This is a genomic window from Nocardioides salsibiostraticola (assembly GCF_054783655.1).
In genome coordinates, this window is record NZ_BAAGQD010000007.1 from 1 (window position 1) to 55,252 (window position 55,252).

The 55,252-nt window shown below is 69.0% G+C and carries 53 protein-coding genes, 2 tRNA genes and 1 other RNA gene (1 of these 56 cut by a window edge); 32 read left to right on the forward strand and 24 right to left on the reverse strand.

What is annotated here, in order from left to right; all coding sequences use genetic code 11:
* Window positions 1-64: 64 nt before the first annotated feature.
* The 3 genes from ACYVLV_RS05805 to ACYVLV_RS05815 are packed head-to-tail and all read right to left on the reverse strand — an operon-like array spanning window position 65 to window position 2,324.
* Window positions 65-898, reverse strand: a complete 834-nt coding sequence (locus ACYVLV_RS05805; protein WP_460808402.1) for a hypothetical protein — start codon at window positions 896-898, stop codon at window positions 65-67.
* Window positions 895-1,878, reverse strand: a complete 984-nt coding sequence (locus ACYVLV_RS05810; protein ID WP_460808403.1) for a hypothetical protein — start codon at window positions 1,876-1,878, stop codon at window positions 895-897. The genes ACYVLV_RS05805 and ACYVLV_RS05810 overlap by 4 nt, the downstream gene beginning before the upstream one ends.
* Before the next feature lie 2 nt (window positions 1,879-1,880).
* Window positions 1,881-2,324, reverse strand: coding sequence for a hypothetical protein (locus tag ACYVLV_RS05815; protein WP_460808405.1), 444 nt, complete (start codon window positions 2,322-2,324; stop codon window positions 1,881-1,883).
* A 137-nt stretch (window positions 2,325-2,461) separates the two neighbouring features.
* Here ACYVLV_RS05815 and ACYVLV_RS05820 point away from each other — a divergent pair, with 137 nt between their 5' ends.
* Entirely contained in the window at window positions 2,462-3,853 is a 1,392-nt protein-coding gene (locus tag ACYVLV_RS05820) for a YncE family protein (protein ID WP_460808407.1), read from the forward strand.
* A gap of 138 nt (window positions 3,854-3,991) precedes the next feature.
* Here the strand turns inward: ACYVLV_RS05820 and ACYVLV_RS05825 are convergent, their stop codons facing one another.
* Window positions 3,992-5,191 (reverse strand): pyridoxal phosphate-dependent aminotransferase, encoded by a 1,200-nt coding sequence (locus ACYVLV_RS05825; protein WP_460808409.1) that lies wholly within the window; start codon window positions 5,189-5,191, stop codon window positions 3,992-3,994.
* Between the two features lie 94 nt (window positions 5,192-5,285).
* Window positions 5,286-6,761 carry an FAD-binding protein gene (locus ACYVLV_RS05830; RefSeq protein ID WP_460808411.1) on the reverse strand — a complete coding sequence of 492 codons (1,476 nt, stop codon included), beginning with the start codon at window positions 6,759-6,761 and terminating at the stop codon, window positions 5,286-5,288.
* 171 nt (window positions 6,762-6,932) lie between these two features.
* On the opposite strand from ACYVLV_RS05830, the gene ACYVLV_RS05835 reads away from it, so the two are divergent.
* Window positions 6,933-8,429: a potassium/proton antiporter gene (locus tag ACYVLV_RS05835; protein WP_460808413.1), complete on the forward strand. Its 1,497-nt coding sequence runs from the start codon at window positions 6,933-6,935 to the stop codon at window positions 8,427-8,429.
* On the opposite strand, the gene ACYVLV_RS05840 is transcribed toward ACYVLV_RS05835, so the two are convergent.
* Both ACYVLV_RS05840 and ACYVLV_RS05845 read right to left on the reverse strand, forming a co-directional pair.
* Window positions 8,430-8,963: a LytR C-terminal domain-containing protein gene (locus ACYVLV_RS05840; protein ID WP_460808415.1), complete on the reverse strand. Its 534-nt coding sequence runs from the start codon at window positions 8,961-8,963 to the stop codon at window positions 8,430-8,432.
* Window positions 8,964-9,002: 39 nt separating this feature from the next.
* Complete coding sequence (locus ACYVLV_RS05845; RefSeq protein ID WP_460808518.1) at window positions 9,003-9,299, reverse strand: type II toxin-antitoxin system VapB family antitoxin; 297 nt, start codon at window positions 9,297-9,299, stop codon at window positions 9,003-9,005.
* 73 nt (window positions 9,300-9,372) lie between these two features.
* Between ACYVLV_RS05845 and ACYVLV_RS05850 the strand changes: the two genes are divergently transcribed.
* Window positions 9,373-10,965, forward strand: coding sequence for a helicase HerA-like domain-containing protein (locus ACYVLV_RS05850; protein ID WP_460808417.1), 1,593 nt, complete (start codon window positions 9,373-9,375; stop codon window positions 10,963-10,965).
* 101 nt (window positions 10,966-11,066) lie between these two features.
* Here the strand turns inward: ACYVLV_RS05850 and ACYVLV_RS05855 are convergent, their stop codons facing one another.
* Complete coding sequence (locus ACYVLV_RS05855) at window positions 11,067-11,249, reverse strand: hypothetical protein (RefSeq protein WP_460808418.1); 183 nt, start codon at window positions 11,247-11,249, stop codon at window positions 11,067-11,069.
* A 270-nt stretch (window positions 11,250-11,519) separates the two neighbouring features.
* Complete coding sequence (locus tag ACYVLV_RS05860) at window positions 11,520-12,539, reverse strand: NADH:flavin oxidoreductase (protein WP_460808419.1); 1,020 nt, start codon at window positions 12,537-12,539, stop codon at window positions 11,520-11,522.
* A gap of 117 nt (window positions 12,540-12,656) precedes the next feature.
* Between ACYVLV_RS05860 and ACYVLV_RS05865 the strand changes: the two genes are divergently transcribed.
* Complete coding sequence (locus ACYVLV_RS05865) at window positions 12,657-13,112, forward strand: nuclear transport factor 2 family protein (protein ID WP_460808420.1); 456 nt, start codon at window positions 12,657-12,659, stop codon at window positions 13,110-13,112.
* Window positions 13,113-13,148: 36 nt separating this feature from the next.
* Here the strand turns inward: ACYVLV_RS05865 and ACYVLV_RS05870 are convergent, their stop codons facing one another.
* Both ACYVLV_RS05870 and eccCa read right to left on the reverse strand, forming a co-directional pair.
* A complete protein-coding gene (locus ACYVLV_RS05870; protein ID WP_460808422.1) occupies window positions 13,149-14,027 on the reverse strand; it encodes a hypothetical protein in 879 nt (292 codons plus the stop codon).
* A 114-nt stretch (window positions 14,028-14,141) separates the two neighbouring features.
* The gene (gene eccCa, locus ACYVLV_RS05875) at window positions 14,142-18,197 is read right to left on the reverse strand and encodes a type VII secretion protein EccCa (protein WP_460808424.1); all 4,056 of its coding nucleotides are present in this window, start codon (window positions 18,195-18,197) and stop codon (window positions 14,142-14,144) included.
* Between the two features lie 125 nt (window positions 18,198-18,322).
* On the opposite strand from eccCa, the gene ACYVLV_RS05880 reads away from it, so the two are divergent.
* From ACYVLV_RS05880 to ACYVLV_RS05905, 6 genes are all read left to right on the forward strand, one after another.
* Entirely contained in the window at window positions 18,323-19,744 is a 1,422-nt protein-coding gene (locus ACYVLV_RS05880) for a hypothetical protein (protein ID WP_460808425.1), read from the forward strand.
* 156 nt (window positions 19,745-19,900) lie between these two features.
* On the forward strand, window positions 19,901-20,221 hold the full coding sequence (locus ACYVLV_RS05885) for a WXG100 family type VII secretion target (RefSeq protein ID WP_460808427.1): 321 nt from the start codon (window positions 19,901-19,903) through the stop codon (window positions 20,219-20,221).
* 88 nt (window positions 20,222-20,309) lie between these two features.
* Window positions 20,310-20,600, forward strand: coding sequence for a WXG100 family type VII secretion target (locus tag ACYVLV_RS05890; protein ID WP_460808428.1), 291 nt, complete (start codon window positions 20,310-20,312; stop codon window positions 20,598-20,600).
* A 190-nt stretch (window positions 20,601-20,790) separates the two neighbouring features.
* On the forward strand, window positions 20,791-22,131 hold the full coding sequence (gene eccD / locus ACYVLV_RS05895; protein WP_460808429.1) for a type VII secretion integral membrane protein EccD: 1,341 nt from the start codon (window positions 20,791-20,793) through the stop codon (window positions 22,129-22,131).
* A gap of 22 nt (window positions 22,132-22,153) precedes the next feature.
* The gene (locus tag ACYVLV_RS05900; protein WP_460808430.1) at window positions 22,154-23,590 is read left to right on the forward strand and encodes a type VII secretion protein EccB; all 1,437 of its coding nucleotides are present in this window, start codon (window positions 22,154-22,156) and stop codon (window positions 23,588-23,590) included.
* A complete protein-coding gene (locus ACYVLV_RS05905; protein ID WP_460808431.1) occupies window positions 23,590-24,894 on the forward strand; it encodes a S8 family peptidase in 1,305 nt (434 codons plus the stop codon). The genes ACYVLV_RS05900 and ACYVLV_RS05905 overlap by 1 nt, the downstream gene beginning before the upstream one ends.
* 26 nt (window positions 24,895-24,920) lie before the next feature.
* Here the strand turns inward: ACYVLV_RS05905 and ACYVLV_RS05910 are convergent, their stop codons facing one another.
* Both ACYVLV_RS05910 and ACYVLV_RS05915 read right to left on the reverse strand, forming a co-directional pair.
* Entirely contained in the window at window positions 24,921-25,646 is a 726-nt protein-coding gene (locus ACYVLV_RS05910; protein WP_460808433.1) for a hypothetical protein, read from the reverse strand.
* On the reverse strand, window positions 25,643-26,635 hold the full coding sequence (locus tag ACYVLV_RS05915; protein ID WP_460808435.1) for a LysR family transcriptional regulator: 993 nt from the start codon (window positions 26,633-26,635) through the stop codon (window positions 25,643-25,645). The genes ACYVLV_RS05910 and ACYVLV_RS05915 overlap by 4 nt, the downstream gene beginning before the upstream one ends.
* Before the next feature lie 93 nt (window positions 26,636-26,728).
* Between ACYVLV_RS05915 and ACYVLV_RS05920 the strand changes: the two genes are divergently transcribed.
* Window positions 26,729-27,949, forward strand: coding sequence for a TDT family transporter (locus tag ACYVLV_RS05920; RefSeq protein WP_460808436.1), 1,221 nt, complete (start codon window positions 26,729-26,731; stop codon window positions 27,947-27,949).
* A gap of 141 nt (window positions 27,950-28,090) precedes the next feature.
* On the forward strand, window positions 28,091-29,086 hold the full coding sequence (locus ACYVLV_RS05925) for a beta-ketoacyl-ACP synthase III (protein ID WP_460808437.1): 996 nt from the start codon (window positions 28,091-28,093) through the stop codon (window positions 29,084-29,086).
* Between the two features lie 98 nt (window positions 29,087-29,184).
* Here ACYVLV_RS05925 and ACYVLV_RS05930 read toward each other — a convergent pair.
* A tRNA-Ser gene (locus ACYVLV_RS05930) sits at window positions 29,185-29,274 on the reverse strand.
* 131 nt (window positions 29,275-29,405) lie between these two features.
* Between ACYVLV_RS05930 and ffs the strand changes: the two genes are divergently transcribed.
* The 7 genes from ffs to ACYVLV_RS05965 all read left to right on the forward strand — a co-directional run bounded on the left by ffs (window position 29,406) and on the right by ACYVLV_RS05965 (window position 35,975).
* An RNA gene (gene ffs / locus ACYVLV_RS05935) (signal recognition particle sRNA small type) lies at window positions 29,406-29,496 on the forward strand.
* Window positions 29,497-29,623: 127 nt separating this feature from the next.
* A complete protein-coding gene (locus tag ACYVLV_RS05940; RefSeq protein ID WP_460808520.1) occupies window positions 29,624-31,837 on the forward strand; it encodes a DNA polymerase III subunit gamma and tau in 2,214 nt (737 codons plus the stop codon).
* Between the two features lie 103 nt (window positions 31,838-31,940).
* The gene (locus tag ACYVLV_RS05945) at window positions 31,941-32,339 is read left to right on the forward strand and encodes a YbaB/EbfC family nucleoid-associated protein (protein WP_460808438.1); all 399 of its coding nucleotides are present in this window, start codon (window positions 31,941-31,943) and stop codon (window positions 32,337-32,339) included.
* Between the two features lie 6 nt (window positions 32,340-32,345).
* Window positions 32,346-32,942 (forward strand): recombination mediator RecR, encoded by a 597-nt coding sequence (recR, locus tag ACYVLV_RS05950; RefSeq protein ID WP_460808439.1) that lies wholly within the window; start codon window positions 32,346-32,348, stop codon window positions 32,940-32,942.
* A gap of 8 nt (window positions 32,943-32,950) precedes the next feature.
* On the forward strand, window positions 32,951-33,529 hold the full coding sequence (locus ACYVLV_RS05955) for a DUF5063 domain-containing protein (RefSeq protein ID WP_460808440.1): 579 nt from the start codon (window positions 32,951-32,953) through the stop codon (window positions 33,527-33,529).
* An 80-nt stretch (window positions 33,530-33,609) separates the two neighbouring features.
* Window positions 33,610-34,923, forward strand: a complete 1,314-nt coding sequence (locus ACYVLV_RS05960; protein ID WP_460808521.1) for an aspartate kinase — start codon at window positions 33,610-33,612, stop codon at window positions 34,921-34,923.
* A complete protein-coding gene (locus ACYVLV_RS05965) occupies window positions 34,920-35,975 on the forward strand; it encodes an aspartate-semialdehyde dehydrogenase (protein WP_460808441.1) in 1,056 nt (351 codons plus the stop codon). The genes ACYVLV_RS05960 and ACYVLV_RS05965 overlap by 4 nt, the downstream gene beginning before the upstream one ends.
* A 52-nt stretch (window positions 35,976-36,027) precedes the next feature.
* On the opposite strand, the gene ACYVLV_RS05970 is transcribed toward ACYVLV_RS05965, so the two are convergent.
* The 3 genes from ACYVLV_RS05970 to ACYVLV_RS05980 form a co-directional block, all read right to left on the reverse strand.
* Complete coding sequence (locus ACYVLV_RS05970) at window positions 36,028-36,978, reverse strand: hypothetical protein (RefSeq protein ID WP_460808443.1); 951 nt, start codon at window positions 36,976-36,978, stop codon at window positions 36,028-36,030.
* A gap of 104 nt (window positions 36,979-37,082) precedes the next feature.
* A tRNA-Pro gene (locus ACYVLV_RS05975) sits at window positions 37,083-37,156 on the reverse strand.
* 197 nt (window positions 37,157-37,353) lie between these two features.
* Entirely contained in the window at window positions 37,354-38,292 is a 939-nt protein-coding gene (locus tag ACYVLV_RS05980) for a metallophosphoesterase (protein WP_460808445.1), read from the reverse strand.
* A gap of 25 nt (window positions 38,293-38,317) precedes the next feature.
* Here ACYVLV_RS05980 and ACYVLV_RS05985 point away from each other — a divergent pair, with 25 nt between their 5' ends.
* Complete coding sequence (locus ACYVLV_RS05985) at window positions 38,318-38,776, forward strand: GatB/YqeY domain-containing protein (RefSeq protein WP_460808447.1); 459 nt, start codon at window positions 38,318-38,320, stop codon at window positions 38,774-38,776.
* Between the two features lie 105 nt (window positions 38,777-38,881).
* On the opposite strand, the gene ACYVLV_RS05990 is transcribed toward ACYVLV_RS05985, so the two are convergent.
* The gene (locus ACYVLV_RS05990; protein ID WP_460808449.1) at window positions 38,882-41,071 is read right to left on the reverse strand and encodes a transglycosylase domain-containing protein; all 2,190 of its coding nucleotides are present in this window, start codon (window positions 41,069-41,071) and stop codon (window positions 38,882-38,884) included.
* Between the two features lie 250 nt (window positions 41,072-41,321).
* Here ACYVLV_RS05990 and ACYVLV_RS05995 point away from each other — a divergent pair, with 250 nt between their 5' ends.
* The gene (locus tag ACYVLV_RS05995; RefSeq protein ID WP_460808451.1) at window positions 41,322-41,618 is read left to right on the forward strand and encodes a WhiB family transcriptional regulator; all 297 of its coding nucleotides are present in this window, start codon (window positions 41,322-41,324) and stop codon (window positions 41,616-41,618) included.
* 34 nt (window positions 41,619-41,652) lie between these two features.
* On the opposite strand, the gene ACYVLV_RS06000 is transcribed toward ACYVLV_RS05995, so the two are convergent.
* A complete protein-coding gene (locus ACYVLV_RS06000; RefSeq protein WP_460808453.1) occupies window positions 41,653-42,840 on the reverse strand; it encodes an ArsA family ATPase in 1,188 nt (395 codons plus the stop codon).
* Entirely contained in the window at window positions 42,837-43,883 is a 1,047-nt protein-coding gene (locus ACYVLV_RS06005; RefSeq protein WP_460808455.1) for an ArsA-related P-loop ATPase, read from the reverse strand. Before ACYVLV_RS06005 ends, ACYVLV_RS06000 begins: the two co-directional genes overlap by 4 nt.
* A gap of 232 nt (window positions 43,884-44,115) precedes the next feature.
* Between ACYVLV_RS06005 and ACYVLV_RS06010 the strand changes: the two genes are divergently transcribed.
* The 3 genes from ACYVLV_RS06010 (at window position 44,116) to ACYVLV_RS06020 (ending at window position 46,214) form a co-directional block, all read left to right on the forward strand.
* Window positions 44,116-44,721, forward strand: coding sequence for a hypothetical protein (locus ACYVLV_RS06010; RefSeq protein WP_460808457.1), 606 nt, complete (start codon window positions 44,116-44,118; stop codon window positions 44,719-44,721).
* An 81-nt stretch (window positions 44,722-44,802) separates the two neighbouring features.
* Window positions 44,803-45,588, forward strand: a complete 786-nt coding sequence (locus ACYVLV_RS06015) for a CoA transferase subunit A (protein WP_460808459.1) — start codon at window positions 44,803-44,805, stop codon at window positions 45,586-45,588.
* Window positions 45,585-46,214: a CoA transferase subunit B gene (locus ACYVLV_RS06020; protein ID WP_460808461.1), complete on the forward strand. Its 630-nt coding sequence runs from the start codon at window positions 45,585-45,587 to the stop codon at window positions 46,212-46,214. The genes ACYVLV_RS06015 and ACYVLV_RS06020 overlap by 4 nt, the downstream gene beginning before the upstream one ends.
* Window positions 46,215-46,236: 22 nt before the next feature.
* Here the strand turns inward: ACYVLV_RS06020 and ACYVLV_RS06025 are convergent, their stop codons facing one another.
* Entirely contained in the window at window positions 46,237-46,569 is a 333-nt protein-coding gene (locus ACYVLV_RS06025) for a TfoX/Sxy family protein (RefSeq protein WP_460808463.1), read from the reverse strand.
* Window positions 46,570-46,624: 55 nt separating this feature from the next.
* Between ACYVLV_RS06025 and ACYVLV_RS06030 the strand changes: the two genes are divergently transcribed.
* From ACYVLV_RS06030 to ACYVLV_RS06045, 4 genes are read left to right on the forward strand one after another with little or no spacing between them, the layout of a single operon-like run.
* A complete protein-coding gene (locus ACYVLV_RS06030) occupies window positions 46,625-46,795 on the forward strand; it encodes a DUF4177 domain-containing protein (RefSeq protein ID WP_460808464.1) in 171 nt (56 codons plus the stop codon).
* 7 nt (window positions 46,796-46,802) lie between these two features.
* Window positions 46,803-47,279: a RidA family protein gene (locus tag ACYVLV_RS06035; RefSeq protein WP_460808466.1), complete on the forward strand. Its 477-nt coding sequence runs from the start codon at window positions 46,803-46,805 to the stop codon at window positions 47,277-47,279.
* 10 nt (window positions 47,280-47,289) lie between these two features.
* Window positions 47,290-48,168: an NUDIX hydrolase gene (locus tag ACYVLV_RS06040; RefSeq protein ID WP_460808468.1), complete on the forward strand. Its 879-nt coding sequence runs from the start codon at window positions 47,290-47,292 to the stop codon at window positions 48,166-48,168.
* Window positions 48,165-48,989 (forward strand): MBL fold metallo-hydrolase, encoded by an 825-nt coding sequence (locus ACYVLV_RS06045; RefSeq protein WP_460808469.1) that lies wholly within the window; start codon window positions 48,165-48,167, stop codon window positions 48,987-48,989. Before ACYVLV_RS06040 ends, ACYVLV_RS06045 begins: the two co-directional genes overlap by 4 nt.
* An 88-nt stretch (window positions 48,990-49,077) precedes the next feature.
* On the opposite strand, the gene ACYVLV_RS06050 is transcribed toward ACYVLV_RS06045, so the two are convergent.
* Entirely contained in the window at window positions 49,078-49,755 is a 678-nt protein-coding gene (locus ACYVLV_RS06050; protein WP_460808470.1) for a Crp/Fnr family transcriptional regulator, read from the reverse strand.
* Window positions 49,756-49,888: 133 nt separating this feature from the next.
* Between ACYVLV_RS06050 and nth the strand changes: the two genes are divergently transcribed.
* The 4 genes from nth to ACYVLV_RS06070 are packed head-to-tail and all read left to right on the forward strand — an operon-like array spanning window position 49,889 to window position 53,062.
* Window positions 49,889-50,593, forward strand: a complete 705-nt coding sequence (gene nth / locus ACYVLV_RS06055; protein WP_460808472.1) for an endonuclease III — start codon at window positions 49,889-49,891, stop codon at window positions 50,591-50,593.
* Complete coding sequence (locus ACYVLV_RS06060) at window positions 50,590-51,138, forward strand: TlpA family protein disulfide reductase (protein ID WP_460808474.1); 549 nt, start codon at window positions 50,590-50,592, stop codon at window positions 51,136-51,138. Before nth ends, ACYVLV_RS06060 begins: the two co-directional genes overlap by 4 nt.
* Window positions 51,135-51,890: an NUDIX hydrolase gene (locus ACYVLV_RS06065; RefSeq protein ID WP_460808477.1), complete on the forward strand. Its 756-nt coding sequence runs from the start codon at window positions 51,135-51,137 to the stop codon at window positions 51,888-51,890. The genes ACYVLV_RS06060 and ACYVLV_RS06065 overlap by 4 nt, the downstream gene beginning before the upstream one ends.
* Complete coding sequence (locus tag ACYVLV_RS06070) at window positions 51,887-53,062, forward strand: MarP family serine protease (RefSeq protein ID WP_460808480.1); 1,176 nt, start codon at window positions 51,887-51,889, stop codon at window positions 53,060-53,062. The genes ACYVLV_RS06065 and ACYVLV_RS06070 overlap by 4 nt, the downstream gene beginning before the upstream one ends.
* A gap of 365 nt (window positions 53,063-53,427) precedes the next feature.
* Here ACYVLV_RS06070 and ACYVLV_RS06075 read toward each other — a convergent pair whose 3' ends face one another.
* Both ACYVLV_RS06075 and nhaA read right to left on the reverse strand, forming a co-directional pair.
* Complete coding sequence (locus ACYVLV_RS06075; RefSeq protein ID WP_460808482.1) at window positions 53,428-53,847, reverse strand: phage holin family protein; 420 nt, start codon at window positions 53,845-53,847, stop codon at window positions 53,428-53,430.
* A 68-nt stretch (window positions 53,848-53,915) separates the two neighbouring features.
* Window positions 53,916-55,252, reverse strand: the 3' portion of a protein-coding gene (gene nhaA, locus ACYVLV_RS06080; RefSeq protein ID WP_460808483.1) for a Na+/H+ antiporter NhaA. Its footprint extends 22 nt past the window's final position; 1,337 of the gene's 1,359 nt are visible here — the last part of the coding sequence; its start codon lies beyond the right edge, outside the window; it ends in the stop codon at window positions 53,916-53,918.

Genomic DNA, 55,252 nt, shown 5'->3' on the forward strand with positions numbered 1-55,252 from the left:
GTGGATCTCGAGAATCACGCGCAGCAGGCGGTGGCCCGGTAGGGACCAGGGGTGTACCGGCAGCTCATCTGGAACCACCGACAACCCGATGGTGCACCAGTGAGGCGCATGCGTCGAGGGTTGCCATCAGACCCGTGAGCCCGGTCGGAGCCATGGAGCCGACACCCGAGGTGGACGCCGCCGGCTCGACCTCGACATCGGGCTCGCGCAGCAGGCCGCCACCGACGTCACGCAGGGCTGAGGCGAAGTCGGTGGCCAGCGGAGCCACCCCGCAGGCCCGCAGCCCGCCGACGCCGGCGGCACCGGCTGACTCACCCGATAGGAATCCCACCGTGAGCAGCGACCGCATCGGCAGGTCGCCGAGCAGACCGCCCCCACCGGAGACGTGCTCCAGCAACTCGGGGTTGCTGGCGGCCAACTCGTTGAGGTAGGCCCCGACTCCCTCCCGATCCAGGTCGTCGGTCTCGATCAGCCCCGCAGAGACCAGTTCGCCGCCCAACTCCACCTGCGGGGCGAAGTAGCCCACGGCCCGCCCGGCGATCGCACCCAGGGTCTGGTACGCCGCCACCTGGAGGTCGTCGATCCAGCGGTACGTCTGGACCGTGGCCCGCAGGACGACGGCGTCCGCGTCGAGCTCGATCGCGCGGTTAGCCAAGCCGTGCTGACCCGTGGTGGCCGATCGGATGTCCTCCTCGGCACGCGCTGCGCTGGCGCCGGAGAGTTCGGTGCTGTCGAGGAAGGCCGGGTCGTGAAGGATCCGGGCTCCGAGGGCCGCGCGGGCTCGCATCAGCCCACCGGACTCGTCGAACAACCCCGCCAGTCGGGTCATCCGGTCATAGCGATCGGTGAGGTCGGCAGACGCGCGCTCGCGCGGACCCGGTGTCCGGCTCTCCGTCATCGCTCGACCTCCGCGAGGGCGGGGGTCAGGTCCCCGGCCAGGTCGTTCGGTCGGACCGGTCGGACGTCGACCCAGAGTGCGCCGTCCCGCTCGTGGGTGCGCAGCGATCGCCAACCGTCGGCGAGCAGCGTCCACGACACCACGCCGGTCACCGTCTCGGATGCCTCGCCGGCGGGTCGGCGGGGATCGGCATCCACTCGAGCCACCATCGCGCGCAGCCGCCCCCGGGCCTCGCCGCTGAGTGCCTGCAGGATCCGCACCAGGTCGGGCTCCCGCAACAGCGTCCCGGTCACCTGGGCGGCCAGCACCGGTAGGAGGTCGGATCGACCGGAGCGAATGGCCTCGGCGGCCGCGTCCAGGAGCTCGAAGGGCAGGTCGATGCGGGGTGCCCCTGAGGGGGCGAGCCTCAGGTGCTCCGGGATCATCGCCGCCCGGCTGAGTTCCTCGGCCCACTGCGCCGCCGGGAACCAGGCGAGTTCGAACACGACACCATCGGCGGTGGCCAGCGAGGACACGGCGGTGCCGCTCTGCCGGTGCCACGCCTTGACCTGGGTGCCGGGTTCGTCGGCCTCCGCTCCCGCAGCCACGTCCAGATCGACCGCGACCGAGGGAGTGGCGAGCAGACCGACCGCACCGATCAGGGCGGCATCCATCTCGTCGCCGACCATCAATCCCCGCCGGGTCAGGCTCGCCTCGGGCTTGCGCAGGGACGCGAGTGCGGCGGCGTACGCCTCGGCTTCGCGACTGCCGCGAGTCTGGCCCAAGCGTCCCTCGAGCCCCCTTCCGGATGCGCCGCCGAGTGTGCCACCGACCGACGGCTCGTCGGTCGACCCAGAAGGGGTCTCGAACGGCAGCGGGGCTCCGCCGGCGGCCCGGGCCACCAGGCGCAACTCGGGCAGCGTCAAGGTCACCCGCCGCGGCAGGTTGTCCAACGGTCCCCCGGTCGGGGGGAGCGGCGTGGACAGATCGACGGTCGCCATAGTCAGAGCCCCGGGATCTCGAGCGTGAGCCAGTCGCGGTGGCCCGTCGGCGGCAGCGTCAGGGTGACGAGAGTCAGGTCGTCGGGATCGGGGTCGATGGGACGGTCGGGCTGCTCGTCGTGGCGGGCCCCTGCCGCCATTCGGGATCGAGCCTCCTCGACCAGGCGTCGCCCCTTCCTCTCGCGGGTCGCGATGGCCTCGGTCCGCCGGTCGACCTCGGCGAGGTGACGTTCGAGGGTGACCGCGGCGGTCTCGTGCCGCGCAGCAGCGGCGCGCAGGTGGCTGGCGCGATCGCGGACCCTTTCCCGCATCGAGTCGGCGGCTCTGCCGACCCACCCGATGGCCTCGGTTCGAGCCACGAGTTGATCCGCGAGCAGGCGTACGTCGGTCCCCTGCTCGCGCAGCGCAGCGGCGTACCGGCGCATCTGCTGGGTGTCGCCGTACATCCCCGGTTCGAGTCCCTTCCCCTGGCTCGTGGCTGGTCGGACACGATCGTCCCACGAGACCCGCTGACAGGCGGCCTGCGTGGAGGCAAGATGGGCAGGAAGGGTCGAGGTCGTATCGAGGTTGCAGGAGTCGGGTCATGGGGACAGTTAGCGGCGTACGCCGTATGCGCGGTCGAGGAATCGCAGCCGGGTTGGCGATCGGGCTGATCAGCAGCGTGCTCGCCGGTCAACCCGCCCAGGCCGGCGCGCCCGCGCCTGTATCGGCGTCTGGGCCCGCACGTGCGGTGGTGGCCGGTCCAGACCTCGCGAGCGTCGTACCCCTGGCCGGCGCGCTGAAGAAGCGCCAGAAGTCGAAGAAGCGTCGCGCCATCTTTGTGGGCAACAACTGGGACGGCACCGCCGACGTCCTCGACCCGCGGACCCTGCGCCGACTCGGCACCCTCAACGTCATCCCCGACTACGCGGAGCGGATGCGGGAGATCATGACGAACCCCTACGACCTGGGGTACTTCCTCGCCATCCGCACCCTGATCGGCGAGGGCCACGACCAGTTCGTCGACGACATGTACTCCTCCAACAACGGCAAACTCGTCGTGATCTCCCGGCCCTCCTTCGCCGACGTCGTGGCCATCAGCCTGAAGACGAAGAAGATCGTGTGGCGCTTCGAGGTCGCCGGCGAACGCTCGGACCACATGGCGATCTCACCGGATGGCAAGACGGTCGTGGTCAGCGCCTCGACCGGCAACGTCGTGCACGCGTTGCGAGTCCGCGACGGCAAGGAGGTCGGCCGGTTCGCCTCGGGCGGTTCGCCGCACGAGAACGTCTACATCGACGGGGGCAAACGGATCCTGCACGCCAGCATCGGGATGGTCTACTCACCCCTCGACGACCCCGCGCTGGACGCCACCAAGGACGAGCGGGTCTTCATGATCGTCAACGCCAAGACCTACAAGGTCGAGCGCCGATATGACCTGCGCAAGGCCCTCGATGACCGTGGCCTGACCAAGGTGAGCACCGCCGTACGCCCCCTGACGCTGTCGCCGGATGAGAAGCGCATCTACTTCCAGGTCTCGTTCTTCCACGGCTACCTCCAGATGTCGCGGAGGACCGGGAAGATCACCCACGTACGCCGCCTGCCCAACCTGGTCCCGAACCTGCGGCGCGAGGAGTACCTCCTCGACTCCGCCCACCACGGCATCGCCGCGAACCCCGACGGGGACCGGATCTGCGTCGCCGGCACGATGTCCGACTACGCCGTCGTGGTGGACGTGAAGTCGCGCACGAAGGAGAAGTTGGTCAAGCGCAAGAACGGCAAGCCCTACTGGGTCACGCCCAGCGCCGACGGCCGGTTCTGCCTGATCTCGTGGTCGGGGACCGACCAGGTCTCCAAGATCTCCTACCGGACCGGCAAGGTCGTGCGGAACAAGCGCGTGGGCGACCACCCCCAGCGGGTCCGCAACGGCTTCATCCGCAAGGGCTTCGTCAAGCGACTCGGCATCAACAAGCCGACCCTGGCCGCCATCCCCTGAGCGCGAGTCGGCGCTTGTTGACTCTCGTTTCCGGCCGAGTCGGCGCTAGTTTTTGAAGACGCGCCGACTCGGGCGTCGTACGGCGTCAAGATGCGCCGACTCACGCGTTCTGCAGCGTCAAGATGCGCCGACTCGTCGCTACGCCCAGGTGCGGCCCAAGCGGTCGAGCGCCTCCTCGATCTCGGAGCGCTGACCGGCGAAGCTGAACCGCACGAAGCGGTGCCCGTCGAGGGTGTCGAAGTCGACGCCGGTCGCGATGGCGACCCCGGTGCGGGCCAGCAGGTCCTTGGCGAAGGCCATCGAGTCGTTCGTCAGGTGCCCGACGTCGGCGTACACGTAGAAGGCGCCGTCGGCCGGGGCCAGCTTGTCCAGCCCCAGGTGGGGGAGCCGGTCCAGGAGGAGGGACCGGTTGTCGGCGTACCGACGGACGTGGGCGTCGAGTTCGGCGTACGACGACTCGGTGAACGCCGCCACGCAGGCCCGTTGGGCGATGGTGGGCGGGCAGATCGTGAAGTTGCCGGTGAGGATGTCGACGCTGCGGCGAAGCCGGTCCGGGACGAGCATCCACCCGATCCGCCAGCCGGTCATGGAGAAGTACTTCGAGAAGCTGCCGAAGACGATCGCGTCGCGATTGGTCTGCCAGGCGCTGCGGGCCAGGGACTCCCCGCCGGTCAACGGGGCGTACTCGACACCGTGGTAGATCTCGTCCGAGAGCAGCTGGACCCCGTGTTCGGTGCACCACCGGGTGAGAGCGGCGAGCTCATCCGGCAGCAGCATCGTGCCCGTCGGGTTGGCGGGGCTGGCCAGGATCAGACCCTTTAACCCGTGTTCGGCGTGGGCGGCGGCGACCTGCTCGACGGTGGGTTGGAACCGGTTGTCGGGGCCGGTGGGCAGTTCGACGATCTCGAGGCCGAGGGCCTCCGCGACGTTGCGGGAGCAGGGGTAGCCCGGTCGGGCGATGGCGACCTTGTCGCCGATCTCGAAGGCGGCCAGGAAGGCAAGGACGAAACCGCCGCTGGATCCGGTCGTGACGATCACCTCGTCGGGATCGACCTGGATGTCGTAGACCCTGCGATGGTGACCGGCGATGGCCTCCCGTAGCTCGCGGATGCCGGCGGCGGGGGTGTACCCCAGCGACTCACCGGAGCTCAGCAACCGGATCGCCTCCGCGTTGACCGCAGCAGGGGCGCCCGAACTCGGTTGCCCGGCCAGCAGGTTCACCAGGTCCCCGTGGCTGCGCGCGCGGGCCTCGGAGGCGGCCAACAGATCCATCACGTGGAAGGGCGGTACGCCGGCACGACTGGCGACCTGGAAGGACGCGGGGGTGGGACTGATCATGGGGTGAACCGTAGCCGGACGCCGAGTCGGCGCTAGTTGCACAAGATGCGCCGAGTCGAGCCCCTCAGCGCGTCAAGTAGCGCCGACTCGCGGGTCAGCGGTGGGCGGCGGCGTGCCGCCCGGCACGCCGACCGAAGTAGGAACCCTCACCGAGTTGGGTGCCCGAGCAGTAGGACTTGCCATCCTGGGCCAGGTTCGAGGCGCAGGCGCCCGCGGCGTACAACCCGCTGATGGTGGACCCGTCGGGACGTTGGACCTCACCGTCGACGCTGACGCGCATGCCGCCCAGGGTGAACCCGGCGTACAGCGCCTTCCCCAGACGCATGTCGAACACCGCCCACGGCGCCACGCCCTGCGAGGCCAGCCACTCGGGGGCCTTGTGGAAGTCCTCGTCCTCCCCGGCCTCGACCATGGAGTTGTAGCGCTCGAGGGTCGCGGCCAACGCGGTCTCGTCGATCCCGAGGCCGACGGCCATCTCGGCCACGGTCTCGTACCCGTCGAGGAGCGGGACCAGCGGCATCTCGGGGTACTCCACGTGTTCGGAGTCGACGATGAGGTACGCCGCCGACCCGGTCTGCTCCATCACGAACTGGGACGTGCGGGAGTGGTAGGAGTCCTCCGCGACGAAGCGCTGCCCCTCGCCGTTGACGATCAGGCCACGCACCAGGGAGGACGGAGGGTAGACCGGAGCGGTGATGAAGGGCTCGTTCATGTGCTTCAACTCCGCGCCTACCGACGTCCCGAGACGCAGGCCCAACCCGTCGTCGTACGTCGATCCGAGGGTGAAGATTTTCGTGTTCGCCAGGGCGGGGGTGTGCTCGGCCAGCATGTCCGGGTTCATCACGAACCCGCCGGCGGCGATCACGACCGAGGCGGCGGCCACGACCCCGGACTGGTCGAAGCTGCGCCAGGCGAGCCCCACGACCTCCCCGGCATCGGCCACGACCAAATTGGTCGCACCGGTCTCGAAGCGCACCTCGACGCCGGCCTCGTCGATGCGCTCGCGCAGCAGATCCATCACGATCCGGGTGCCCTCGGTGTCCCCGGGAACGGGCACCTTGTGGCCACGGGGAGCGGGCCGGGCCTGGTCGCGGTAGGGCCAGACCTTCTCGTTGCCGGTGAACATGAGCCCCTGGGTGCCGGGCTGGATGACGGCCTTCTCCGGGTAGTAGGAGCGTTCGAACTCGAAACCGAGTGTCTCCAACCAGTCGAAATGTTCCACGGAGTCGTCGCAGTAGAGGCGGACCTTCTCAGCCTCGGGGTCCTTCGCGGCGGCCATCAGGTAGGCGTACATCTCATCGGCGCTGTCCTCGTGCCCGGTGGCCTGCTGCACCGCGGTCCCGCCGCCGAGGTAGAAGTGACCGCCCGACATGCTCGACGTGCCCCCGTGGACGGCGGCCCTCTCGAGAAGCAGCACCCGCGCCCCGGCCCGGGCCGCCTCGAGCGCCGCGCACCCGCCGGCGATGCCGAAGCCGACGACGACCACGTCGTACCGCTCCACTGCGGGGTTCGCCAGGGTCGAGTCGGGCAGGACCTCGGGGATGGCTGTCCCCTGCTTCACGTCAGACATGGGGGCCAATCTAGAACATGTTCCAGTTTTCCTCGCGAGTCGGCGCTAATTGATCGCGAGAATCGCTCGAGTCGGCGCTACTTCAACAAGACGCGCCGACTCGCGGGGCCGGGACCCACTAGACTTATCCCCGATGGATCGACGCCCGCCGACACCCGCCAGCAGGTTCCCATGAGCTTCGACCTCGAACAGCTCGACACTTTCTTGCTGTGGGGGCCTGCGGTCACCCTGTTGGCCATTCTCGCGGTCCGGGTTTCCTCCCGCTCGGGGTTCCCCACGCTGCTCATCTATCTAGCCATCGGTATCGGGCTGGGGGAGTCCGGCATCGGGATCGGTTTCGAGGACGCCAAGCTGGCCCACGCCCTGGGGTTCGCGGCCCTCGCGCTGATCCTGGCCGAGGGTGGCCTGACCACCAACTGGCGTGAGGCCAAACCGTCCATGCGCCTGGGGTTGTCGCTGGCGACCATCGGGGTCGGCGCCTCGATCACCATCGTGGCCATCGGGGCCCATTTCCTGCTCGATCTGCCCTGGGAACTGGCGGTTCTCCTCGGAGCGGTCACCTCGCCCACCGACTCCGCCGCTGTCTTCTCGGTACTTCGCAAGGTGCCGCTGCCTGCTCGGCTGAGCGGTTCGCTGGAGGCCGAGTCCGGCTTCAACGACGCACCCACCGTGGTGCTGGTGACCCTGATCTCGACCGGTGCGGTCGCCGAGAACGGCGCCCTGGGCACCTTCGGGATCGTGCTGTTCGAGTTGGCGGTGGGGGTGACGATGGGTCTGGCCGTCGGCTTCGGCGGGGCCTGGGTCATGCGACGCGCCGCGCTGCCCGCCTCCGGGCTGTACCCGATCTCGGTGTTGACCCTCACCTTGCTGGCCTACGGCACCTCCGCCGGCCTGCACGGCAGCGGGTTCGCAGCGGTGTACGTCGCCGCACTGGTCCTGGGCAACTCCGAACTGCCGCACCGGGCCGCCACCCGGTCCTTCGCCGAGGGGATCGCTTGGCTCTCCCAGATCGGGCTGTTCGTGATGCTGGGCCTGCTCTTCTCGCCCGGCCGAATCACCCTGGAGACCGTCGGGGTCGCCATCGCCGCCGGGCTGATTCTCACCTTCGTGGCCCGCCCGATCTCGGTGCTGATCGCCGCGATCGCCCAACCGATGCCCTGGCGAGAGCTGTCGTTCATCTCGTGGGCCGGCCTGCGTGGCGCCGTCCCGATCGTGCTCGCCACCATCCCCCTCAGTGAGGGAGTCGACGGCTCGGGTCGACTCTTCGACATCGTGTTCGTCCTGGTGATCGTCTACACCCTGGTGACCGGTCCGACCCTGCCCGCCGCGGCACGGGTACTCCGGGTGGCCCGACGCTCCGAACCACGCGACCTGGAGCTCGAGGTGGCGCCCCTGGACCGGGTCGCGGCGGACATGCTGCAGATCACGATCAGCCCGGTCTCACGTTTGCACGGCGTCGAGGTCGGGGAACTGCGGCTCCCGCCAGGAGTATCGGTCTCGCTGATCATCCGCGACGACGAGACGCTGGTTCCCGAGCGGCGTACCGTCCTGCGACACGGGGACGAACTCCTGGTGGTCAGTCCCCGGAAGGTGCGGGAGAAGACCGAGCGGCGGTTGCGGCAGGTGAGCGCCCGCGGACGCCTGGCCCAGTGGTTGGTCGAGGACTGACTAGAGCGCCGGGTCCTCGAGCACCGGGGCCACCGGGGGACTGCAGATCGACGTGTCCTGCTTGGCCTTGAAACCCTTCCGGCCCTTGCGCAACTCGTCGAAGCGGTCACCGACCACCACGTTGACCCCGACCGCCACGGTGTCGCGGCGAACGATGGGCGGATCGGTGCCCAAATAGGTCGCGACCAGGCGTACGTCGGGGTTGTTGGGTTCGTCGGTCCAGATCTCGACGCGACGGACCTCGGTGCCATCGGGGGCATCGAGGGCGTCACCACGCCCGAAGCCGACGTCGGCCAACTGGCTCATCGTCCGGCCCGCCAGTCCTGATCGAGAGCCGGCGTTGAGGACGCTGACCGTCACCTGTTCGGGGAAGATCTTCTCGCCCTGGTCGATGGCCACATCGGTGCACACCGGCGGTTCGGCGCGGTTCGGGAACGGCTCGGTGACCGCCGAGAACCCGTAGGTCACGCCGAAGAGGAGCAGGCCGACGAGGACAGCCAGGGTCAGTGTCGTGCGCAGGCGGGAGATCAACATGATGTCGCCAGCCTAAGGGGCGAGGGCGCTGCTGGCTGCTCAGTCCGGCAAACGGTGCACGCGGGCGTGCAGGACGTTGCGCTGCTGGAGCGCCGCCCTCAGAGCGCGATGAAGACCGTCCTCGAGGTAGAGATCGCCGCGCCAGAACACCACATGGGCGAACAGATCGCCGTAGAACGTGGAGTCCTCGTCGAGCAGCGCGACCAGTCGCAGGGTGTCCTTGGTGGTCACGAGTTCGTCGAGCCGGACCTGGCTCGGGGGAACCGCGGCCCAGCCGCGGGCGGTCAACCCGTGGTCGGGGTAGGGACGTCCCTCGCCCACCCGTTTGAAGATCACCGAACGACTATAAACGCGACCACTGGTCTGGGCGGGCTCCGCGGCGTCGGGATTTGGCTTTAGGTTGGTGGTCATGACCGACAACCCGATCGTGCAGGCAGTCGCTCCCGGCTACACCTTCGAGGGACCGGCGCTCGAACTCGGCGGGCTGATGCTCTCCGCGGACGAGTTGTCCGAGACCCGGATCCGCATCCCTCTTGCGATGGTGAACCGTCACGGACTGGTGGCCGGAGCGACCGGGACCGGCAAGACGAAGACCCTGCAGTTGCTGGCCGAACAGCTCAGCGCCAACGGCGTACCGGTCTTCGCCGCGGACATCAAGGGAGACCTGTCCGGTCTGGCGACCCCCGGTGAAGGGGGCGAGAAGATCGATGCCCGGGCGGCCTCGGTCGGTCAGACCTGGGAGGCGACGGGCTTCCCGGTCGAGTACTACGCCATCGGTGGCCAAGGAATCGGGATCCCGCTGCGGGTCACGATGAGCGCGTTCGGACCGACTCTGCTGAGCAAGGTCCTGGGTCTGAACGACACCCAGGAGTCCAGCCTGGGCCTGGTCTTCCACTACGCCGACCTCGCGGGCTTGCCGCTTCTGGACCTCGCCGACCTGAGGGCGGTCGTGGGTCATCTGGTCAGCGACGAGGGCAAGGACGAACTCAAGGAGTTGGGCGGACTCTCATCGGCGACGGCCGGGGTGATCCTGCGGGAGCTCATCAACTTCCAGGCCCAGGGCGCCGACGCCTTCTTCGGTGAGCCGGAGTTCGACTCGGCGGATCTGTTGCAGGTCACGCCGGAGGGCAAGGGGCTGATCTCGCTGGTCGAACTGCCGAACCTGCAGGACCGGCCCGATGTCTTCTCCACCTTCTTGATGTGGCTCCTGGCCGATCTCTTCCACGACCTGCCTGAGGTCGGCGACATCGACCGGCCGAAGCTGGTGTTCTTCTTCGACGAGGCGCATCTGTTGTTCAAGGACGCCTCGGACGACTTCCTCGACCAGATCGCTCAGACCGTCCGGCTGATCCGGTCCAAGGGGGTCGGGGTGTTTTTCGTGACGCAGAGCCCCACCGACGTCCCCGACGAGGTGTTGGGTCAGCTCGGGTCACGGGTCCAGCACCAACTGCGTGCCCACACCCCCAACGACGCCAAGGCGCTCAAGGCCACGGTCAACACCTACCCGACCAGTGCCTACGACGACCTGGGTGAGGTCATCACCAGCCTTGGAATCGGCGAGGCCGTCATCACCGTCATGAACGAACGAGGCGCCCCGACCCCCGTGGCGTGGACCCTGTTGCGGGCACCGCTGTCCCTGATGGGGGCCAGCGACCCGGCGGCCATGGAGGCCGTCGTCCAGGCCAGCCCACGGCACGCGAAGTACGCCGTTGCGATCGACCGCGAGTCGGCCCGCGAGATGCTGGCCGCCAAGCTCGATGCCGGTGCGGCCAAGGCCGAGGAGGCTCAAGAAGCCCAGGCTGCTGAGTCTGAGGCGGCCGAGTCCGAGAAGGCGAGTGAGCGGAAGATTCCGGTCCCGAAGCGAACCTCGACCTCGAAGAAGTCCCAGCAGGAGGACGGCGGGATCGTCTCCGACGTCGTGCAGTCCCGGGCGTTCAAGAATTTCATGAGTACCGCGGCCCGCGAGATCGCGCGGGGGATGTTCCGGACCGGCCGGAGGTGAGTTTCACCGGCCGGCCGGTGAAACTCATGGTTGGACGAGAAAACTTCATCGTCCAACCATGAGTTTCCTCGTCCAACCTCCACGCCCCACCAGTGCCGGGGTCAGGCGGTCCAGCGGATCGCGTCGTCGACCAGGTCCGCCAGCGCGTGTACGCCGCGCAGGTCGTCGCGTTGGTCCATCAGTTGGGTCAGGCCCTGGGCGTGGCGGTTGATGAAGGCGTAGCGACGCTGCAGGACATTGTCGAAGTCGTCGGCGGGGGTGGCCTGGTGGGTGGTGGTGTCCATGAGTGGGACCCCTCTCTCGCAATTGCGGGTGCTCGGAGGGGTAAGCGTGACCGGCAGATGTCGCCGGGAGATGGACTGCTGGTTACAAGCATGTTCCACCGGCTGTGACGTGCATCCCAGTTCAACTGGGGCCTGCGTTCAGCTGTTCTCGACCGAGCCCATCCAAGGGCCGACCGAACTACTGACAGTACAAAGCCGAATCGGTCGAAATCGGCCGATCCGAACCGATTTCGGACCGTTCTGTCAGTACTTCGGCGACCACTTGGTCGCTCACAGCACGAAGTCGTCCCAGCCCTCCGCCAGATACTCCACGAAGGACGGGCCCACGGACTCGGCGAGCAGGTGCTCCCGGGAGACCGGCGGGGTCACACTGACGAAGCCGGCGTCGGCACTGGCCCGGATCGGGAAGTCGTGGTGCAGGATCGCGGCGGTGCCGATGGTGACGAAGTCGGCGCCGTGCTCCACACACCAGCACGCGTCGCTGGTGCTGAGGATCTTGCCGGCGACGCCGAGGGCGGTCTCGCCACGAGGCAACGCGGCGAACCGGTCGATCACCAGGTCACCCTCGGTGTCCTTGCCGTAGACGTCCCACAGGGACATGTCGAGGTAGTCGATCAGTCCGCACGTCATCGCGCGCTCCGCCACGGCCAGACCCTCGTCCAGGACGATCCCTGCCCCCTGAGGCGTCAGGCGCAGGCCGAGTTGGAAGTTCGGCCCGGTGCGCGCTCGGATTCCTTCGAGCACGTCGAAGAGCACCCGGCTACGGTCGGCCAACGATCCGCCGTACCCGTCCTCGCGCAGATTGTGTCGCCCGTCGAGGAACTGCCCGATCAGGTAGCCGTGGGCGCCGTGCACCTCGACCCCGTCGAAGCCGGCCCGCTCGGCCCGCTCGGCGGCGGCGACGAAGTCCTCGATGGCCTGCTCCACCTCGGCCGTGGTCAACGCGCGGGTCTGCTTCGCCTGGTCGTCCCACGGCGCGACGTTGTCCCCACCGTGCAGGGCCGGGTCCGAGCGTCGACCGCCGTGGTGCAACTGCACGGCCGACCGGGTCCCGGTGGCGCGCAGACCGTCGGCGAGGCGGGTCAGCCCGGGCAGGTGCTCGTCGCGAGAGACACCGAGCTGTCCCGACCACGCCTGACCGGCAGGAGCGACGTACGCCGCGCAGGTCTTGGTCAGTCCGAAACCTCCGGCTGCCCGGCGAACCAGGAAGGCGTACTCGTCCTCGCTGAGGGTGCCGTCCCCGTGACTCTGCTTGTTCGTCAGCGGGGCCAGGAAGAAACGGTTCGACACCGGCTCCCCGTGGGGCAGTGCGAGAGGGTCGGCGAGGGTCTTGTGTGTGCAGTCTGGGTCCCGGTGAGTCACACGGACCAGTGTCCCAGTGGGTTCCCAACGCTAACCTCAGGCCCCATGACGACACCTGAGGACCTCGAGGCGATCAAGCAACTGAAGTACCGCTACCTGCGAACGCTCGACACCAAACAGTGGGAGGACTTCGAGGCCTGCTTCCTGCCCGAGGCGACCGCGGACTACAACGGCCTGGTCTTCGAGGACCGCGATGCCCTGGTGACCTTCATGCGCGAGAACATGGGGCCGGGCATGTTGACCCTGCACCAGGTCCACCACCCGGAGATCGCCGTGGACGGAGACACGGCCACCGCGCGGTGGTACCTCCAGGACAAGGTCATCATCGAGGAGTTTCGGTTCATGCTCGAGGGCGCCGCGTTCTACGAGGACCGCTACCGCCGTACGCCGCAGGGCTGGCTCGTCGAGCACACGGGCTACCGCCGCACCTACGAGATGACCTACAGCCTCGACGACCTGCCCGGGCTCAAGATCAACGGACCCGGAATCCACACGCACTGATCTGGCCAGGACGGCGGCCGTGAGGGACAGCCGGGGTCAGGCCACGCCCAACCCGGCCCGCATCTTCTCCCGGACCTCGACCACCTCGGGGTAGGCATCGAAGAACTCCAGCTTCTCCTCCAGAACCGTCCCCGGCTCGACGTCGCGTTCGACGTCCCCGTCGGTGACGGTGAAGGGGGCGCCGTCGTCGAGCACCCATTCGGCGAAGACCTCGGCGACGTCCTCGGTGGGGATGGTCGCGGCGTACTCGGTGGGGTACTCGTCGTCGAAGTACTCCGAGTCATCGTCGTACTCGAACTGCGTGAAGTAGTCATAGAGGTAGGAGCCCTCGATCGGGCACTCGGGACTCGCGTAGACCTCGCACTCGATCACGGCGTCCGACTCGAACTCCTCATCGGTCAACGGCGTGATCTGACCGGCGCGCAGGGTGAGCAGGTGGCCGAACTCATGCACCATCGTGCGGTCCAGCGTGGCGCCGGCCGAGGGGCCGGTGGTGTCCAGAGCGATGTAGGTCTGCTCGAAGACCGGGATGCCGTCGTCGTCGGCGGGATGCTGCATGGCCCCGTCGGTGCCGTCGGAGGCTTCCTGGTCGATGGCCACGAAGTGCGTGACCTCGGGGCGGAGCTCGGGTGGGATGACCTCGGCGAAGCGCTCGAACACGGCGAGGTGCTCGGGGTCGGCGTCGCTGCGCAGGGTGTCTCCCTCGAGGATCTGATAGACGTCGAGGACGGCGAGGCTGTCGTCGTCGAGGTCGATCTCCTGCTCGGGTCGCGGGGTCTCGGGGACCTCCGCAACGGGGGTCTCGGATCCCGACGCTGCGCTGGAGTCCTCGGCCGCCGCGGTCGGGTCGTCGCTGCCGCACGCAGTGAGGAGCAGGGTGGCGGCGAACGCGGCCGCGAGCGCAGGAGACTTCACAACAAACCTCGGCTTCTGGGTCGCATCGACCCAGTGGGGCGCTGGGACGGCCCCCGCGCGTCGGCGCAGACTACTGCCTGATCGATCGCCCTGCCCCCAGCGATCTAGACCGGCTCACAACGTCATCTCGGTCCAGGCCATCTGCAGGGCCTCCACACCGCGGTCGCGGGTGACCAGTCGTCCCCGCCCGGCCGGGGCCGCCTGCGGGCGCAGGTTGCCCAGCAGCGGGCCCTCGTCGGGGTTGCCCGACAGCATCAACCCGGGCATGGCCAGGTCGCGCAGGGATTGGATGACTGGTTCGTACAGCGCACGAGAAGCGCCACCGGTACGACGTGCCACCACCACGTGCAGCCCGACATCACGGGCCTGGGCCAACAGGGGTTGAAGCTGCGCCACCGGGGAACTCTGCTGGGTCGCCACCAGGTCGTAGTCGTCCACCACCACGAAGACCTCCGCGCCGGTCCACCAGGACCGGCTCCGTAGCTGCTCCGGGGTCACGTCGGGACCCGGGATCCGGCTCTCCAGGTAGTCCGCCAGATCCCGCAGGGCCGGCTGAGCCTGGGTGGCCGAGGTCAGGTAGTTGACCTGGTACTCCTCGGGCACCTCGCCCAGCAGCGAGCGCCGGTAGTCGACCACGACGATCTGCGCCTCCTTGGGGGTCCGGGTGCGCATCACCTCCTGGACGTAGGCGCGCAGGACCGAACTCTTGCCGGACTGGCCGTCGCCGAGGATGAGCAGGTGAGGCTCGGTGTCGGGGTCCACCGAGACCGGGGCGAGTTCCTTCTCGTTGATCCCCAGCAACAAGCGCTGGGCGCCCGGCGCGACGGGTTGGGCGCCGGGCTGCGCGGCGGCGCCGGCCATCTGGCGCACCTGATCGAGTCCGATCAGCTCGGGCAACAACCGGAGCTTGGGCCCGGCCGGCCCGCGCCACGCGGCGGAGATCCGATGGATGAGGGCCTCGACCCCGTCGCCGAGAGTCTCCGCGTCCGGGTCGCCGTCCAGTCGGGGCAACGCGCCGAGGAAGTGCAGTTTGGTGACCGTCAGTCCCCGCCCGGGTCGCCCGTTGGGCACCAGCGCAGCGACTTTCCGGTCGACCTCGGAGTCCATGGGGTCACCCAGCCGCAGCTCGAGCCGGGTGCCGAGTTGGTCGCGCATCGCGGCCCGGAAGTCCGACCAGCGCGCAGCGGCGGTGACGATGTGCAGACCGAAGGTCAACCCCCGGCTCGCCAACTGTTGGATCTGCATCTCGATCTCGTCGAAGTCGGCGCGCAGGGTGCCCCAGCCGTCGATGACGAGGAAGACGTCGCCGTACCCGTCGTCGGCGCGACCCTGCGCCCGTCGGGAGCGGTAGGTCTCGATCGAGTCGATGCTGTTGCCGCGGAAGTAGGCCTCCCGCCGGTCGACGATCCCGGAAACCTCGGCGATGATCCGACGGATGACGTCGGGCTCGGAGCGGGTGCCGACACCCGACACATGCGGCAGTTCGGCCAGCGGGGTGAAGGTGCCCCCGCCGAAGTCGAGGACGAAGAACTGTGACTCGGCTGGGGTGGTCGTCAACGCCGTGGCGGTCACGATCGTGCGGAGCAGGGTGCTCTTCCCGCTTCGGGGGCCGCCGACGACTGCGACGTGCCCGGAGGCTCCGCTGAGCTTGACGCTCAGGGTGTCCCTTCGCTGCTCGCGCGGCCGGTCGACGGTGCCGAGGGGAACGCTCAACCCGCCCTGAGCCCGCCAGTACGGCGAAACCAGACCGAGCTTCGGATCCTCCACGAGGTCAGGCATCAACGCATCGAGGGTGTCGGGCACGTCGAGCGGCGGCAGCCAGACCTGATGGGCCGCGGGTCCCTGGCCGACCATGTGCTCGACCGCGACGTCGAGCAACGTCTCCTGGCTCTCCTGCTCCGCAGCGGCCCGAGTGGCCAGCCCCACATCGGGGTCGCTGGAGTCGTCGCGGTCCTCGTGCTGGTGGAGGTCGAGGACCTCGGAGATCGTGAAGGGCAAGATGCCTTGGACGTGTCCACCTTCGTCGCGGCGTACGCGCGCTCGGTTCGGCGGTGGGCCGGAGACGTAGGCCGCCTTGAACCGCACCATCGACGTCGGATCGGGCTTGAGGTACCCCAACCCGGGGACGGCCGGCAGCTCATAGGCGTCGGGTACGCCGAGCACTGCGCGGGACTCTTGCGCACTGAAGGTGCGCAGCCCGATCCGGTAGGACAGGTGGGACTCCAGGCCACGCAGACGTCCCTCCTCCAACCGTTGGGAGGCGAGCAGCAGGTGCAGTCCCAGCGAGCGACCCAATCGACCGATCGCCACGAACAGGTCGATGAACTCCGGTTTGGCCGACAGCATCTCGGAGAACTCGTCGACGACGATGAACAGCGACGGCAGCGGGGCCAGGTCCTCGCCGGCCGCCCGGGCCTTCTCGTAGTCGCGGACCGAGGCGTAGTTCCCGGCCTCGCGGAGCAGTTCCTGGCGTCGCACCATCTCCCCGGACAGGGCATCCTGCATCCGGTCCACGAGGGTCAGTTCGTTGGCCAGGTTGGTGATCACCGCGGAGACGTGCGGCATGTCGGCCATGCCGGCGAAGGTCGCACCACCCTTGAAGTCGACCAGGACCATGTTGAGCTGCTCGGGGGAGTGCGTCATGGCCAGTCCGAGCACCAGGGTGCGGAGGAACTCGGACTTCCCGGACCCGGTGGCCCCGATGCACAGACCGTGGGGGCCCATGCCCTGCTGGGCGGACTCTTTGATGTCGAGGTGCACCAGGGCACCGCCCTCGCCCAACCCGATCGGGGTCCGCAACCGGTCACGGGCCGGCCGCGGACGCCAGGCCGGCGTCGGTTCGAAGCGGCGGACGTCGCCGAGTCCGAGGAGATCCATGAAGTCGCTCGGGCCGGTGATCTCGCCGGAGCCGGTGTCCGACGCTCCCGAGGAGACCGTGCGCAGTGGCATCAGGCGTCGGGCCAGGGCCTCAGCGGTCGCGAGGTCGCACTGATCGGCGTGAGCGCGCACCGGATCCTGACGCAACAGCAGGGCCTCCATCGGGACCCTTCCCTGTGTGGCAGCAGGCCCACCGGCGGCGGTGTCGGTGATCTGCAGGCGCAGCCGGGTGGAGTCCTCGAGCGCAGTCCAGCGTTCGGGGAGATCGATCAGCGTCACGCCGTGCAGCCCGTCGGGCGGAACCACGTGGTTGCCCGGGGGGAGTTCGACACCGTCGATGATCAGCATGATGTGAGGGGTGGGGGCGAGTTCGTCGGCGCCGAACCGGGGTCGCTCGCTGAGGTCGGTCGGCAGCAGGTCGGCCAGTTCGCTCAACGAGGTGGTCACCATCCGGCTGGCTCCGACGGCGTCGGACCGGCGCTGGCTCTGCGCGTGCGGCAGCCACTTGATCCAGTCCCAGTGTGCGAGGTGTTCCTCAGCGGTCAGCACCGCGATGAGAAGCTGGTCCGGCGACTGGAAGGTCGCCCCGGAGCAGATCAGCGCCCGCGCCAGCGCCCGGGCGGGCCCCTCGTCGCCGCAGATCTCGATTCGGTCGAAGGCCCGCAGATCGATCGAGGCTGGCAGGTCGGGTTGCATCCGGTGTACGGTCAGCAGGCGGTGGAGGGCGGAGGCTGCCGCCGGGTCGACGTCGTCGATGGGTGCCCCCTCGGGAGGCACCAGCTCCAGTGCGAGGGGCTGGGCGCAGACGCCGTAGCGGACCTGGAGGAACTGCGCGTCGGTCGACGAGTGCTCCCACACCCGGGACCGATCCTCGGCCAGGGCGGGCAGTGAGCGGGGTTCGGGGTGATGCCACGTCAGGGCGCGTCGTTGCTTGTCCGCCGCGTCACGGGCCATCGCGCGGACCCCGGCCAGGTAGCGCAGATACTCGGTCCGGGAGCCGGTGACCTGCTGGGTGCGCTGCTTCCGTTGCCGATCGATCTGGACAAAGATGAAGCCCAGGGTCGCGAACAGGAACATGCCGGCCGCAAGGAAACTGCGCCCACCGTTGCCGCCACTTCCGCCGATGCTGGCGACCACCACGATCGAGCCGAGGCTCCCGAGCATCGGGATCGCGTTCATCACCACACCCGAGGCGCCCTCGTTGGGCTGGATCGCCGGCGGCGCCTGGAGGGTCATCGATCCGCCGGGCATGGTCGGCTCGTCGACCCGTGCTCCTCCGAGGGTGGTGCTCACATCGTCCCGATTCCGTCGCGCTGGTTGGTGCGCCGATCGTAGGCGACGGGCACCGACACCGCGCGGAAGCTTGTCGGGCCTCGTCGGACAGGGCTTACGCTGACGCCGAGTGCGAGGAGGTCTCGGTGAGCGCGACGCAGTGGACCAACGATCTGATCAGGGAGCCGACCGGGGGTCCGGTCGGCGGCTGGGCCGTGGGTGACAGCCTGATGATCAGCGTGCACGGGCCCGCCGGATCGATCGACCTGGTGGTTCCCTCGGGTGCCACCGGCGTCGATCTGTCCCGCGAGTACGCCGAGCAGGCGGACCTGTCCTACCGTCCCGCCATCGTCGACCGGCACGGCCATCCCCTCGCGACCGAACCACTGATCGACGCGGGGGTGACCTCGGGCTCGGTCCTCGTCGCGCTGTCGCCGCCGGGTGGGGGCGAGTCAGGGAGACGTACGCCGTTGTCGGGCGCTACTGACGACTCAGGTCCCGGCAGGAGCGAATCCGGAGCAGTGGGAGCACTCGGGTTCTCGTTCGGTGCCGCCTGCGCCGGTCTCGCCGGTTGGTACGCCGCCTCCCAGCCCGCGGACGGGACCACGGTGACGGCCACGCTCGTCCTGCTCCTCGCTGGCGCGGTGTTGGGCCTGCTGCCCATCGGTCGGTACGCCGCCCAACGGGTCGCCGTCGCGCCGGTCTTCGGCGCCGCTGCGGCCTTCGCGGTGGCCTGGGACCCCGACCCGGTTCGCCTGCCCACCACTGTGGGGATCGCCGCCCTGGCCGCGGCGGTCACAGCGGCGGTGGGCAGGGCGTTGGCGCCGCACGCCGAGGAGGTCCTCCGCGTGTGGATCCTCTCCGGGGTCGGGCTCTTCGTGGTCGCCACCGGTGCCGCGCTGCTCGACCTCGACCCCCAGGTGGTCTGGGCGGTCCTGTTGCTCGCGGCCATGCTCGCCGCGCGCTTCGTGCCCGGCGTCGCGATCGACGTACCGGATCAGTTCCTGTTGGACCTGGAGCGGCTGGCGGTCTCCGCCTGGTCGGCCCGGGACCGACCCAGGGGTCGCCGGGGTCGGATCGTCGTGCCGAGGTCCGCGATGGAATCCGTCGCACGCAGCGGCACCCGTCTGCTCACCGCCTCCAGCGTGGCCGTGCTGGTCGTGGCGGCGGCCTCGGCACCGCTCCTACTCACTTCCGCCACCGCCGAGTTCGACCGGGTCGGGGCCCGGTGTCTGGTCGGGTTCGCCGGGGCGGCACTCCTACTCGCAGCGCGCAGTTATCGACACCGAGCGCCCCGTGGATTCCTCCGGGCGGCGGGCCTGGTCTGCTCCGGAGCGCTGCTCGCGGACCTCGTCCGCGACTTCGACGCCAGCATGGTGACGACCATCGGGGTGGTCGGGCTGGCCGTCGGCACGACCGTGGTCCTGGCGGCGGTCGCCACCGGTCGTGGTTGGCGCTCGGCGTGGTGGTCGCGACGAGCCGAGGTCGCCGAGGGCCTGACCGCTGCCCTCGCCCTTGCCTCTCTGGTGGTCGCGTCGGGGGTGTTCCGCAGTCTCATCGAGCTGTGAAAGTCGATGTTTAACCACCCCGAACGGGGGTATCACCCTCAGTGTCCGGACGCCAGGCCGGACCCCCACGGCAAGCACCACACGAACAGGCATCAGCACCAGCAACGCGACACCCACCACCGTGCGGCCCGGCTGCACAGAACAGGAAGCGTCACCATGACTACTGGACACAACGAGTTCGGCCAAGGCGAAGGCACCCTGACCAGGGCGGCCTCCATGGTCACCGATGCCAAGGCCGACTTCATGAGCATCAGCAACCAGATGACCGGGAAGCTCCAGGGCATGTCCGGTCAGTTCGTGGGTCAGGGTGGCACCGCCTTCACCCGTCTGCACACCGCATGGGCCGAGCGTCAGCGGACCATCGTCGGCGCCCTCGACGACTTCGCCGAGTCCCTCACCCTGACGGAGAAGGACAACCTGCAAACCGATGAGGTACAGAGCGCGTCGATGACGAGCCTGGCCAACCGGCTCGGCTGAGTCACCTCCACGCCGATCAGACGCCACCCATCGCAGACCAACCGCTGAACCGCTGAGCACCACACCCACGACTTCAGGAGCACCGACCATGTCCGAGATCCGCATCAACCACGCCTCACTCCAGCAGGCCGCCGGCGACATCCGCGCCACCATGGACCAGATCCAGACCCGTCTGGAGAACCTCGAGAAGGAGCTCGCCCCGCTGCGCAGCGACTGGAACGGTGGCCAGAAGGACGCCTACCACCAGTCCAAGGCCAAGTGGGACAACGCCATCAACGAGATGAAGCTGCTCCTCAACGACACCCAGCGTGCGGTGGAGGAGTCCAGCGCGGAGTTCACTCGGGCCGACGCTCGCGGTGCGGCCAAGTTCGGCGGCTGACCGCTTCCAACGGTGCGCCTGCGCCAGGGGGATCGACCCGGATCGGGGGGTCGATCCCCCGATTGCGTCTGCTGACCCCCGCTCGCCCGGGGCCAGCCGCGTCCGTCGCGGGTTAGGATCCCCGCGGGTTCGCGGCGACCGCGTGCGCCCGACCCGTTGCCCCCCGACATCCTTCTTCGAGGAGTTCTCCATGACCCAGGTTGCGGCCGGTGCCTCGGGACTGATCCGGGTGACGGTGACTTCTGGATCCCGCCGGGTCGATCTGGTGCTCCCCGGTGCGGTGCCCGTGGCGGAGTTGGTGCCCGAACTCGCGCGCAGCGTGGGTCTGCTCGACCCGGGGACGGTCTACGCCGGCTACCGCGTGGTGACCTCCGAGGGCCGGCAACTGGCCGACGACTCGGGGTTGACCATGCAAGGGGTCGAGGACGGTGGGCTGCTCACCGTCAGCGCCGGTGTGGATGACACCCCCGAACGCATCTACGACGACGTCGTCGAGGCGATGACCGATGTGGTCGAGAACGACCTCAAGCCGTGGGAGCCCGCGGCGGGTCGGCGTACGGCCCTGGTTGCTGCGAGTCTCCTGATGAGCCTCGGGGCGGTCGCCCTGCTGATCCAGCGTGATGCGCCGCTCGCGGCAGCCGCCGCAGCGGTGGTCTCGGCGGCGCTGGCCGCCGGCGCCATCGTGCTCTCCCGGGCGCAGGGCGAGGCTGAGGCGGCCGTGGCGGTGGCCTGGATGTCCGCGGGGTACGCCGCCGTGGCCGGCCTGCTCTTCGCCCCGGGGACCGAGCTGTCCTTCGGACTTCCCTCGGCATACGCGGGTGGGGGCGCCCTGATCAGTGGTCTGATCTGTCTGATCGGATTGGGTCGGAGCAAGGCGCTGGTGTTGCCGCCCGCCCTGGTGGGGGCGATCCTGCTGGGCGCCGGGCTCCTGAGCAACGGTTTCGACCTCGCTCCCGCGCAGGTGCTGGTCGTGGCCCTCGCCTTCGTCGTCATCGTCGGCAGCGTGTTTCCCTGGCTCGCGCTCGGTATGACCGGCACGAGCGTCGAACAACTCTTCACCCCCGCCGACATCACCGCCGATCCGGCACCCATCGACCCTGACCGGGTCGCCGCGGACGCCCTGGTCGCCCACGAGATCCTGCTCGCGATCTCGGGCACCGTCGGACTGTTGCTCGTCGTGGTCGCCCCCCTCGCGGTCGGCCTGGGAATCACCGGTCTGGCCCTGGCCGTGGTGGCGTCCCTGATCGTCATGCTGCGCACGCGTCAGTACCGCACCGGCTCGGAGGTCCTGATCGGGCTGACCTCCGGGGTCCTCGGCGTCGCGGCCGTCGCGGTCGCGGTCCTGTTCTTTCGCGAGGAGTGGCATGGTCCCGCTGCGGTGTTGCTGGCCGGGACCGGTGCGACGCTCATGGCGGTGACTCTGGTGCCCTCGCCGCCCTCGGTGCGGCGAGGACGGCTGGGTGACGTGGTCGAGACCGCGGCGCTGTTGTCCCTCCTCCCGCTGCTCGTCGCATCACTGGGTCTGGTGTGATGACGCGCCCCGGTTCGCGCTGATGGCCACCAAGAAGGACCTGGTCGAGGCGTACTCCTTCAGCCGCCGGCGCTTGGTCACCGCCTTCGTCTCGGGCGCCCCCGGGGGGCGTGAGGTGGAGCCGGCCCGGCCCGGTCGTTCCCTGATCGGAGGTGTCGCGCTCACCGTTCTGCTGCTGGCCGGCGGAGCCATCGGCGGCTTCTTCTCCGACCGGCCGGGGGCCGACTGGAAGGACCCCGGGCTGGTGCGCTCGGAGGCGGACGGCCAGAACTACGTCATCTTCGACTACCCCGAGGACGGCGAACCGGAGTTGCGCCCGGTGATCAACTACGCCTCGGCGCAACTGATCTTCGGGTCGGCGGTGGACGAGGTCGACGAGGTGTCCGAGGAGGACCTCAAGGAGGTCAAGCGAGGAGCGCTCATCGGGATCCTCGGTGCCCCCTCGCCGGTGCCGAGGGCTGAGGACCTGATCCAGCGGGGGTGGACGGCCTGCACCGACGACGGTGCCGGCATCCGTGCGAACCTCGCGCGCACCCCTGCGGTCGACCCGGCCCCGAGGGGTGGACTGGTGGTCCGCGCTGGCGGGACGACGCACCTGATCGCGGAGGCACAGGAGCAGTTCGAGGACAACACGCTCGGTCCCCGTCGCGCCTACTCCTACCGCCTGGGCCAGGACCGCGACCGAATCCTTGCGGGGCTCGGGATCCCCACGTCGGATCCGGTCGAGGTGCCGGCGACCTGGCTGCGACTCTTCCCCGCCGGCGGTCGGCTCGACGCCTCCAGCATCCCCCTCCCGCAGGCGGGGAAGGAGTACACCGGCGACGGTGCGCAGGACCTCCCCGGCGGGAGCCGGATCGGCGACTACTACGAGGTCGGTGGGCTGACGCTCGTCCTCACCGCCTCCGGTGCCGCGGAGCTCAGCGAGTTCGCAGCCATCGTCTACACCGGGACGGCGCAGGGCCCCGCCAGCCGTCAGCCGCGACCGTTGGCCGTCGACGGCGCCCCCGGCGTCCCGTCGGTCGACCCGCCCTACCGCTCGGCGCGCTGGCCCGAGGGGACCCTCGAGGACGTGACGGGGTCCTACTGCGCGGTCCTCGAGCCCGGTGACGAGGCCCCGGTCGTGCTGTTGGCCTCGAACCCCACCGATGAGGCAGCACTGCCCGAGGAGCTCGCCCCCACCCTGAGCGACCCGGTGGTGGAGCCGGGCTTCGGCGCCCTGGTCCGCTCCGGAGGTTTCGACAACCCGAACCAGGGGGAGCCGCACCTGATAGACGACCGGGGCTTCGACTACGAACTCGTCGGGCCCGACGTGGCGGCGAATCTCGGTTTCGCCGACGTGGACGCCCCCGTCATCCCCGACTCCTGGCTCGACCTCTTCGACCGCGGGGTGTCCCTGTCGGTCGACGCGGCCCTGTGTCCTCCCGCCCGCGACCCGCGTGCGCCGACGTGCGACCAGTGATGCCGGTCCGACTCGGACTGGCAGCCGGGCTCATCGGCGTGCTGGGGGCGACCCCGGTGCTGGGCATCGCGCCGGCGTACGCCGATGGCTCGGACTGTTCCCAGATCCGGTCCGATACGGCCTCCGAGCCGACGACCACGCCGAGCGAGGCGCTGGCATCGCTCCAGATTGCGCGGGCCCAGCAGCTGCTGGCCGACCGCGGGACCGCCGCTGGCCGAGGCCAGACGGTCGCCGTCCTCGACTCGGGGGTGGCTCCTGCTCTACGGGTGATCGACAGCCACCTCACGGCCCGGACGCAGAGCATCGACGACGCCCAGGGGACAGCGTTGGCCGGCCTGATCATGGGACTGGCGTCGGAAGGACCCGCGGGCGCGGCGGAGGACGAGTCCGACCCGCCGACCATCGGGATCGCGCCGGCCGCCGCGGTGGTCGACGTACAGGTCTACGACGCTCTGGTCCCGGACGACGGTCAGGCAGGGGTGGAGCTCCCCCGGGTGGTCGCCGGACTCGAGTGGGTGGCGGCGAACGCCCGACGCCTGAGCATCGACGTCGCGAACGTCTCGGTCACCCTGCGTAGTCCGGACCCGACCCTCGAGACAGCCGTGCGCGCGGTCCGCGACGCAGGGGTGATCGTGGTCGCGAGCGCCGGCGACCTGCCCGCCGCAGAGGAGGCCGGTAGCGAGGTCTTCCTCGACGAGGAGGGGCAGATCCGCCCCGGCATCGACGCCCGGGACTACGTCTGGCCCGCGGGGTACGACGACGTGGTCGCGGTGAGCGCCTCCGCCCCGCCGGGTGAGGACTCGGCCGCCTCGGTGCTGCAGAACTCGCAGATCGACATCGCGGTCCCGACCGCCGGTGGGGTGAGCTACGGGCTCAACGGGGCGACCTGTGCGTTGCCCGAGACCTCCAGCCGGACCGCGGCGGCCCAGATCAGCGGGATCCTGGCGCTCATCAAGTCGGCCTACCCGAAGGAGAGCAACGAGCAGATCCTGGCGCGGCTCTACGGCACGGCCACCGGGGGCGGGTCACGAGCATCTGCCGGGGTGGACCCGACCCACGATCTACGCAGCGGCGCCGGGATCGCCCAACCCGTCGAAGCGCTATTGCGCCCACTGAGCCCCCGCAAGGACGGCTCGGTCGACTCGGTGGACATCGCCGAGGAGATAGCCGACGCCGTCGTGGCCGCGGACGAGCCGGATGTCCTGGCCCAGGTGCGGGAGGACGCGGTCTGGTTCGGTCTGCTGGCGGGTGGTCTGCTCGCCGTCGCTCTGCTGTTGCGCCCGGTGCTGTCGCGGCGTCGCTGACCCGTCTCGTCCGCACGAGTTGAGCGTCAGCGGTCGGTGATGGACCACCGGCTCAGGTCGAGCCCCCAGTCGGACTCGAGGCGGGGCAGCTGGGGGAGGTACATCCCCCGCAGCGTCTCCTCCAACCCCTCGGGCCATTCCCAGTCGACCTTGCTGGTCGAGGACGACTTCCGTTCGGTCGAGCTCAGCGGGACGGGGTCCAGGCCCATCTGGCCCCAGGCAGCGTCGACGGCGGTCTGCGGGTCCGCCGCGGCGTCCTCGTAGAGCGCGACGTGCATCCGTTCCCGACCGATCTTCGAGGCCCAGCCGTCGAGCTGGTCGGCGTAGAAGCCGCTCCAGGTCTGCAGGATCGGCTGGACGGGGTAGGGGTAGGAGCGTTTCCGTCCGGCCGACAGACGCATGGCGGACCGGTAGCGCTCCAACGGGTCGCGCAGCAACACGAACACCGGTACGCCGGGGAGCAGGTTCGCCGCCGCGGTCGCGGTGGACGGTTGGCGGAGGTACTGCGGGGTCCACTCACCGCGGAGCAGGTCGTCGGCGGGGAACAACGAGGTGTAATCCTCGGCCGGTGTGAGGCCGTCCGCGACCTTGTGGAGCAGGTGCTGCTCCTTCTTGTCGTTGGTGCCCAGAGCGACGCGCGGGTGCTGCAGGAGGAGCCCGGTGAACCAGGTGGTGCCGCTTCGTTGGGCTCCGATCCCGAGCCAGGAGGGCCCACCGGACGGGTTCCGGGACGGCGTACGGGCAGAGGTCATGGGGCTATTCCTATCGTGTCGGCGGTTGCCCCGTCGTGTGCCCCGTCCTGTGCCCCGTCCTGCCGGGCGATGGCGACCAGGTCGCGCACGGGGCCGACCGGGGGAACCCGACCGCCGACCCACACGGCGCGGAACACCCGGGTCAGGTTCAGGTCCCGGGTCGGGACCTCCACGAGCAGACCCTGCTCGATGTCCCGCTCCACCAACCGACGACTCAGGAACGCCGGTGAGCTGCGGGCCAGCACCGCCGCCCGGATCGTGGTGGCGGTGGTGAGCTCGATGACCGCGTCGCCCATGGTCAGGCCGTGGGCGGCCAGGGCGACCTCGAGTACCTCCCGGGTCCCCGAGCCGCGTTCGCGACTGGTCAGCGGCAGCTTCGCCACCTGCTCCGGGGTCAGGGGCCGAGGAGGGGAGCCACGCCCACCCGAATCAGCCAGCGCACTTCCCGGTGCGGCGACCAGGACCAGCTCGTCACTGGCCACGGCCTGGTGGCGTACGCCGGACGGGGCGTCGACCCCTTCGACGAAACCGAGGTCGGCCGCTCCCGCCCGGACCGCTTCGAGCACCGAGCGCGTGTTCGCGGCCGTCAGGCTGACCGCGGTGGGCGGTTCGCCGGCGTCGAGTTGGCGCTGCCTCAGCTGCACCAGCCACCGGGGCAGCAGGCTCTCGGCGACCGTCGTGCTCGCCCAGACCGCCAACCCGCGGGACTTGTCGGTGCGCAGGCCGTCGATGGCCGCGGCTGTCTCGTCGGCCAGGTCGAGCAGTCGTCGGGCCCAACTCGCCACGATCACCCCCGCCTCGGTCAACCGTGAACCGCGGGCTCCGCGCTGCACCAACGCGAGCCCCACCTGGGTCTCCATGGCCCGGATCCGTTCGGAGGCCGCCTGCTGGCTGATGCCCTGGTCGCGGGCCGCGGCGCCGATGCTGCCGAGGGTCTCGACGGCCACCAGCAGGCGAAGGGCGGGGATCTCCGGTAGCAGCTGACTCACAGGCTCAACCGTAGTCCAGGCACAGGCAGAGGTTGTGGATGCACGCCTCGAAGGGGGCTACTGGTGCCGGCGTCACGGAGTCAGGCTGGGCTCATGACCACGCTCACCGACCTGGATCACGCCGCCTACGTCGGTGTCGATGTCGTCCAACGCGAACTGGGGGTGCCCGCGCCGCCGATCGGGTGGTCCCGGTTCCGCACCGGCCTGGACGGCCAGTCGGCGCTGGCGTACGTCGGACCCAACTGGTTCGCCACGGTGATGGGCACGGGCATCGTGGCCAATGCCGCTGCGACCCTGCCCGTGGGTTCGCCGGTCGTCGCCTCGGGCCTGCTGGGCTTCGCCCGGGGTGTCTGGGTCCTGGACGTGCTGCTGCTCGCGGTGGTCCTCACCGTCACGGCGCTGCACTGGGTGCGCCACCCCGAGGTGGCGCGCAGCCACCTGGACAGCCCGACGATGGCGCACTTCTACGGAGCGCCGGCGATGGCCCTGATGACCGTGGGCGCCGGAGCCGTCCTGGTGGGGCAACCCGTGATCGGTTCCACCGCGGCGATCGGGTTCGACGCCGTCCTGTGGTCGGCAGGAACCCTCCTGGGCCTCTGGACCGCGGTGATGGTGCCGCTCAAGATGTTCACCACGCACCAGGTCGGGTCCGACTCGGCGTTCGGTGGCTGGCTGATGCCCGTCGTACCCCCGATGGTGAGCGCGGCCACCGGCCCGCTGCTGATCCCGCACCTTCCCGCCGGTCAGTGGCAGCTGACGCTGCAGGTGGCCTGCTACGCCATGTTCGGTCTAGCGTTGCTGGCGAGCCTGGTCGTGATCGCGCTGATCTGGGGGCGATTGGTGCGGCACGGTGTCGGAGCGGCGGCGGCGGTGCCGACCCTCTGGATCGTGCTGGGTCCGTTGGGGCAGTCGATCACCGCGGCGTACACCCTGGGCGTGACCGCGCCGAACGCCCTGCCGCGGCCGTACGGCGACGCCTTCGCGGCGCTGGGCCCGGTCTACGGCCTACCCGTGTGGGGCTTCGCGATGCTGTGGCTCGCGTTGGCCGTCAGCATCACCGTGCGAACGGCCCGATCACCCGGCGGGCTGCCGTTCACCCTGACGTGGTGGTCCTTCACCTTCCCGGTGGGCACGGTGGTGACTGGCACCTCGGGCTTGGCGATCACCACTGGGGCTCATGCCTTCTCAGTCCTGGCGGTCGTGCTCTACACGGGGCTGGTGGTTGCCTGGGCCGTCGTGGCCACCCGCACGGTCCGAGGGATCACGGCCGGCCGATTGTTGGTCGCGCCGGTCGGCTGGGCGGGCCCACGATGACGGGGGTTTGTCGGCAGCAGGTGCCGACAAACCCCCGCTATGACGTGTGGGGCCACTCGGCGCCGCCGGTGTGAGACCGGCCCGCCTATGCTCCACGAAGGAGCCTGACGTCCCGCTCCGACAACCAGAACGGAGTCGAGAATGACGATTCAGCAGGCGAACGACATGAGGTCCACGGCGATGCTGGGGCTGGGTGTCTATCGGCCCGAACGGGTCGTCACGAACGATGAGATCTGCGAGAAGCTGGACTCCACCGACGAGTGGATCCAGAGCCGTTCGGGGATCAGGACCCGTCGCTTCGCCGGGCCGGGTGAGGACCTCATCACCATGGCGACCACGGCAGCCGAACGCGCCCTGACCGTTTCCGGGGTGTCGATCGACCAGATCGGATGCGTCATCGTGGCCACCTCGACGCATCCGGAACACACACCGGCGTCGGCGCCTCAGGTTGCGAACCGTCTCGGGTCGACCGCAGCGGCGTTCGACGTCTCCGCCGGATGCGCCGGCTTCTGCCACGCGCTCAACCTGGCGTCCGCCCTGGTGCGTTCCGGGGCGGAGGATCACGTGCTGGTCGTCGGCGTCGAGCAACTGAGCCGCTTCATGGATCCCACCGACCGGGGCACGGCGTTCATCTTCGCCGACGGCGCCGGTGCGGTGATCGTGGGGACAGCAGAGGCGGCCGGGATCGGCCCGACCGCCTGGGGCTCCGACGGCTCCAAGGCTCACGTCATCAACCAGACGCCCAGCTGTCTCAACGGCGGGCACGCCGATCACCCGGTGGTGCAGATGGAAGGGACGGCCGTGTTCCGCTGGGCGCCCTTCGCGATGGCCGAAGTGGCTCATGAGGCACTGGCCGGCGCCGGTGTCTCGGTCGACGACCTCGACGCCTTCATCCCCCACCAGGCCAACCTGCGCATCACCCAGACCCTGGCCCGCAACATCAAACTCCCCGAGTCGGTGGCGGTGGCCACGGACATCGTGGACGCGGGCAACACCTCAGCAGCGTCCGTACCCCTCGCGATGGAGGCCATGCTCCGATCTGGCCAGGCCAAGGCAGGCGATCTGGCGCTACTCATCGCATTCGGCGCCGGCCTGAGCTACGCCGGACAGGTCGTGTCGCTACCGCCGCACGAGTGACCCGGCGATCACGCTAGACCTGCGTTGCGGTCAATCCCGAGTGCAGATCTCGGCCACAGCGTAGGTCGCGGCACCAGTGGGTCGGCGTTCAAAGAAAGTGGCGGAGGATAGGGGATTCGAACCCCTGAGGGTTTTCACACCCAACCCGCTTTCCAAGCGAGCGCCATAGGCCACTAGGCGAATCCTCCGTCGCGGACCTTACCGGGCGAGGCCGGGAGTGTGAAAATGGCCCTCGCTACAGGTGTTCCGAGCCGCCCTGGCGTCGACCGGGTGGCGGGCCGTGATGCGCCCGCAGCGGACATCGCCTAAGGTTGGGGCCAACCCCCCATGTGGCGGCATCTTGCCCAACTCCCCCAGGGCCGGAAGGCAGCAAGGGTAAGCGAGCTCTGTCGGGTGCATGGGGGGCCTTTTCATGTCCACAGGTCCTCATGGCGGCGCCCGGACCGGGCTTCGGTGGATGAGCGGGTGGCCGTGTCGGTGAGGGTGGTTAGTGTGGCGTTCGTGGAGTCACCCCCGTCCAGCCCAGCAGCCGCGAGTATGGCGCTGTACCGCCGCTATCGCCCCGAGACCTTTGCCGAGGTCATCGGGCAGGACCACGTGACCACCCCGTTGCGTGCAGCGTTGGCCAACAACCGGGTGAACCACGCCTACCTGTTCTCCGGGCCACGCGGCTGTGGCAAGACCACCTCGGCGCGGATCCTGGCCCGAACGCTGAACTGCGACCTCGCGCCGGTCCCGGACCCCTGCGGGGAGTGCGAGAGTTGCCGGGATCTCGCCCGAGGCGGGGGTGGGTCGATGGACGTCATCGAGATCGACGCGGCCTCCCACGGTGGCGTGGACGATGCCCGTGACCTGCGGGAGAAGGCGTTCTTCGCGCCCGTCCGGGATCGCTACAAGGTCTACATCATCGATGAGGCCCACATGGTCTCCACGCAGGGTTTCAACGCCCTGCTGAAGTTGGTCGAGGAGCCCCCGCCGCACCTGCGGTTCATCTTCGCCACCACCGAGCCGGAGAAGGTCATCCCGACCATTCGCTCGCGGACCCACCACTACCCGTTCCGCTTGATCCCGCCGCGCACCCTGTCCGGCTACCTCTCGGAGTTGTGCGAGAAGGAGCAGGTCAGCATCGAGCCGGCCGCCCTGCCGCTAGTGGTGCGGGCCGGGGCCGGTTCGGCCCGGGACACCCTCTCGGTGCTCGACCAACTGCTCGGCGGGGCCGGCGAGGAGGGCGTGACCTACGAGTTGGCCAGCGGCCTGCTCGGCTACACCCCCGACAACCTCCTCGACGACGTCGTGGACGCGTTCGCGGCCGGTGACGGGTCCGGGGTCTTCGGGGTGGTCGACAAGGTGATCGAGACCGGTCAGGACCCGCGTCGGTTCACCGAGGACCTGCTGCGCCGTCTGCGTGACCTCGTCATCGTCTCGGCCGTGCCCGACGCTCCTGCCACCGGTTTGCTGGAGGTCTCCCAGGACCAGGGGGAACGACTGGTCGCCCAGGCGGCCCGGTTCGGGACCGCCGAGTTGAGCCGTGCCGCCGACCTCGTCGCGACCGGACTGACCGAGATGCGCGGGGCGACCGCGCCCCGGTTGCTCCTCGAACTCATCTGCGCCCGCGTGCTGCTGCCCGGGGCCGACCACACCACCCAGGGGGTGCTGGCGCGGCTCGACCGGCTGGAGCGTCGCAGCGCGATCTCGGGCACCCCCAGCGCAGCCGCTCCCACCGCCACCCCCACGCTCTCACCGACCGCGACTGTGCCGCTCCCGGCGCAAGACCGACCCGAGCACACCCCTGCGCCGATGAGCACCCAGCGCGCGGAGGCCCCCGTGGCGGCCGAGCCCGAGGTGCCCACACCGACTCCCAGCCGCCCGCCGGTGGAGCAGCCGGCCGCGCCGGTACAGGTGATGCCGGAGGCACCCGCTCCGGCCGCCGAGACCCCGCCGTCCGAGCCCGCCCCGGCTGCGCCGCCCCCGCAGGCTGCCCCGACTGTTCCGGTGGCCGTGCCTGAACCCGCCCCGTCGGCCACGACCGATGGGGCCACGGGTCCGGGCGGACTCACCCTGGCCGACGTACGCCGCCTGTGGCCGGACATCGTGGAGTCCACCAAGCAGCGCCGTCGGGTCACCTGGATCCACCTGACCCAGAATGCCCAGGTCGTTGCCGTGGGCCAGAGGGTGCTGACCCTGGGCTTCGCCAACTCCGGCGCCCGCGACTCCTTCGACTCCGGAGGAAGCGCGGAGATCGTGCGCCAGGCGGCAATCGACGTCGTCGGCGCCGACTGGAAGATCGAGACGATCGTGGATCCCGGGGCCGACGCCACCAAGGCGCCGCCTCCCGAGGCCGCCCCGCCGGCGTCCCGGTCTCCGCGGCCACTGGACGAGGTTCCCCCGGCGACCCAGAACCCGCCAGCACCGGAGGCCCCGCCTGCCGATCAGCAGCGACCCCCTGCCTGGATGGACGACGAGGCTCCGCCAGCCGCTCCAGCAGCCCCTCCAGAAGGCGCTCAGGAGCAGGCGGGTCCACCCCAGCAGCCCGACCGCCAAGCCGATGCGGCCTCGGTGGCGGCGGCGCGACAGGCCATCCAGCAGACCAGGCCGGCCGGAGCGGAGTCTTCAGCCGCGCCCGAGCGGGCCGCCGCGGACGCCGGAGCGCACCGTGACGACGCGGACGCCGACGCCGACGAGGCCGGTGGAGCCGATCTGCTGGCCCGCGAGCTGGGAGCACAGATGATCGAGGAGATCCCGCACTCGTGATGCAGTGTCCAGCGACCCGATCAGCCCCGTTCAGTTCACCGGTCACCCCGACAACCACCCCACCCAGACTCACGACAGACACCACGACAGAGAAGGCGCCACGATGACTCAGAACCCGTTCGACGCACTCACCGGCGGAGCGGAGGGAGGCGGCTTCGACATGAGCGCCCTCCTCCAGCAGGCCCAGCAGATGCAGGAGCAGCTCCAGGCGGCCCAGGAGCAGCTCGGGAAGGCGACCGTCGAGGGGACCGTCGCTGGTGGCGCGGTCACCGTGACCGTCAATGGCACCGGTGAGTTGATCGGGGTGGCGGTGAAGTCCGGCCAGTTCGACGGCGCCGACGCCGATGACCTCTCCGATCTCGGCGACATGGTCGTGGCGGCGTACCGCGACGCCAAGTCCCAGGCCGATGCGATGGCCGGCGAGCTCCTCGGCCCGCTGGCCGGTGGCGGCGCAGGGCCCGGCGGCGACGGACTCCCCGGCCTCGGCCAGTTGGGATTCTGAGCCAACTTGTACGAAGGCGTCGTTCAGGACCTCATCGACGAACTCGGGCGACTGCCCGGGATCGGACCCAAGAGCGCCCAACGCATCGCGTTCCACCTGCTTCAGGCCGAGGAGACCGACGTACGCCGTCTCGCCGAGACCCTGATCGAGGTCAAGGACAAGGTAAAGTTCTGCACGATCTGCTTCAACGTCTCCCAAGACGAGCAGTGCCGGATCTGCCGGGACCCCCGTCGGGACCCCTCGGTGTTGGCCATCGTCGAGGAGTACAAAGACGTCGTCGCCATCGAGCGGACGCGCGAGTTCAAGGGTCGCTATCACGTGCTGGGCGGGGCGATCTCCCCCATCGACGGGATCGGTCCGGAACAGTTGCGGATCAAGGAGCTCATGACCCGGCTCAGCGACGGGGCCATCACCGAGCTCATTCTCGCCACCGACCCGAACCTCGAGGGGGAGGCGACCGCGACGTACCTCACGCGTTTGCTACGCCCTATGGGCTTGCATGTGACACGGTTGGCTAGTGGACTGCCAGTAGGTGGTGATCTCGAGTACGCCGATGAGGTCACCTTGGGCCGAGCATTCGTGGGAAGGCGAGCAGCCGAATGAACGAACGCATGGAAAGCACCGACGCCGAGACGGCGCAGTTCGCCGAGGAGATCGCCGGGTCGGTCGCCGGCTTCTTGATCGCGTTGCGGGCCATCGCAGTGGAGGCCGACACCGGACGAGGCATCTCCTTGATGCTCCTCGAGATCAGCCAGGTGTTGCTGACCGGTGCGCGCCTGGGCGCCCAGCAGGACTTCTCCCCGCGCGGTGAGTACCAGCCCGACGTGGGGGCGGAGGCCGATCTGGACGAGATGCGGCTCGCGCTCGCGGTGATGCTGGGCAACCTCGACACCTACAGCTTCGTGTTCGACCCCTACGTCCCGGAGGTCGTGGAGAGTCAGCTCTCCGACGATCTGACCAGCATCGCCGCGGACCTCGAGAACGGTCTGCGGCACTACCGACTGGGCAATGTCGACGAGGCGTTGTGGTGGTGGCAGTTCTCCTACGTCTCATCGTGGGGCAACCTGGCCGGCGCCGCTTTGAACGCCCTGCTCTCGGTGGTTTCCCACGATCGTCTCGACGTCGACAACGACGCGGAGATCCCTCAGATCATCGCCGCCGAGGCTGTGCTGGACGACGTGCAGGCCTGACGCTGCCCACTCGGTAGGATCAGCACGTCCTTGTAGCAACGTCTTCCCCGATCTTTGGAGTGAGCCCGTTGGGCATTGTCGTGCAGAAATACGGCGGGTCTTCCCTGGCCGACGCCGGTCGAATCAAAGAGGTCGCCCGACGCATCGTGGAGACGAAGAAGGCCGGCCACGACGTCGTTGTCGCGGTCTCGGCCATGGGGGACAGCACCGACAACCTGCTGGACCTCGCCGAGGCCGTCAGCCCGATGCCCCCGGCGCGCGAGCTGGACATGCTCCTGACCGCCGGTGAACGCATCTCGATGGCGTTGGTCGCCATGGCGATCTCCGACCTCGGCTTCACCGCTCGGTCCTTCACCGGCTCCCAGGCCGGCGTGATCACCGACTCGGTGCACGGCAAGGCCAAGATCATCGACGTCACCCCCGGACGGATCAGCACCGCCGTCGAGGAGGGTCACGTGGTGATCGTGGCCGGCTTCCAGGGAGTCAGCCAGCACACCAAGGAGATCACCACCCTGGGTCGTGGCGGCACCGACACCACGGCGGTTGCCCTCGCTGCGGCGCTGAAGGCCGACTACTGCGAGATCTACACCGACGTCGATGGAGTCTTCACCGCTGACCCGCGCATCGTCCCCAGCGCCCGTCGCCTCGACCGGGTCTCCTATGAGGAGATGCTGGAGATGGCGGCATCCGGGGCGAAGATCCTGCACCTGCGGTGTGTCGAGTACGCCCGCCGCTACGACATGCCCGTCCACGTCCGGTCCTCCTTCTCCCAGAAGGAGGGCACCTGGGTCGGCCCTGAGCGCCCGCTCACCGCGGGGCCCCTACAGCCGTCCGAAGACCTATCGACAGATACCTCAGAAGGAGCCGCGCCCATGGAGCAGCCCATCATCGCCGGGGTCGCGCACGACCGCAGCGAAGCCAAGATCACCGTTGTCGGGGTCCCGGACAAGGTCGGCGAGGCCGCCCGGATCTTCGAGGCCCTCGCGGCCGTCGAGGTGAACATCGACATGGTCGTGCAGAACGTGTCGGCCGCCGCCACGGCGCGCACCGACATCTCCTTCACCCTCCCGCGCACCGACGGCCAGACCGCGGTCAACGCGTTGACCACCCTGAAGGACGAGATCGGCTTCGAGGAACTGCTCTACAACGACCACGTCGGTAAGGTGTCGCTGATCGGCGCCGGGATGCGCTCCCACCCGGGGGTGACCGCCAAGTTCTTCGGTGCACTGGCCTCCGTGGGGGTCAACATCGGGATGATCTCCACCTCCGAGATCCGGATCTCGGTCATCGTGGCCGAGTCGCAGGTCGACGACGCCGTGCGGGCCACCCACACCGCCTTCGACCTGGACTCCCGCGACGTCGAGGCCGTGGTCTACGGCGGGTCCGGCCGATGAGCGGCCTGCGGCCGCTCCGCCTGGGCATCGTCGGCGCCACCGGTCAGGTCGGCGTCGCGATGCGTCAGATCCTCGAGGAGCGCGACTTCCCCATCGAGGAGATCCGATTCTTCGCCTCCGCCCGCTCCGCCGGGACGACGCTGACCTTCGCCGGTCGCGACGTCGTCGTGGAGGACGCCGCGACCGCGGACCCCGCCGGGCTCGATGTGGCCCTCTTCTCGGCTGGCGCGACCACCTCCCGCGCCCTGGCTCCGGTCTTCGCCGCAGCCGGGGTCGTCGTGGTGGACAACTCCTCGGCCTTCCGTCGGGACCCCTCGATCCCGTTGGTCGTCTCCGAGGTCAACCCCGGTGACATCGAGATCGCGCTGGGTGAGGGTGGCGGCAACATCATCGCCAACCCGAACTGCACCACGATGGCCGCGATGCCGGTCCTCAAGCCCCTGCACGACGAGGCGGGCCTGGTCCGACTGATCGCCTCGACGTACCAAGCCGTCTCCGGGTCCGGTGTCGCCGGGGTGGAGGAGCTGTCCTCCCAGGTGTCGGCGGCCGGCGAGAAGGCCACCGAGCTGGCCTACGACGGCACAGCCATCGACTTCCCGGCGCCGGTGAAGTACGAACGCACCATCGCCTACAACGTGCTGCCCCTCGCGGGGGCGCTGGTGGACGACGGGTCGGGTGAGACCGACGAGGAGCAGAAACTGCGCAACGAGTCGCGCAAGATCCTCGGCATCCCCGACCTGCTGGTCTCCGGCATCTGCGTGCGGGTGCCGGTCTTCACCGGTCACTCACTGGCCATCAACGCCGAGTTCGCCCGCGCCCTCCCGGTTGATCGCGCCCGCGAACTGCTCGCCGACGCACCCGGGGTGGAGTTGGCCGAGATCCCGACGCCGCTCGCCGCCGCCGGACGGGATCCGTCGTACGTCGGTCGGTTGCGGCAGGACGAAGGCGTCCCGGATCAGCGGGGACTGGCGTTGTTCGTCTCCGGGGACAACCTGCGCAAGGGCGCGGCCCTGAACACCGTGCAGATCGCCGAACTGCTCGCTGCTCGCTGAGCCCGCCGCCCCGGGTCAGGGGCGGCGAGGCGCGCTGTTCGATCGAGGGGGGTCAGTCGACCCGCTGGTCGCGGGTCTGATCCATGGCCGGTTCGACCACCGCGGTGGTGATGTAGTGCGACAGGGCGTAGGCCCCGGCGCTCATCGCGGGGATGAGCAGGAACATCCACCAGTCCAACAGGCTGTCGATGAAGACGACCATGGACAGCACGACGACGATGCCGACGGCGAGGAAGCTGGTGCTCCCGGGGTCGGGGATTCCGAAGGCGCGCAGCAACAGGGCGCCGACGTAGACCGCCAGCACGATCAGGACCACCAGGAGGGCGAACCCCCCAGCGCCGCCGCAGCTCTTCGTGCCGCGGATCGCATCACAGCCGCGCAGGACTCCCGCGGTGGACAGGACGAGCCCGAGGCCGATCACGGCGCCGGTGAGAGCGGCCGCCATCCGCCCGTTGAGCGGTGGCAGGGGAATCCTCGGCAGCGAGGACTTGGGTCCGGACGCGGCGTCGGGGGATGTGCCCCGAGGCTTGCGGCGTGGGAACGACGGCAGCGCGACGGTGGGCAGGCCGCGCTTGACCTTGTCCTTCGTGCCGCCACCTACTGGCGCCGCGGTGACGGTGGAGGTCTCGGCGGTGGCCGGGGCCGAGACGGCTGGCGTGGGGTCGGGCTCGGTGGTCGGGACGGTTGCTGCGGGATCGGGCATCTGCGCGACCGACTGGGCCTGGGGTGTGGCGCTGACCGGGGCCGTGGGGCGCCGCGGCGGCACCTCCGCTTCCGTCGCAGGCGTCACCTCGGCCGGGGTCGGGGTGGCGGGTGTGGTGCGCGCGGCGGGCTGGGCCGGGGCTACGGGCGCAGACGGCTCCGACTCCAGCTCTGTCTCCGGTTGGGCCTCCCGCTTGGCGTTCCCTTTGTTAGAGGCGGCGTCGGCCTTGCCGCTCTTCTTCCGGCCGAAGAGCTTGGGTAGCTCCAGGTTGGGTTCGAGGTTCTTGTCGTCGTCGGCCATGGCCCAAGTTTGGCACGCGTTCGCCTACCGCAGCGCCGAATGCCCGGCGTACGACAAGAGCCCCGGTCCTCAAGGAGGAATCCGGGGCTCTCGCAGTCGATCTGTCGGGCTGACAGGATTTGAACCTGCGGCCTCGTCGTCCCGAACGACGCGCGCTACCAAACTGCGCCACAGCCCGATCATGGCTGACCCGAGGGTCGACCAACAGTGCCTGAGCATACCGGAGCGGTATCCCGCTTGCGGAACCGGCGCTGGCTGCGGCGACCCAGCCCGCGTCGGTTGGGGCCGTGGTGGCTCGGGTCGGCGGTGAGTAGGGAGCCGAATGGGGCGCGCGAACGGCTTCTCACTCACCGCCGCCCCGGGCACCGCTGCCGATCAGACGCGCGCAACCAGCGTCATCAGGGTCGCCTCGGGACGGCAGGCGAGCCTCAACTGGACGAAGGGGCTGGTGCCGATGCCGGCCGAGACGTGGAGCCAGGACGACTCCGGGTCGCCGTCGCGGGAGTCGGCAGGGTGCCGGTGCAGGCCCCGGGCGCGCGCCGGCTCCAGGTCGCAGTTGGTGGTCAGCGCCCGGCCACCGGGGAGACAGACCTGCCCGCCGTGGGTGTGGCCAGCGATGATGGCGTCGTACCCGTCGGCGGCGTACTGGTCCAGCACCCGGAGGTAGGGCGCATGGGTGACTCCCAGACGGACGTCGGCCTCGGTGTCGGCCGGGCCGCGGACGAGGTCGAGGCGGTCGTACTCCAGGTGCGGGTCGTCCACGCCGGCGAACGCGATGGTCGTGTCGCCGACCTTCACCCGGGCGCGTGTGTTGGTGAGGTCCACCCAACCGGCGTCGGTGAAGCCGCGGGTGAGTTCGGGCCACGGCAGTTGGGGTGAGTAGACGTGGCGGGAACCGTCATCGGCAGTGAGGTAGCGGAGCGGGTTGCGCAGGGTGGGGGAGTAGTAGTCGTTGGACCCCAGGACGAACACCCCCGGTCGGTCCAGGAGCGGTCCCAAACAGTCGGCGACGATCGGCACCGAGTCGCGGTGCGAGAGGTTGTCGCCGGTGTTGATGACCAGATCCGGCTCGAGGTCGCGCAGGGTGCGCAGCCACTCCTGTTTGCGGCCCTGGTTGGGGGTCATGTGGATGTCACTCAGGTGCAGCGCCCGCAGTGGAGCCATGCCCGGCGGCAGGATCGGCACCTCGACGCGACGCAGGACGAAGGAGCGGGCCTCCCAGGCGGCGTACGCCGTCACCCCGAGACCCGCGGCCGCGCCGCCTGCGGTCAGCCGCGCAAGACTCTGCCATCGCAACAGGGGAAGGAGGGACACGAGGCAAGGCTGTCACAATGCCCCTATGAGTGCTCTCAAGGACCGACTGCGAACCGATCTCACCGCCGCCATGAAGGCCCGCGACGAGATGCGGTCCTCGACGCTGCGCATGGTGCTCACCGCCATCACCAACGCCGAGGTGGCCGGCAAGCAGGCCCGCGAACTCAGCGATGACGACATCATCGGAGTGCTCTCGACCGAGGCCAAGAAGCGCCGTGAGGCGGCCGTCGCCTTCGTGGAGGCCGGTCGCGACGAGATGGCGGCCAAGGAGCGCGCCGAGGGCGTGATCCTGGCCGACTACCTCCCGGCCCAGCTCTCGCCGGAGGAGATCTGCGCCGTCGTCTCCGCAGCCGTGGAGAAGCTCGGGGTCGCCGGCGCCGGCCCCAAGGCCATGGGTCAGGTGATGGGCGTGGTGACCCCTCAGGTCAAGGGCCAGGCCGATGGCGCCGCCGTCGCCGCCGAGGTACGCCGCCAGCTCGGGTAGTCCGGGCGCGCCAGTTTCACCGGCCGGCCGGTGAAACTCATGCTTGGACGATAAAACTTTCTCGTCCAAGCATGAGTTTTCTCGTCCAAGGTGCCGGTGAAGGCCTTAGCCGCGACCTCCGCGGCCGTTCCCGTTGTTGCCGTTGCCCCCAGAACTAGTGGGCGGAGCGGGCGCGACCGGAGCCGCGGGCGCCGGGACCGAGGTCTGGCCGGCCCCGGGGGTGGCGCTGGGGTAGATGAACGGTTCGTTGGCCAGGTTGTCGTCGATGACCTTCATCGCGTCCCCCCAGATGGGCGCAGCGAATCCGGAACCGGAGGCGCTCGGGATGAAGCCGCCGCCGACCGTTTGACCGGCCAGACCGATCGGGGTGCCGAACTCGTTGGCGCCACCGATCGTCGCCGCGCCCGCCATGTTGGCGGTGTAACCCACGAACCACACCGACTTGCCGTCGTTGGTCGTGCCGGTCTTGCCGGCCGCGGGCTGGTCGAGGGCCTGCGCAGCGGCGAAGCCACCCTCGATCACGCCGCGGAGGACGTCACTGACCGCATCTGCGGTCGACTCCTGCAACACCCGCTGGCAGGAGTCGGCGTAGTCCTTGATCTTGTTGCCGTTGGCGTCGAGGATCGAGGTCACCGGGCGCGAGTCACAGTGCACGCCGCGAGCGGCGAACGTCGCGTAGGCCTCGGCCATCTCCAGGGGGCTGGCGTTGGCCGTGCCCAGCGTGAAGTTGGGGATTCGCTCGGCGCCGAGCCCGTTCGCGTCTCCCGTGGGGTTGGTCAATCGGACCCCCATCGACTTGGCGAGGCGGTACGGATCGCAGACGCCGGTGTCCTGTTCGAGGCGCATGAAGAAGGTGTTCACCGACAACCGGGTGCCGGTGTACATGTTCATCAGCCCGCTCGAGGTGGAGTTGGGGATCTCAAAACTGCCGGCTCCGAAACTCGGGGCGCCCGAACAGTTCTTGTAGTCGGCCAGGTTGAAGGTCTTCACGGCGGGGGAGTCGTACGTCGTCGACAGGGGCAGGCCCTGTTCGAGGGCCTGGGCCAGGACGAACACCTTGAACGTGGAGCCGGCCTGGAAGCCGTTGGAGTCCCCGAGCTCCTTGGGGACCGCGTAGTTCAGGAACGTCTCGCCCTTCTTCTTGTCGAAGCCCATCGGCCGCGACTGGGCGATCGCGCGGACCTTGCCGCTGCCCGGCTCCACCAGCGCCAGCGCACCGACGGCGGAGTCGGTGGCGAACACGCGACCGCGGACGGCCTCGTCGGCCGCCTTCTGCATGTCGAGATCGACCGTCGTACGGATCGTCAGTCCGCCGGTGTTCAGGAGCTGTCGACGATCGGCGACGGTCTTGCCCAGCGCCTTGTCCTTCTCGAGATAGTTCACGACGTACTGGCAGAAGAACGGCACCCGAGCGCTGAGGCAACCCTGTCGGGTGTCCTGCAACTTCAGCCCGAGCTTGCGCGCCTTCAGTTTGTCGGCCTGCTGGTCGGGGATCACGTTCAGTTGCGCCATCCGGTCCAGCACGATGTTGCGGCGCTGCGTGGCCCGGTCGGGGTACTTCGACGGGTCGTAGGCGGTCGGGCTCTGCACCAGACCGGCGAGCATCGCCGACTGCTTGACGTTGAGCTTCTTGGCGTTGACGTCGAAGTAGTGGCGGGCGGCGGCCTGGATGCCGTAGGCCCCGTCGCCGAAGAAGGCGGTGTTGAGGTAGCGCTCGAGGATCCAGTCCTTCGACTGCTGCTGCTCCAACGCGATGGCGTAGCGCAGCTCGTTGATCTTGCGCGCGTAGGTCTCCTCCTTGGCCGCGAGGGCCTCCTCGGGGGAGTCGGCCTGCTGGACCAGGGTCAACTTGACCAGTTGCTGGGTGATCGAGGAGCCACCCTGGACGACGCCGGAACTGGCCTGGTTGGTCACCAGGGCGCGCAGCGTGCCCTTCACATCCAGGGCGCCGTGCTCGTAGAACCGGTAGTCCTCGATGGCGACGATGGCCTGCACCATCGGCCGGGAGACCTGCGAGAGCGAGACGTTGACCCGGTTCTCGTCGAACAGGGTGGCCAGCAGATTGCCCTGGCCGTCCACGACCCGGGTGCGTTGCGGCAGCGCCTCGGTCTGGAGTTCGGCCGGCAACTCGTCCATGGTGTCGGCGACGTTCCGGGTGGTGAAGCCCAACACCCCGGCGAACGGGATCGCCAGACCGGCGACGACGATACCGAGGACGACGGACACGACGGCCATGACGCCCAGGTGCGAAAGCACTCGGGACGCGGCTGGACGCTCAGAAGGGGGCCTAGACATGCGGCCCAGGATACGGGAGCGCCAGTAGCGCCGCCCAGTTCCGGCGTTTGACCAGCCCACAGGCCTCCTCGCCCGCAGACCCTGGGGCGGCTTAGTCCGATATGACTAGTCATTCGTGACTAGACAACTTGGGTCGTTTGACGTCTGTTGAATAAGACTGATCTTCTTTACCTTTAGATCAGCAGTCAGGGAGTGGGGCGTCTATGGGGACGCAACCCTGATCGCACCATCACAGGATGTGGGTTACCTCATGTGGGTTGAAGATTGGGCGCCTCGCGCCGCGTGCCGGGCCACCCGCCCGGACCAACTGTTCGTCCGCGGCGCGGAGCAGAACAAAGCCAAGCAATTGTGTTCGGGTTGTCCCGTGCGCACTGAATGTCTCGCCGAGGCACTCGACAACCAGATTGAGTGGGGTGTATGGGGCGGCATGACCGAGCGTGAGCGGCGGGCACTGCTGCGTCGTCGCCCAGCTGCGTCGTGGCGCACCGTGCTCGAGAGCGCCCGGCTCGAGAGCAACGCCGACGCTGTCGTCTCCGCCTCCGTCTGAGACCGACCCCCCCAGGGGCCCATCGACCAGTTCGCTAGTCGGTGGCCCCAGCGAGCAGCGCGCCGATCCGGCGCAGCCCGTCGAGGTCGTGTACGTCGCCCGCCAGCGCCGGCGCGACGGCACTGGCGACATTCGGGTGCGCCGCGGCGAACCGCTCGCGCAGAAGTGCCTCACGCGCCACCAGTCGTGACTGGTCGGCGTGCAGGCGAAGCAGACCCGCAGTCAACGACTGCGGGTTTTTGGCGCGCAACCGGTCGGCCGCGGCGCTCGCCTCGTCGCCGGAGAGATCGGCGTCGGGCGACGAACTGGCCCGGTTGATCACCAAACCGGCCAACGGCATCGCGTCCTGACTGAGCCGCTCCACGAAGTACGCCGCCTCGCGCAGGGCGTCCGGTTCGGGAGCCGCGACCACGACGAAGGCCGTTTCGTCGGCCTGCAGCAACGCGTAGGTCTTCTGAGCACGCAATCGGAATCCGCCGAAGACGCTGTCGATGGCGGCGACGAAGGTCTGCAGGTCCCGCAACACCTGGGCGCCGAGGATCTTGGTCAGCGCGTTCGTCAGCAGACCGAGTCCGGCGGTCATGATCCTCGCCGGGCCCCGGGCAGGTGCGAGCATGAGGCGGATGAAGCGGCCGTCGAGGAAGCTGGAGAGCCGCTCGGGAGCGTCGAGGAAATCCAACGCCGAGCGTGAGGGCGGGGTGTCGACGACGATCAGGTCATAGCTCCCGTCCTGACGCGCATCAGCGTGGATCTGCCCGAGCTTCTCCATCGCCATGTACTCCTGAGTGCCGGCGAAGGAACTGGACAGGGTGATGTAGAAGGGATTGGCCAGGATCGCCGCCGCCTTCTCGGGGCTGGCCTGACCCTCGACCAACTCGTCGAAGGTGCGTTTCATGTCGAGCATCATGGCGTCGAGCTTCCCGCCGGCACGGGTGTCGATGTCGGACACCGGGCGGGGGGTGTTGTCGAGTTCGGCGATTCCCATGGACTGAGCCAGGCGTCGTGCCGGGTCGATGGTCAACACGACCACCTTGCGACCTCGTTCGGCAGCGCGCAGGGCCAGCGCGGCCGAGGTGGTCGTCTTGCCGACCCCGCCGGACCCGCAGCACACGATGATGCCCGTGCCCGGGTCATCGATCAGGGCGTCGATGTCGAGTTGCGGAGCCGTGGCCCCGGTGCGGTGGGGAGTTGCGGGGCCGACCCGCGTGCGTGCCTTGCTCATCGGAGTCCCTGTTCTTTCAGCATGGCGGCGATCTCGTAGAGCGCGCCGACGTCGACCCCCTGGGAGAGCCGCGGCAGTTCGTAGGTCGGCACCCCCATCTGTTCCACGAGCAGCCGTTGGGAGTCCTCGAGGGTCCGCCGCTCTGCGTGCTCGTGGGCCAGATGGGCCAGGCTGTCCACCAGGTCGTCCTCGGACGACCCGAGGTCGATCCCGGAGGCGTGGAGGTCCGCCGTGATCGCGGAACGATCCAGGGTTCCGTTGGTGGCCGCGGCCAGGTCACGGTCGGCCAGGTCTCGCGGGCGGACCAGGTTGACGATGACGCCGCCCACCGGGAAGTCCACGGCCCGCAACTCCGCGATCCCGTCGCTGGTCTCCTGGACCGGCATCTCCTCCAGCACGGTGACCAGGTGCACCGCGGTGCGCGGCGAGCGGAACAGCGTCATCATCGTGTCGGCCTGGCTCTTGATCGGCCCGACCTTGGCCAGCCCGGCCAGCTCGTTGCTGACATTCATGAACTGCACGATGCGGCCCGTCGGCGGGGCGTCGAGGACCACGGCGTCGTACTGGATCGCGCCCTTGTTGCGCGAGTTGCGTTCGACGGCCTCGAAGACCTTTCCGGTCAGGAGTACGTCGCGCACCCCCGGCGCGATCGTGGTGGCGAACTCGATGACCCCGAATCGATCGAGGGCACGTCCGGCGCGACCGAGTTTGTAGTAGAGGGCGAGGTACTCGAGCAGCGCGGCTTCGGCGTCGATGTGCAGGGCGTGTACGACGCCCCGGCGGCCCTCCTCGTCGGGGAGCCCGGTGGTGATGCGTTGCTCCACCGTGGGGAGGGGGTCGAGGTCGAACATCCGGGCGATCCCCTGGCGGCCCTCGACCTCGCAGAGCAAAACGTTCTTGCCGTCGGTGGCCAGGGACAGGGCGAGTGCCGCGGCGACCGTGGACTTGCCCGTGCCGCCCTTGCCCGTCACGACGTGCAGTCGAACCTTGGCCCAGGGATCCTGGTTGGAATCCTGGCGAGTCTGTGTCACGGGGTCGCTCACGTGCACAAGCCTAGAAGGTGGCACCCACACCCGTGGGCGTTGCTGAGTATCGGGGCCCGCCTTCGTGGCCCGGGACACAGAGCCGCGACGGACGCGTGAAGGTCAGGGCCCCGAGAAGGCCACCCGCAGCGTCCATCTGGGTCAGTTGCCCCTGGCCCTTTCGGGTCATGGCGGACCCCAGAGTGCCAGCGTAGAGAGGAGGGTCCACCCCTGAATCGACCTAGGAGTCATCATGCCCGCTTCCGCTACCTCGTCCTCGACCCCAGGTTCGCGCAGGCGTCGACCGTCGCTGCCGTTGTTGATCTCGCTGTTGGCCCTCGTCATCTCCATGGGGGGCACCAGCTACGCGGCGGTCAAGATCAACGGCAACCAGATCAAGAACGGAACGGTGGCCAACAAAGCGTTGAAGGCCAAGACCATCAAGGGGAACAAGGTCAAACTCGATGCCCTGACGGGCAAACAGGTCAAGGAGTCGACCCTCGGGCAGGTCCCCTCGGCGGCCAGTGCAGACAGTGCGCCCCCGGTGGGATCCGCCGGCGGCGGCCTCTCCGGGGCCTATCCCAACCCGGAGGTGGCCGACGGGTCGATCGTCTCCTCGAAGCTGGGGACGATCACAAGACGCTCGAAGAGCCTGGGCGTCGGCGGCGGATCCGCTGGCTCTCTCGTGCAGTACTGCCTGGCGGGTGAGACCGTCATTGGTGGCGGGTTCTCCGGTGCATACGAAATGCAGGTCATGGACTCCCGAGCAGTAGGAACGACCGGTTGGTCGGTGGGTATGCGGAACGACACGGCCTCATCGCAGACCGCCACCTTCTACGCATACTGTCTGGCCCCGTGAGCCGAACCCAGTAGGAGCGAACTGTGGGTCAGTCGCGTGGCCCTGATCACATCGTCGGCGCCATGCCTTACGGTGCTCGGCATGGACAAAGTCGTCTCAACCGCCGCGGAAGCCGTGGCGGACATCGGGTCCGGATCGATGATCGCGGTCGGTGGTTTCGGGTTGTGTGGCATTCCCTCGGTGTTGATCGAGGCGTTGCTCGAATCGGGAGTCACCGATCTGCATGCAGCGTCGAACAACTGCGGCGTCGACGATTGGGGGTTGGGGCTCCTGCTGGAGGCCAAGCGTCTGAGTCGGATGACCGCGTCGTACGTCGGGGAGAACAAGGAGTTCGCCCGCCAGTACCTCTCCGGTGAGCTCGAGGTCGAGCTCACCCCGCAGGGCACCCTGGCCGAGCGCATGCGCGCCGGCGGCTCCGGGATCGCGGCGTTCTACACCGCGACCGGTGGCGGAACCCAGGTCGCGGAGGGTGGCATCCCGTGGAAGTACGACGACCAGGGCAACGTCACCAAGTCCTCGCCACCCAAGGACACCCGGACCTTCGAGACGCACGACGGTCCCAAGGAGTTCGTGCTCGAGGAGGCCATCGTGGCCGACTTCGGCCTGGTGCGTGCCTGGAAGGGCGACCGGCACGGCAACCTGATCTATCGCCAGTCCGCACAGAACTTCAACCCGTTGGCCGCGATGTCGGGACGGGTCACCATCGCCGAGGTCGAGGAACTGGTCGAGCCGGGCGAGTTGGACCCGAACGCCATCCACACCCCTGGTGTGTTCGTGCAACGGGTGGTCCAGCTGACCCCCGAGCAGGCCGCCGACAAGCGCATCGAACGTGTCACCACACGAGGCCCCCGGGAGGCGAAGTCATGAGTTGGACCCGCGAGGAGATGGCCGCCAGGGCGGCCTCCGAACTGACCGACGGTTCCTACGTCAACCTCGGCATCGGCCTGCCGACGCTCGTCCCGAACTACGTCGACGACGACGTCGAGCTGGTCCTCCAGTCGGAGAACGGCATTCTCGGGGTGGGGGCCTACCCCTACGACGGCGAAGCCGATCCCGACGTGATCAACGCCGGCAAGGAGACCGTCACGTTGCGGCGGGGGGCGTCGTACTTCGACTCCGCCACCTCCTTCGGGATGATCCGCGGCGGGAAGATCGATGCCGCGATCCTCGGCGCCATGCAGGTCTCGGCCATCGGTGACATCGCCAACTGGATGATCCCCGGCAAGATGGTCAAGGGCATGGGTGGCGCGATGGACCTCGTCCACGGGGCCAAACGGGTCATCGTGCTGATGGAGCATGTCGCCAAGGACGGGTCCTACAAGATCGTCAACGAGTGCTCGCTGCCCTTCACCGGCCGCAAGGTCGTTCAGCGGATCATCACCGACCTGTGCGTCATCGACATCGAGCCCGACGGCCTGCACCTGGTCGAGTTGGCCCCCGGAGTCACCGAGGACGAGGTCCGCGAGAAGACCGAGCCCGACCTGATCGTCTGAGCTGGCGCTCCTCGCACCTCACCTACTTCGGCGGCAACGCCGAAGCCAGGGCGACGCCGTACCCGATCCACTCCTCGAGGTCGTCGTCCTCGACGAGGGCCTCGGCGTCCACGCGGAGAAACGTCTTGGACGTCCGCTCACCCATGGCCATCGGGGTCACGTGATCGCGTTCGACGAGTACGCCGAACTGCTCGGGGGTGACCCGCACCATCATCCGGCCCTCCTCGCCGATGGCGAGCGCCATGTTGCCGTTGAGCAGGAAGGCCAGCCCGCCGAACATCTTCTTCTCGGTGAGGATGTCGGCGGTCTCGATCCGCTCGCGAACCCGATCGGCCATCGCTTCGTCGTACGCCATGGGTGACAGTCTGCCCCTCCGCGATGGTCGGTGGGGTCCGAGTAAGGTGCGAGACATGACGCAGCCGCGAACCAAATGGGAATACCTGACCGCGCCGATCCTCACGCACGCCGCGAAGCAGATCTTGGACAACTTCGGTTCAGACGGGTGGGAGTTGGTGCAGATCGCTCCCGGCATGAACCCGGAGAACCTGGTCGGCTACTTCAAGCGCCCGATCGAGGGATGAGCCCCGCATGAGTGCCGTGGGACCCGAGGCCCGGTTGGCGCAGATGGGCCTGTCGGTCCCGGAGGTCGCGGCGCCGGTGGCGGTCTACGTCCCCGCGGTCCGCTCCGGTGACCACATCTTCACCTCTGGGCAACTCCCGATGCGCTCGGGTGAACTGATGGCGGCCGGGAAGGTCGGCGGCGAGGTGACCTCTGATGAGGCCGTCGAGTGCGCCCAGCAGTGTGCGCTGAACGCGATCGCCGCGATCAAGTCCGTGATCGGCGACCTGACTTTGGTCGAGCAGGTGGTCAAGGTCGTGGTTTTCGTGGCCTCCACCCCTGACTTCACCGGCCAGCCCGGTGTGGCCAACGGGGTCTCCGAGTTGCTCGGTGAGGTCTTCGGCGACGCCGGCGTCCACGCCCGCTCCGCGGTCGGCGTACCGGTCCTGCCGTTGGATTCGCCCGTGGAGGTCGAAGTCATGGTCCGCGTCGCCGCGGCCAGTTGAGGAGAGCCCGATGACGATGAGGATTCCGCTGCCACCGGTCCCGCTGCAGGCTTCGACGGTGGATCTCGCCGCTGAGTTCGTCGACGGCACCCGTACGCCCGCCGAGCCGCGCAACGCCGCCACCGTGGTGCTGTTGCGCCCCGGCGCCCATGAGGCGCCCGAGGTGTACTTGCTGCGCCGCCAGGTCTCGATGGAGTTCGCCGGCGGCTTCTGTGTGTTCCCCGGAGGCGGGGTCGACAAGCGCGACTACGACACCACCGTCGCGTGGGCCGGGCCCTCGCCCGCCGAGTGGGCCACGTCCCTCGGGTGCGACGAGCACCTCGCCGGGGCCCTGGTGTGCGCCGCGGTGCGGGAGACCTTCGAGGAGTCGGGCGTGCTCCTGGCGGGCGCCTCGGCCGACGAGGTCGTGGCCGACACCACCGGGGATGACTGGGAGGCCGATCGGGTCGCCCTGGAGTCACGCGAGCTGTCGATGACCGACTTCCTCAATCGCCGGGGCCTGGTGCTGCGCACCGACCTGCTCGGCGCCTGGGACGCCTGGCTGACCCCGACCTTCGAGCCGAAGCGCTACCGGACCTGGTTCTTCGCCGCGGTGCTGCCCGAGGGGCAACGCACGCGCGACGTCTCCTCCGAGTCCTCCGAGGTGACCTGGATGACGGCGGCCGACGCTGCTGCCGCTGCCGACGGCGGGGACATGATGATGCTGCCTCCGACCTTCCTGACCTGCCTGGACGTGGCCCAACACTCGAGCGTCCACGCGGTGCTCGAGGAGAGTCGTGGGCGTTCTCTGGAGATGTTCTGCCCCGAGGTCGAACCTTTGGGGGACGGCTTCACCCTGTCCCTGCCCGAGCGGCTGCGGCCGATGGTGGCGCATCGGTTTCCTTCATGAGTGAGGCGATCGCCGATCGCTGGACCGGTGGTTCCTTCGGGGAACGCGGACGCTGCATCTTGGCGCCCAACGCCGACTTCATGACCCTGGACGGCACCAACACCTGGATCCTGCGCGAGCCGGGTGCGGCCCGCTCGATCGTCGTCGATCCGGGGCCGTCGATGATCACGCACCTCGACGCGGTCGCCGAGGTGGCCGGTGACGTCGCGGCTGTGCTGCTGACCCACCACCACCTGGATCACTCCGAAGCGGCCCGTGAGTTCGCCGAGCGGGTGGGGTGCGGCGTACGCGCGCTGGATCCGGAGTACCGCCTGGGCTCCGAGGGCCTGGGGGACGGCGACGTCGTCGAGGTCGATGGTTTGGAGGTCCACGTGATCGGTACGCCCGGCCACACAGCCGACTCGCTGTCGTTCCTGCTGCCCGCCGAGCGGACCGTGCTGACCGGGGACACCGTCCTGGGTCGGGGGACCACCGTGGTCGCTCACCCCGACGGCGAACTCGGGGCCTACCTCGACTCACTGGACCGACTCCACGCCCTGGCCGACAAGCACGAGATCGAGTCGATCTGGCCCGGACACGGTCCGGTGATCGCCGAGGCGTTGCCGGTGCTCGACTACTACCGCACGCACCGCGCCGAGCGCCTGGCCCAGGTCGAGGCCGCCGTGGCTTCGTTACGGGATCGGCCCCACCCTGAAGGCATGGCCGCAGACGAGTTCCCCCGGGCCGTGGTGGAGAAGGTGTACGCCGACGTCGACCCCGTTCTGTGGGGTGCCGCCGAACTCTCCGTCCGCGCCCAGTTGGCCTATCTCGCCCGACGCTGAAAATCGGGATAGTCCCTGACGTTTGTGCGACGACACGCCGGCGTACGTCGCATAAACGTCAGGGACTACCCCAAAAGAGAGGTGAGACTCAGCGGGCGCGCTTGGACAGGCGCTCGACGTCCATAATGACGACCGAGCGGGGTTCCAGTCGCAGCCAACCGCGCGAGGCGAAGTCGGCCAAGGCCTTGTTGACGGTCTCGCGGGAGGCGCCGACCAACTGGGCCAACTCCTCCTGGGTGAGGTCGTGGTGGACGTGTACGCCGTCGTCGGCGGTCCGGCCGAAGCGGTCGGCGAGGTCCAGCAGTGCCTTGGCGACTCGGCCGGGGACGTCGGAGAAGACCAGGTCGGCCACCACGTCGTTGGCCTTGCGCAGGCGGGCCGCCAACTGGGAGAGGAGGCCGCGGGCCACCATCGGGCGACCGTCGAGCCACCGCAGCAGGTCCTCGTGCGACAGGGAGGCGAAAGCGGAGTCGGTGACGGCGGTGACCGTGGCCGAGCGCGGGCCGGGATCGAAGAGCGACAGCTCACCGAACATCTGGCCGGGGCCGAGGATCGCCAGTAGGTTCTCGCGGCCGTCCGCGGAGGTGCGGCCGAGCTTCACCTTGCCGTCCAGGACGATGTACAGCTTGTCGCCGGAGTCGCCCTCGTGGAAGAGGACCTCACCGCGGCGGAGCCGGCTGTCCGTCATGGAAGCGCGCAGGGCGGTGGCGGCCTCGTCGTCCAGAGCGCTGAACAAAGGGGCTTGACGGAGTACGTCGTTATCCACGGATCCTCCTATGAGGGGGTGTGCGGCCACAGGGTGCACGTGATCCTATCCAGTGGCATGGGTCACAGGACAATGCCGGGTCTACTCCAGTGGACACCCGACGTTTGTCGGAGGCGACCCGTAGGCTGCTCTCGTGCTTGCCGACGAGACTCAGACAGGGCTGGTACGCCGCGCTCGCAAGACGAATCGGATGCTCGCCGAGACCTACCCGGACGCCCACTGCGAGCTCGACTTCGACGATGCGTTCCAGTTGCTCGTGGTGACCGTGCTCAGTGCGCAGACGACCGACAAGCGGGTCAACAAGGTCCGCCCCACGCTGTTCGCGGCGTACCCCGACCCTGTGGCGATGGCCGCCGCCCAACGCGAGGACCTCGAGACCATCCTCGGGCCGTTGGGTTTCTTCCGGGCCAAGACCGAGAGCGTGCTGAAGCTCAGCGCCGCGCTGTTGGCCGACCACGAGGGCCAGGTGCCGGGTCGACTCGAGGACCTCGTCAAGCTTCCCGGCGTCGGCCGCAAGACCGCCAACGTCGTCCTCGGGAACGCCTTCGACGTCCCCGGCATCACCGTCGACACCCACTTCGGCCGCCTCGCCCGACGTTTGGGGTGGACCGACGAGACCGATCCCGTGAAGGTCGAGCACGCCATCGGAGCACTGTTCCCCAAGCATGATTGGACCATGCTCAGCCACCACCTTGTGTGGCACGGCAGGCGCGTGTGTCACGCCAAGAAGCCGGCCTGCGGCGCATGCCCGGTCGCCCACTGGTGCCCTTCCTACGGTGAGGGGCCGATCGACCCGGTCGCCGCCGCGATGCTGGTCAAGACCGAGGGCCCCGCATGAGACACCCGAGGACGCTGTCTGTTCGACGCCGGGTCGTCGCAGCCCTGGCCCTGAGCCTCGCCCTGGCCGGGTGCAGCAGTGCCAGCAGCACCAGCGGGCCGGAGATAACCACGCTGCCCGAGGTGTCCTTGAATGACTTCGACACCCCCGACGCAGGCCCGCAGACCGACCTGTCGACACTCACCGGACCCCTGGTGGTCAACCTCTTCGCCTCCTGGTGCGGACCCTGCGAAGCGGAAATGCCGATCCTCGAGGACTTCCACAACCAGTACGGCGCCGAGGTCGAGCTGATCGGGATCGACCACAAGGACCCCAACCGTGGTGCCGCGGAGAGCCTCGTCGAGAAGACCGGGGTGACCTACCGACTCCTGGACGACTCGCGTGGTGACCTGGACGCTGCCCCGCCCTTCCCGGCCACCCGCGGCCTGCCCTTCCTGGCCTTCGTGGACGCCGAGGGCACCGTCACCAACATGCAGTACGCCGAGATCACCAGCGTCGAGCAACTCGTCGGACTGGTCGAAGAGCACCTGGGAGTCACGCTATGAACGCCCCAGCCACCCACGGTCGGGACCAGAGCGGCGACGCCGCCGGCGAGTTGCCCGAATGGCTGCGGCCCGTGGAGGCGGGGGCCCGCTCGATCACCGTGCACGAGCTGACCCGTTTCATGCCCCCGGAGGACTCTGACCCACGCCGCGGTGCCGTGCTGATGCTCTTCGGGGAGGGCGAGCACGGACCCGACCTGCTGCTCACCGAACGCGCCCACCACATGCGGTCCCATCCCGGCCAGGTGTCGTTCCCGGGCGGGACGATCGATCCCGGCGAGACCCCTCGGCAGGCCGCGTTGCGGGAGGCTGAGGAGGAGACCGGACTTCAGGCCACCGGGGTCGACGTCTTCGCGGAGCTGCCCGAGCTGTGGCTGCCCCCGAGCAACTTTGCGGTCACCCCCCTGCTGGCCTACTGGCGCACGCCCTGCCCGGTCTCGGTGGTCTCCCCCGACGAGGTGCACGCGGTCTATCGTGTGCCGATCTCCGAGCTGACCGACCCGAGCCTGCGGATCGCCGTACGCCACCCCAGCGGATGGGTGGGGCCAGGATTCCTGATCGGCGACGAGAAGGACGTCATTCTCTGGGGCTTCACCGCCGGCATCATCTCGCGGCTCTTCGACTTCCTCGGTTGGACCGGTGAACTGCCGGACCTGCCCCACCACGATCTTCCCGAGCACATGCTGGTCGGGCAGCCCACCAGCCTCAACGTGCAGGCCAACACCGACTTCATCGAACGGGGCCCTGCCAGGTGAATGTTCTCGACTGGATCCTGGTGGTCCTGGTCCTTGCCTACGCACTCTCCGGCTATTGGCAGGGGTTCGTCACCGGCGCCTTCGCCACCACCGGCCTGTTGGCGGGCGGGCTGTTCGGGGTCTGGCTCGCCCCGGTGGTCCTCGGGGGCTCCGACCCGTCTCTGACGGTGTCCCTGGGCGCCCTGTTCATCGTGATCCTGGCGGCGTCCCTGGGCCAGGCCACGCTGCAGTACGCCGGCGCCCGGATCCGCGACAAGATCACCTGGCAGCCCGCTCGGGCCGTCGACGCGGTCGGTGGTGCCGCGCTGAGTGCGGTGGCGGTGCTGATCGTGGCCTGGGCCCTCGGTGTGGCCATCTCGGGATCGCGGATCGGCGCGATCACGCCCCTGGTCCGCGGCTCCGCGGTGCTGGCCAAGGTCGACACCGCCCTGCCCCAGGCCGCCACCCGCACCCTGGGTGCCTTCAACTCGGTGGTCGGCACCGGCTTTTTCCCGCAGTACCTCGAGCCGTTCGCCCCCGAACGCATCGTGGAGGTCGGTCCTGGCCCCCAACGCCTGCTGACGGACCCGGATGTCGTCAACGCCCAAACGCGGGTTCTCAAGATCCGCGGCACCAACGCTTGCGGCCGCGGCGTCGAGGGCACTGGCTTCGTCTACGCCCAGGACCGCCTGATGACCAACGCCCACGTGGTGGCCGGGATCAACGATCCGGAGGTTCTGATCGGCGGCTCGAGCGAGCCGGCCAAGGTCGTCTACTACAACCCAGACCTGGACGTCGCGGTCCTGGCCGTGTCGACCCCTTCCGTGGAGCCCCTTCAGTTCGACCTCAGCGCCGAGGCCAGCGACGGGGTGGCGATCCTGGGTTACCCCCTCGACGGACCGTACGACGTCCAGCCCGGTCGTATCCGTTCGGAGCAGAAACTACGCTCGCCGAACATCTACGGCAACGGAGCGGTGATCCGGGAGGTCTTCTCGGTCCGAGGTCTCGTGCGTCCCGGCAACTCCGGTGGGCCGATCGTGTCCTCCGGTGGGGACGTGGTCGGAGTGGTCTTCGCGGCCTCGGTCACCGACCAGGACACCGGCTACGCCCTGACCGCGGACCAGGTTGCGGACAGCGCCACCTTCGGCCGGCAGAACACCGACCCCGTCTCGACGGGCAACTGCGCCACCTGATCGGACACGGCGGAGGTGGGGAGGGTCGGTGGAGGAGCGACCCGGTTTGTTACTAATTCGTGGATAAGTCGTTAACGTTTGGTTCTGAGGGCGTGGCAAGCGGCCCCCTACAGTTACATCAGTCAGCCAGATCCGGGGGGATAGGGCTGACAAAGAGTCGGAGGAAGATCCGGGGGGATCAAGATCCTGGCTCCAGAACAGAAGTTGACCTGCTTGACGCGTCGGGGGATGCGGATAGCGGGTCCTTCTGCATTTCGGGGACCTTTTCTCTGGGACCTTTTGCATGGGGACCCGGCGGTGACCGTCGCAGCGCACAAAGAAGCCGCCGCACCAGGAATCCCGGGCGGCGGCTCGATGGGCTGTTGTCAGGGCGTGCGCTGGCCCTTGAGGGCCTTGGGGATCTCTTTGCCCTGGGCGATGGCCTTCTTCGGAGGGCCCACCTTCTTGACCTTCTTGATGCCGACGAACACGCACAGGCCGGCGAGGAGGAGGTAGAAGCCGAAGACGATCAGGAACGCCCAGTGCAGCGCGAGGCCGGAGCCGTTCCAGTTGATGAAGTAGGCGATGGCCACCGAGAACATGATGACGGCCAGGACCGCCAGGAATGCCGCGGCGGCGAACAATCCCGCTCCGACGGCACCGAAACCGATGCTGACCTTCAGCTCGCTCTTGGCGAGCGCGATCTCCTTGCGGATCAAGGACGAAAGATCCTGGGTGGCGTCGTTGACGAGTCGGCCGATCGTGGGCTCCTCGGCCCCGTTCAGCGCGGTCTTCTCGGTTGCCATGTAGTCGTTCCTCGCGTCGTCGATCTGGCGATGGTCCGACGCCGCAGGGGCGCCGCTAGTGGGGAACCTTACCCATTGCTGGTTCCGGAGGCGTCGTCGCCCGAACCGGTGTCCCAGTGCTGCTCGTACACATCGGGTACGCCGTCCTGGTTCACGTCGAGCGTCTCGGCGTAGGTCAGGCGCTTGTAGACACGGTTGCGGGCGCGCAGGATGACGGTCGCGAGCAGCGCCGAGATCAGGGAGCCGACGAGGACTCCGACCTTGACCTGGTCGTCGGTCTCGCCGGTCCCGAAGGCCAACTCGCCGATCAGCAGCGAGACGGTAAAACCGATGCCGGCGAGCATCGACATACCGATGACGTCCCACCACGAGAGCTCGTCGTCCAGCTGAGCGCTGGTGAATCGGTGCAGCACCCAGGTCGAGCCTGCGATCCCGACCACCTTGCCGATGACCAGACCGGCGACGATGCCGATCGCGACCTTGCTGGACAGCGAGTCACCCAGCCCGCTGAAGCCTCCGACCGCCACGCCCGCCGCGAAGAACGCGAAGACGGGGACGGCGAAACCGGCGGACAGGGGGCGGACGGCGTGTTCGAAGTACTCGGCCATGCCCGGTCCGGCCTCGGGGCCGCCGGCGGCCTGGCTGCGGATGACCGGGACCGTGAAGCCCAGGACCACACCCGCGACGGTGGCGTGCACCCCGGACTCGTGGACCAGGACCCAGGCGACGAGCGCCAGAGGAATCAGGAGCCAGGGGAGAACCAGGCGCTTCTGAACGACGTAGGCGAACGCACCGATCGGCACGAGTGCGGCCAACAGATAGAGCGGCTCGAGGGAGTCGGTGTAGAAGATCGCGATGATCGTGATGGCCAGCAGGTCGTCGACCACGGCCAGGGTCAGCAGGAAGGTGCGCAGCCCCGAGGGCAGGTGGGAGCTGATGACGGCGAGCACCGCGACTGCGAAGGCGATGTCGGTGGCCGTCGGAATGGCCCAACCCTTCAGGGTGTCGGTGCCGAGGTTGATGATCGTGAACACGAGGGCCGGTGCGGCCATCCCGCCGACTGCGGCGGCGATGGGCAGTGCGGCTCGTCGTCGGTCACGCAGGTCGCCGGCCACGAACTCACGCTTGAGCTCCAGTCCGGCCACGAAGAAGAAGATGGCCAGGAGCCCATCGGCGGCCCAGGTGCCCAGGCTGAGGTTGAGATCGAAGCCGAAGAGTTCCGGTCCGATCTTGTAGTCACGCAGGGCGAAATAGGCGTCCGCGACGGGGAGGTTGGCCCAAACCAGCGCGATGGCCGCGCCGATGATCAGCAGGATCCCGCCGGTGGTCTCGGCGCGCAGGATCTCCGCGATCCGGGAGTTCTCGGTGAACGACCCCCGCCCGAAAAGACGGGTTCCGGATTGTT

What these genes read in the sequence shown, in the direction of transcription:
- ACYVLV_RS06030 (WP_460808464.1), top strand. Translation starts at nt 46,625, where the DNA reads ATGACGCAGCCGCGAACCAAATGGGAATACCTGACCGCGCCGATCCTC.
- ACYVLV_RS05840 (WP_460808415.1), bottom strand. Translation starts at nt 8,963, where the DNA reads ATGTTGATCTCCCGCCTGCGCACGACACTGACCCTGGCTGTCCTCGTC.
- eccD (WP_460808429.1), top strand. Translation starts at nt 20,791, where the DNA reads ATGACCCAGGTTGCGGCCGGTGCCTCGGGACTGATCCGGGTGACGGTG.
- ACYVLV_RS06010 (WP_460808457.1), top strand. Translation starts at nt 44,116, where the DNA reads ATGCCCGCTTCCGCTACCTCGTCCTCGACCCCAGGTTCGCGCAGGCGT.
- ACYVLV_RS05910 (WP_460808433.1), bottom strand. Translation starts at nt 25,646, where the DNA reads ATGACCTCTGCCCGTACGCCGTCCCGGAACCCGTCCGGTGGGCCCTCC.
- ACYVLV_RS06060 (WP_460808474.1), top strand. Translation starts at nt 50,590, where the DNA reads ATGAGACACCCGAGGACGCTGTCTGTTCGACGCCGGGTCGTCGCAGCC.
- ACYVLV_RS05865 (WP_460808420.1), top strand. Translation starts at nt 12,657, where the DNA reads ATGACGACACCTGAGGACCTCGAGGCGATCAAGCAACTGAAGTACCGC.
- ACYVLV_RS06075 (WP_460808482.1), bottom strand. Translation starts at nt 53,847, where the DNA reads ATGGCAACCGAGAAGACCGCGCTGAACGGGGCCGAGGAGCCCACGATC.
- ACYVLV_RS06040 (WP_460808468.1), top strand. Translation starts at nt 47,290, where the DNA reads ATGACGATGAGGATTCCGCTGCCACCGGTCCCGCTGCAGGCTTCGACG.
- ACYVLV_RS06065 (WP_460808477.1), top strand. Translation starts at nt 51,135, where the DNA reads ATGAACGCCCCAGCCACCCACGGTCGGGACCAGAGCGGCGACGCCGCC.
- ACYVLV_RS05925 (WP_460808437.1), top strand. Translation starts at nt 28,091, where the DNA reads ATGACGATTCAGCAGGCGAACGACATGAGGTCCACGGCGATGCTGGGG.
- ACYVLV_RS05825 (WP_460808409.1), bottom strand. Translation starts at nt 5,191, where the DNA reads ATGATCAGTCCCACCCCCGCGTCCTTCCAGGTCGCCAGTCGTGCCGGC.
- ACYVLV_RS05900 (WP_460808430.1), top strand. Translation starts at nt 22,154, where the DNA reads ATGGCCACCAAGAAGGACCTGGTCGAGGCGTACTCCTTCAGCCGCCGG.
- ACYVLV_RS05815 (WP_460808405.1), bottom strand. Translation starts at nt 2,324, where the DNA reads ATGTACGGCGACACCCAGCAGATGCGCCGGTACGCCGCTGCGCTGCGC.
- ACYVLV_RS06045 (WP_460808469.1), top strand. Translation starts at nt 48,165, where the DNA reads ATGAGTGAGGCGATCGCCGATCGCTGGACCGGTGGTTCCTTCGGGGAA.
- ACYVLV_RS05985 (WP_460808447.1), top strand. Translation starts at nt 38,318, where the DNA reads ATGAGTGCTCTCAAGGACCGACTGCGAACCGATCTCACCGCCGCCATG.
- ACYVLV_RS05890 (WP_460808428.1), top strand. Translation starts at nt 20,310, where the DNA reads ATGTCCGAGATCCGCATCAACCACGCCTCACTCCAGCAGGCCGCCGGC.
- ACYVLV_RS06020 (WP_460808461.1), top strand. Translation starts at nt 45,585, where the DNA reads ATGAGTTGGACCCGCGAGGAGATGGCCGCCAGGGCGGCCTCCGAACTG.
- ACYVLV_RS05965 (WP_460808441.1), top strand. Translation starts at nt 34,920, where the DNA reads ATGAGCGGCCTGCGGCCGCTCCGCCTGGGCATCGTCGGCGCCACCGGT.
- ACYVLV_RS05970 (WP_460808443.1), bottom strand. Translation starts at nt 36,978, where the DNA reads ATGGCCGACGACGACAAGAACCTCGAACCCAACCTGGAGCTACCCAAG.
- ACYVLV_RS05805 (WP_460808402.1), bottom strand. Translation starts at nt 898, where the DNA reads ATGACGGAGAGCCGGACACCGGGTCCGCGCGAGCGCGCGTCTGCCGAC.
- ACYVLV_RS05995 (WP_460808451.1), top strand. Translation starts at nt 41,322, where the DNA reads ATGTGGGTTGAAGATTGGGCGCCTCGCGCCGCGTGCCGGGCCACCCGC.
- ACYVLV_RS05810 (WP_460808403.1), bottom strand. Translation starts at nt 1,878, where the DNA reads ATGGCGACCGTCGATCTGTCCACGCCGCTCCCCCCGACCGGGGGACCG.
- ACYVLV_RS06035 (WP_460808466.1), top strand. Translation starts at nt 46,803, where the DNA reads ATGAGTGCCGTGGGACCCGAGGCCCGGTTGGCGCAGATGGGCCTGTCG.
- ACYVLV_RS05920 (WP_460808436.1), top strand. Translation starts at nt 26,729, where the DNA reads ATGACCACGCTCACCGACCTGGATCACGCCGCCTACGTCGGTGTCGAT.
- ACYVLV_RS05850 (WP_460808417.1), top strand. Translation starts at nt 9,373, where the DNA reads ATGACCGACAACCCGATCGTGCAGGCAGTCGCTCCCGGCTACACCTTC.
- ACYVLV_RS06000 (WP_460808453.1), bottom strand. Translation starts at nt 42,840, where the DNA reads ATGAGCAAGGCACGCACGCGGGTCGGCCCCGCAACTCCCCACCGCACC.
- ACYVLV_RS05940 (WP_460808520.1), top strand. Translation starts at nt 29,624, where the DNA reads ATGGCGCTGTACCGCCGCTATCGCCCCGAGACCTTTGCCGAGGTCATC.
- ACYVLV_RS05820 (WP_460808407.1), top strand. Translation starts at nt 2,462, where the DNA reads ATGGGGACAGTTAGCGGCGTACGCCGTATGCGCGGTCGAGGAATCGCA.
- ACYVLV_RS05905 (WP_460808431.1), top strand. Translation starts at nt 23,590, where the DNA reads ATGCCGGTCCGACTCGGACTGGCAGCCGGGCTCATCGGCGTGCTGGGG.
- ACYVLV_RS05990 (WP_460808449.1), bottom strand. Translation starts at nt 41,071, where the DNA reads ATGTCTAGGCCCCCTTCTGAGCGTCCAGCCGCGTCCCGAGTGCTTTCG.
- ACYVLV_RS05945 (WP_460808438.1), top strand. Translation starts at nt 31,941, where the DNA reads ATGACTCAGAACCCGTTCGACGCACTCACCGGCGGAGCGGAGGGAGGC.
- ACYVLV_RS05835 (WP_460808413.1), top strand. Translation starts at nt 6,933, where the DNA reads ATGAGCTTCGACCTCGAACAGCTCGACACTTTCTTGCTGTGGGGGCCT.
- ACYVLV_RS05830 (WP_460808411.1), bottom strand. Translation starts at nt 6,761, where the DNA reads ATGTCTGACGTGAAGCAGGGGACAGCCATCCCCGAGGTCCTGCCCGAC.
- ACYVLV_RS06015 (WP_460808459.1), top strand. Translation starts at nt 44,803, where the DNA reads ATGGACAAAGTCGTCTCAACCGCCGCGGAAGCCGTGGCGGACATCGGG.
- ACYVLV_RS06025 (WP_460808463.1), bottom strand. Translation starts at nt 46,569, where the DNA reads ATGGCGTACGACGAAGCGATGGCCGATCGGGTTCGCGAGCGGATCGAG.
- ACYVLV_RS05855 (WP_460808418.1), bottom strand. Translation starts at nt 11,249, where the DNA reads ATGGACACCACCACCCACCAGGCCACCCCCGCCGACGACTTCGACAAT.
- ACYVLV_RS05955 (WP_460808440.1), top strand. Translation starts at nt 32,951, where the DNA reads ATGGAAAGCACCGACGCCGAGACGGCGCAGTTCGCCGAGGAGATCGCC.
- ACYVLV_RS05885 (WP_460808427.1), top strand. Translation starts at nt 19,901, where the DNA reads ATGACTACTGGACACAACGAGTTCGGCCAAGGCGAAGGCACCCTGACC.